The organism is Actinomadura rugatobispora, assembly GCF_055379765.1.
This window is the reverse complement of record NZ_AP029191.1, coordinates 6,817,594-6,875,264: the sequence shown is the minus strand read 5'-3', so window position 1 is coordinate 6,875,264 and position 57,671 is coordinate 6,817,594. Positions and strand designations below refer to the sequence as shown.

The 57,671-nt window shown below is 72.2% G+C and carries 46 protein-coding genes, 2 pseudogenes and 1 riboswitch (2 of these 49 only partly in view); of the genes and pseudogenes, 22 read left to right on the top strand and 26 right to left on the bottom strand.

Features of this window, described 5'->3' with window-relative positions; all coding sequences use genetic code 11:
• The 3 genes from ACZ466_RS30675 to rraA form a co-directional block, all read right to left on the bottom strand.
• A protein-coding gene (locus ACZ466_RS30675) for a hypothetical protein (RefSeq protein WP_378285206.1) crosses the window boundary here: on the bottom strand, positions 1-257 show its start. The gene continues 1,042 nt to the left of window position 1, outside the view; the window shows 257 of its 1,299 coding nt (coding positions 1-257); it begins with the start codon at positions 255-257; the stop codon falls past the left edge of the window.
• Positions 258-520: 263 nt separating this feature from the next.
• The gene (locus ACZ466_RS30670; RefSeq protein WP_378285207.1) at positions 521-2,587 is read right to left on the bottom strand and encodes a M6 family metalloprotease domain-containing protein; all 2,067 of its coding nucleotides are present in this window, start codon (positions 2,585-2,587) and stop codon (positions 521-523) included.
• Between the two features lie 146 nt (positions 2,588-2,733).
• On the bottom strand, positions 2,734-3,213 hold the full coding sequence (gene rraA, locus ACZ466_RS30665; RefSeq protein ID WP_378285208.1) for a ribonuclease E activity regulator RraA: 480 nt from the start codon (positions 3,211-3,213) through the stop codon (positions 2,734-2,736).
• Between the two features lie 124 nt (positions 3,214-3,337).
• On the opposite strand from rraA, the gene ACZ466_RS30660 reads away from it, so the two are divergent.
• A complete protein-coding gene (locus ACZ466_RS30660) occupies positions 3,338-4,480 on the top strand; it encodes a serine/threonine-protein kinase (protein ID WP_378285209.1) in 1,143 nt (380 codons plus the stop codon).
• Here the strand turns inward: ACZ466_RS30660 and ACZ466_RS30655 are convergent.
• Positions 4,477-4,947, bottom strand: a complete 471-nt coding sequence (locus tag ACZ466_RS30655; RefSeq protein WP_378285210.1) for an Lrp/AsnC family transcriptional regulator — start codon at positions 4,945-4,947, stop codon at positions 4,477-4,479. The genes ACZ466_RS30660 and ACZ466_RS30655 overlap by 4 nt on opposite strands.
• 163 nt (positions 4,948-5,110) lie before the next feature.
• Between ACZ466_RS30655 and rocD the strand changes: the two genes are divergently transcribed.
• The 3 genes from rocD to ACZ466_RS30640 all read left to right on the top strand — a co-directional run bounded on the left by rocD (position 5,111) and on the right by ACZ466_RS30640 (position 8,738).
• Positions 5,111-6,340: an ornithine--oxo-acid transaminase gene (rocD, locus tag ACZ466_RS30650; protein WP_378285211.1), complete on the top strand. Its 1,230-nt coding sequence runs from the start codon at positions 5,111-5,113 to the stop codon at positions 6,338-6,340.
• Positions 6,341-6,477: 137 nt separating this feature from the next.
• The gene (locus ACZ466_RS30645; protein WP_378285212.1) at positions 6,478-7,119 is read left to right on the top strand and encodes a PadR family transcriptional regulator; all 642 of its coding nucleotides are present in this window, start codon (positions 6,478-6,480) and stop codon (positions 7,117-7,119) included.
• Positions 7,116-8,738 (top strand): DHA2 family efflux MFS transporter permease subunit, encoded by a 1,623-nt coding sequence (locus ACZ466_RS30640; protein ID WP_464041759.1) that lies wholly within the window; start codon positions 7,116-7,118, stop codon positions 8,736-8,738. Before ACZ466_RS30645 ends, ACZ466_RS30640 begins: the two co-directional genes overlap by 4 nt.
• Here ACZ466_RS30640 and ACZ466_RS30635 read toward each other — a convergent pair.
• From ACZ466_RS30635 to ACZ466_RS30625, 3 genes are all read right to left on the bottom strand, one after another.
• Entirely contained in the window at positions 8,665-9,462 is a 798-nt protein-coding gene (locus tag ACZ466_RS30635) for a DUF6113 family protein (RefSeq protein WP_464041758.1), read from the bottom strand. The two genes, ACZ466_RS30640 and ACZ466_RS30635, sit on opposite strands and share 74 nt — an antisense overlap.
• Positions 9,463-9,531: 69 nt before the next feature.
• The gene (mshB, locus tag ACZ466_RS30630) at positions 9,532-10,446 is read right to left on the bottom strand and encodes an N-acetyl-1-D-myo-inositol-2-amino-2-deoxy-alpha-D-glucopyranoside deacetylase (protein ID WP_378285216.1); all 915 of its coding nucleotides are present in this window, start codon (positions 10,444-10,446) and stop codon (positions 9,532-9,534) included.
• Positions 10,447-10,621: 175 nt separating this feature from the next.
• On the bottom strand, positions 10,622-12,022 hold the full coding sequence (locus ACZ466_RS30625) for a serine/threonine-protein kinase (RefSeq protein WP_378285217.1): 1,401 nt from the start codon (positions 12,020-12,022) through the stop codon (positions 10,622-10,624).
• A 279-nt stretch (positions 12,023-12,301) separates the two neighbouring features.
• On the opposite strand from ACZ466_RS30625, the gene ACZ466_RS30620 reads away from it, so the two are divergent.
• Complete coding sequence (locus ACZ466_RS30620; RefSeq protein WP_378285218.1) at positions 12,302-14,398, top strand: S9 family peptidase; 2,097 nt, start codon at positions 12,302-12,304, stop codon at positions 14,396-14,398.
• On the opposite strand, the gene ACZ466_RS30615 is transcribed toward ACZ466_RS30620, so the two are convergent.
• Together ACZ466_RS30615 and ACZ466_RS30610 are read right to left on the bottom strand one after the other, a co-directional pair.
• Entirely contained in the window at positions 14,379-16,169 is a 1,791-nt protein-coding gene (locus ACZ466_RS30615; protein ID WP_378285219.1) for an ABC transporter ATP-binding protein, read from the bottom strand. The genes ACZ466_RS30620 and ACZ466_RS30615 overlap by 20 nt on opposite strands.
• A gap of 53 nt (positions 16,170-16,222) precedes the next feature.
• Positions 16,223-18,016 carry an ABC transporter transmembrane domain-containing protein gene (locus ACZ466_RS30610; protein ID WP_378285220.1) on the bottom strand — a complete coding sequence of 598 codons (1,794 nt, stop codon included), beginning with the start codon at positions 18,014-18,016 and terminating at the stop codon, positions 16,223-16,225.
• Positions 18,017-18,505: 489 nt separating this feature from the next.
• On the opposite strand from ACZ466_RS30610, the gene ACZ466_RS30605 reads away from it, so the two are divergent.
• From ACZ466_RS30605 to ACZ466_RS30590, 4 genes are all read left to right on the top strand, one after another.
• Entirely contained in the window at positions 18,506-19,804 is a 1,299-nt protein-coding gene (locus tag ACZ466_RS30605; RefSeq protein ID WP_378285221.1) for a PP2C family protein-serine/threonine phosphatase, read from the top strand.
• A gap of 432 nt (positions 19,805-20,236) precedes the next feature.
• Positions 20,237-20,926: a succinate dehydrogenase cytochrome b subunit gene (locus ACZ466_RS30600; protein ID WP_378285222.1), complete on the top strand. Its 690-nt coding sequence runs from the start codon at positions 20,237-20,239 to the stop codon at positions 20,924-20,926.
• 17 nt (positions 20,927-20,943) lie between these two features.
• Positions 20,944-22,914, top strand: a complete 1,971-nt coding sequence (locus ACZ466_RS30595) for a fumarate reductase/succinate dehydrogenase flavoprotein subunit (protein ID WP_378285241.1) — start codon at positions 20,944-20,946, stop codon at positions 22,912-22,914.
• Entirely contained in the window at positions 22,914-23,666 is a 753-nt protein-coding gene (locus tag ACZ466_RS30590) for a succinate dehydrogenase/fumarate reductase iron-sulfur subunit (protein WP_378285223.1), read from the top strand. Before ACZ466_RS30595 ends, ACZ466_RS30590 begins: the two co-directional genes overlap by 1 nt.
• Before the next feature lie 118 nt (positions 23,667-23,784).
• Here the strand turns inward: ACZ466_RS30590 and ACZ466_RS30585 are convergent, their stop codons facing one another.
• The 7 genes from ACZ466_RS30585 to ACZ466_RS30555 form a co-directional block, all read right to left on the bottom strand.
• Positions 23,785-25,059 carry a M14 family zinc carboxypeptidase gene (locus tag ACZ466_RS30585; RefSeq protein ID WP_378285224.1) on the bottom strand — a complete coding sequence of 425 codons (1,275 nt, stop codon included), beginning with the start codon at positions 25,057-25,059 and terminating at the stop codon, positions 23,785-23,787.
• A gap of 103 nt (positions 25,060-25,162) precedes the next feature.
• Complete coding sequence (locus tag ACZ466_RS30580; protein ID WP_378285225.1) at positions 25,163-26,158, bottom strand: LysR family transcriptional regulator; 996 nt, start codon at positions 26,156-26,158, stop codon at positions 25,163-25,165.
• Between the two features lie 110 nt (positions 26,159-26,268).
• The gene (locus ACZ466_RS30575) at positions 26,269-27,165 is read right to left on the bottom strand and encodes a Crp/Fnr family transcriptional regulator (protein WP_378285226.1); all 897 of its coding nucleotides are present in this window, start codon (positions 27,163-27,165) and stop codon (positions 26,269-26,271) included.
• A gap of 444 nt (positions 27,166-27,609) precedes the next feature.
• Complete coding sequence (locus ACZ466_RS30570) at positions 27,610-28,380, bottom strand: succinate dehydrogenase/fumarate reductase iron-sulfur subunit (protein ID WP_378285227.1); 771 nt, start codon at positions 28,378-28,380, stop codon at positions 27,610-27,612.
• Positions 28,377-30,341, bottom strand: a complete 1,965-nt coding sequence (locus tag ACZ466_RS30565; RefSeq protein ID WP_378285228.1) for a fumarate reductase/succinate dehydrogenase flavoprotein subunit — start codon at positions 30,339-30,341, stop codon at positions 28,377-28,379. Before ACZ466_RS30565 ends, ACZ466_RS30570 begins: the two co-directional genes overlap by 4 nt.
• Before the next feature lie 15 nt (positions 30,342-30,356).
• Complete coding sequence (locus tag ACZ466_RS30560) at positions 30,357-31,160, bottom strand: hypothetical protein (protein ID WP_378285229.1); 804 nt, start codon at positions 31,158-31,160, stop codon at positions 30,357-30,359.
• Positions 31,161-32,017: 857 nt separating this feature from the next.
• Positions 32,018-32,554, bottom strand: a complete 537-nt coding sequence (locus ACZ466_RS30555) for an MDR/zinc-dependent alcohol dehydrogenase-like family protein (RefSeq protein WP_378285230.1) — start codon at positions 32,552-32,554, stop codon at positions 32,018-32,020.
• A 155-nt stretch (positions 32,555-32,709) separates the two neighbouring features.
• Here ACZ466_RS30555 and ACZ466_RS30550 point away from each other — a divergent pair, with 155 nt between their 5' ends.
• The 3 genes from ACZ466_RS30550 to ACZ466_RS30540 are packed head-to-tail and all read left to right on the top strand — an operon-like array spanning position 32,710 to position 35,010.
• Positions 32,710-33,276: a hypothetical protein gene (locus ACZ466_RS30550; RefSeq protein ID WP_378285231.1), complete on the top strand. Its 567-nt coding sequence runs from the start codon at positions 32,710-32,712 to the stop codon at positions 33,274-33,276.
• 7 nt (positions 33,277-33,283) lie between these two features.
• Positions 33,284-33,844 (top strand): OmpA family protein, encoded by a 561-nt coding sequence (locus tag ACZ466_RS30545; RefSeq protein ID WP_378285232.1) that lies wholly within the window; start codon positions 33,284-33,286, stop codon positions 33,842-33,844.
• A gap of 5 nt (positions 33,845-33,849) precedes the next feature.
• Positions 33,850-35,010, top strand: coding sequence for an OmpA family protein (locus ACZ466_RS30540; RefSeq protein ID WP_378285233.1), 1,161 nt, complete (start codon positions 33,850-33,852; stop codon positions 35,008-35,010).
• Between the two features lie 78 nt (positions 35,011-35,088).
• Here ACZ466_RS30540 and ACZ466_RS30535 read toward each other — a convergent pair whose 3' ends face one another.
• Entirely contained in the window at positions 35,089-35,943 is an 855-nt protein-coding gene (locus tag ACZ466_RS30535; RefSeq protein ID WP_378285234.1) for a serine/threonine-protein kinase, read from the bottom strand.
• A 389-nt stretch (positions 35,944-36,332) separates the two neighbouring features.
• Here ACZ466_RS30535 and ACZ466_RS30530 point away from each other — a divergent pair.
• The 7 genes and pseudogenes from ACZ466_RS30530 to ACZ466_RS30500 all read left to right on the top strand — a co-directional run bounded on the left by ACZ466_RS30530 (position 36,333) and on the right by ACZ466_RS30500 (position 46,578).
• Positions 36,333-37,626, top strand: a pseudogene (locus tag ACZ466_RS30530) (IS256 family transposase).
• A gap of 359 nt (positions 37,627-37,985) precedes the next feature.
• On the top strand, positions 37,986-39,476 hold the full coding sequence (locus ACZ466_RS30525; protein WP_378292707.1) for an LCP family protein: 1,491 nt from the start codon (positions 37,986-37,988) through the stop codon (positions 39,474-39,476).
• 139 nt (positions 39,477-39,615) lie between these two features.
• Positions 39,616-40,122, top strand: coding sequence for a DUF4282 domain-containing protein (locus tag ACZ466_RS30520; RefSeq protein WP_378292709.1), 507 nt, complete (start codon positions 39,616-39,618; stop codon positions 40,120-40,122).
• A 118-nt stretch (positions 40,123-40,240) separates the two neighbouring features.
• Complete coding sequence (locus ACZ466_RS30515; protein ID WP_378292711.1) at positions 40,241-42,589, top strand: serine/threonine-protein kinase; 2,349 nt, start codon at positions 40,241-40,243, stop codon at positions 42,587-42,589.
• Complete coding sequence (locus ACZ466_RS30510) at positions 42,586-43,755, top strand: response regulator receiver protein (protein ID WP_378292713.1); 1,170 nt, start codon at positions 42,586-42,588, stop codon at positions 43,753-43,755. The genes ACZ466_RS30515 and ACZ466_RS30510 overlap by 4 nt, the downstream gene beginning before the upstream one ends.
• A 76-nt stretch (positions 43,756-43,831) precedes the next feature.
• The gene (locus ACZ466_RS30505) at positions 43,832-45,748 is read left to right on the top strand and encodes an AAA family ATPase (RefSeq protein ID WP_378292715.1); all 1,917 of its coding nucleotides are present in this window, start codon (positions 43,832-43,834) and stop codon (positions 45,746-45,748) included.
• Positions 45,745-46,578, top strand: a complete 834-nt coding sequence (locus ACZ466_RS30500; RefSeq protein ID WP_464041757.1) for a 4Fe-4S single cluster domain-containing protein — start codon at positions 45,745-45,747, stop codon at positions 46,576-46,578. The genes ACZ466_RS30505 and ACZ466_RS30500 overlap by 4 nt, the downstream gene beginning before the upstream one ends.
• 275 nt (positions 46,579-46,853) lie before the next feature.
• Here ACZ466_RS30500 and ACZ466_RS30495 read toward each other — a convergent pair whose 3' ends face one another.
• Positions 46,854-47,231 (bottom strand): hypothetical protein, encoded by a 378-nt coding sequence (locus ACZ466_RS30495; RefSeq protein ID WP_378292717.1) that lies wholly within the window; start codon positions 47,229-47,231, stop codon positions 46,854-46,856.
• 75 nt (positions 47,232-47,306) lie between these two features.
• On the bottom strand, positions 47,307-47,453 hold the full coding sequence (locus ACZ466_RS30490) for a hypothetical protein (protein ID WP_378292719.1): 147 nt from the start codon (positions 47,451-47,453) through the stop codon (positions 47,307-47,309).
• On the opposite strand from ACZ466_RS30490, the gene ACZ466_RS30485 reads away from it, so the two are divergent.
• On the top strand, positions 47,436-47,921 hold the full coding sequence (locus tag ACZ466_RS30485; protein WP_378292721.1) for an FHA domain-containing protein: 486 nt from the start codon (positions 47,436-47,438) through the stop codon (positions 47,919-47,921). The genes ACZ466_RS30490 and ACZ466_RS30485 overlap by 18 nt on opposite strands.
• A gap of 446 nt (positions 47,922-48,367) precedes the next feature.
• Here ACZ466_RS30485 and typA read toward each other — a convergent pair whose 3' ends face one another.
• Positions 48,368-50,221: a translational GTPase TypA gene (gene typA, locus ACZ466_RS30480; RefSeq protein ID WP_378292723.1), complete on the bottom strand. Its 1,854-nt coding sequence runs from the start codon at positions 50,219-50,221 to the stop codon at positions 48,368-48,370.
• 189 nt (positions 50,222-50,410) lie between these two features.
• Positions 50,411-50,551, top strand: a riboswitch (cyclic di-AMP (ydaO/yuaA leader).
• A gap of 6 nt (positions 50,552-50,557) precedes the next feature.
• Here typA and ACZ466_RS30475 point away from each other — a divergent pair.
• Positions 50,558-51,535, top strand: coding sequence for a C40 family peptidase (locus ACZ466_RS30475; RefSeq protein WP_378292725.1), 978 nt, complete (start codon positions 50,558-50,560; stop codon positions 51,533-51,535).
• A 30-nt stretch (positions 51,536-51,565) separates the two neighbouring features.
• Here ACZ466_RS30475 and ACZ466_RS30470 read toward each other — a convergent pair whose 3' ends face one another.
• Together ACZ466_RS30470 and ACZ466_RS30465 are read right to left on the bottom strand one after the other, a co-directional pair.
• Positions 51,566-52,009, bottom strand: a complete 444-nt coding sequence (locus tag ACZ466_RS30470; RefSeq protein ID WP_378292727.1) for a (deoxy)nucleoside triphosphate pyrophosphohydrolase — start codon at positions 52,007-52,009, stop codon at positions 51,566-51,568.
• A gap of 23 nt (positions 52,010-52,032) precedes the next feature.
• Positions 52,033-52,842 carry a Mut7-C RNAse domain-containing protein gene (locus ACZ466_RS30465; protein ID WP_378292729.1) on the bottom strand — a complete coding sequence of 270 codons (810 nt, stop codon included), beginning with the start codon at positions 52,840-52,842 and terminating at the stop codon, positions 52,033-52,035.
• 483 nt (positions 52,843-53,325) lie between these two features.
• Here ACZ466_RS30465 and ACZ466_RS30460 point away from each other — a divergent pair.
• Positions 53,326-53,508 (top strand): annotated as a pseudogene (locus ACZ466_RS30460) (guanyl-specific ribonuclease); the annotation flags it as partial.
• A gap of 36 nt (positions 53,509-53,544) precedes the next feature.
• Here ACZ466_RS30460 and ACZ466_RS30455 read toward each other — a convergent pair.
• The 4 genes in view from ACZ466_RS30455 to ACZ466_RS30440 are tightly spaced (at most 55 nt apart) and all read right to left on the bottom strand, a layout consistent with a single transcriptional unit that may run on beyond the window.
• Complete coding sequence (locus ACZ466_RS30455) at positions 53,545-54,348, bottom strand: TIGR03619 family F420-dependent LLM class oxidoreductase (protein WP_378293505.1); 804 nt, start codon at positions 54,346-54,348, stop codon at positions 53,545-53,547.
• A gap of 55 nt (positions 54,349-54,403) precedes the next feature.
• Entirely contained in the window at positions 54,404-55,474 is a 1,071-nt protein-coding gene (locus tag ACZ466_RS30450) for a C40 family peptidase (RefSeq protein WP_378293503.1), read from the bottom strand.
• Complete coding sequence (locus ACZ466_RS30445; protein ID WP_378293501.1) at positions 55,471-56,112, bottom strand: hypothetical protein; 642 nt, start codon at positions 56,110-56,112, stop codon at positions 55,471-55,473. The genes ACZ466_RS30450 and ACZ466_RS30445 overlap by 4 nt, the downstream gene beginning before the upstream one ends.
• Positions 56,113-57,671: the 3' portion of a type IV secretion system protein gene (locus ACZ466_RS30440; protein ID WP_464041756.1), read on the bottom strand. Its footprint extends 709 nt past the window's final position; 1,559 of the gene's 2,268 nt are visible here — the last part of the coding sequence; the start codon falls outside the window, past its right edge; the stop codon is at positions 56,113-56,115.

Sequence of the window (57,671 nt, the reverse complement as noted above, 5' to 3'; positions counted from 1 at the left end):
TCGCCCTGGCGGTTGCCCTTCTGGGTGAGCAGTTCCTGGACGCCGGTCGTCTTCAGGCTCTTGGCCATGCCGCCGAGGGCGGCCCCGTCGGGGCTCGTGCCGACCTTGAGGACGTAGGGCTCCTTGGACGGCACCGCGGCCGACGCCGTGGCCGCGACCTGCTCGGAATAATCAGGAACGAAATAGGCGAAGGCGGGCGTGCCGATGGCCACGGCCATCAGCGGGGCGGCGAGGGCGAGCAGGCGCCGACCGTTCACGTGATCACCTCCGGGGATCACGGAACTTAACACCATTCGGACTTTTCACCCAAGATCACGCAATGCAACGTTATCGTTGCTATTGGAGATCAATGCGAGGTCAGCGACGCCGCGCAGGCACTGATCACCGGATCGAGCACCCGGGCAGTTTGGTAACGATTCGATATCGTCGGTAAACCGAGTGACGGGGCGGAACGTCATGCAGCAGCCTCCGTCGCCGGCCGCGCGCTCGCGCGGCCGGCGACGGGGTCGCCCTCGGAGAGTCAGCCGAGGCGGCAGGTGCCGGTGTCGGCCTTGCTCGGATCGCTCTCCGACACCGCCTTCACCCGCAGATTCGCCCGCCGGTCCGCACCGGCGCCCGGCCTGGCCCAGACCTCCACCGACGTCCGCTCACCCGCCCTGGCGGTGGCCAACTGGTTCGGCACCCAGGTCGTCCAGCCGTCCTCGGACACCGACGCGGTCAGCCGGTACACGTCCGAGGCGTGGTGCCCGCCGCCGCCCTTGCCGGAGTTGCGCAGCGGCATCGTGCACTTCACCCAGCCCGAGCCCGCGTCCCGCGCCTCGCCCTTGTCGACCTTCACGTCGCGGCGCTGCGGCCCCGCGCCGTCCAGCGAACGGATCGCGACCGTGTAGGACAGGACTCCCCTGGAATCGCGCTTGAGGTCGAGCACGTAGAAGTGCAGCCGGTTCGCCTTGTCGACGTACTCGAATTCGCTGCCCGAGCCGTTCCCGGCGTGGAACAGCGCGTCCGACAGCTGCCGGTAGTCGCCGATCGTCATCTTCTGCGGCGTGCCGTTGGGCAGGACGAAGTCGACCTTGTCGATGTCCTGCGGATTGGCGTCCTTCACCCAGATGAACGGGGCGTCGTCCGCGTCCTTGGTCTTGGACAGCAGCACGCCGGAGTCGGGCGTGAAGGAGTCGAAGCCCATCCGGTCGACGACTTCGAGGGTGTAGTTGTCGTAGCCGCCGCCGTCGCACACCGGGTCCTGGTCCTCACGGCACTCGGGGCTCTTGTCGCCGCCCTCGCCGAGCTTGAGGTTGATGCCCGCGAGCCCGCCCGCGCCCGGGTCGGCGGCGCGCGCGGTCACCCTGGCCACGACGGTGCCGGACGCGGCGAGGGTGTCGCGGTTCAGCTGCAGCACGTGGCCGGGGTCGACGATGCCCAGCTTCAGCTTGTTGCGCAGCATGTGCTGGGCGCCCATGGATCCGCCGCCCGTCGCCGGGATCGTCCACCGGCTGTGCGGGCCGCCGGGCCCGTTGAAGCTGCCGCGGCTCAGCATCTCCCACGGGCCGGAGTACGCGCGCCGCGCGGGGATGGCGTACGGGTTGTTGTAGTTGTCGCCGATCCCCAGGATGTGGCTGAACTCGTGCGCGAAGACGCCCATTCCGGAGCTCTCCGCCTGGGTCGAGCTACCGCTGACGGCGTTCGGCCAGATGGTGGAGCCCGACGCCCAGGACGACCAGGGGACGTACCGGGTCTTCACCCAGTTGGGCAGCGCGGGGTCCTGCGGCCCCCACTCGGGGGTCACCTCCTCCGGGGAGTTGAACTTCATCTGCCCGAACTCCTGCCAGGTGGAGCTCTCGTCCTGCCCCGCCGAGAGGTAGAAGACGAAGTCGAACTCCTTGGCCCTGTCCTCGCCCACGTCGGCGATCCAGGCCGCACGCGCGTCCGCGCGGATGTCGCGGTTGCAGGTGTCCCCCGCGGGGCATCCCGTGCCGCCCTGCATCCGGTTCTCCACGCCGTACTCGTGGTCCTTGGCGGGCATCCGGTACGCGCCGAACGCCGTGAGGTCGACCCCGTACCGCCCCTGGGAGTCCTCCATCCAGTACTCGTGCAGGGTGTGGCCCTGGTTGAGGGACTGCGGCTTGTTGAGGAAGTCCTGGTAGAACCGGGCGACCCCGTCGCGCGGCACGTTCCCCGCCAGGCTCGGGTTGCCGAAGATCGTGGAGTTCTTCGCCCTGGTCACGACGAAGTCCTGGTCGGGGTAGTCGACCAGGACGACGGCGCCCCTGAAGTTCTTGACCGATCCCTTCCGGGAGGGGTCGGCCCACGAGGTCCCCGGGACGGGCTTGTAGTCGTCCCACGTCATCGTGTCGGGCAGTTCGTAGTCCTGCGGGTCGATCGGCCTGGGGGCGCCCGCCGCGTACGTGCGCAGCCGCTGGGCCTGCTGCCACGGCTGGGTCTGGGGCCAGTGCCGCATCTGCCACGGGTTCTTGGCGGGCTCGGGGACGGGGGGCCGTTGCCCGGCGGTGGCGGGCGCGGTCGCGAGTCCTGCGGACAGCGTCAGAGCCGCCACGAGGGGGACGAGCAGTCTCTTGTCTACGCGCATGTCTCACCTGTCTGCGGTTGTTGGTGAGACCGTAGAGACGTCCGTTTCCTCCGGACAATGGCCGAGTTACACGATCTTGTCCGGGTACCGCTGGCAGCTTGTCCGGGTGCCGCTGGCAGCTCACGCCGAGCCCCTCGGGAGCGCGGTCAGAGCAGGGGACGGGCGGCGGTGACGATGCCGTCCTCGTCGGCGTAGAGGTGGTCGCCGGGACGGAACTCCACGCCGCCGAAGGACACCGGGACGTCGATCTCCCCGGCCGCGTCCTTGACGCTCTTGCGCGGGTTGGAGCCCAGCGCCTTGATCCCCAGATCGAGGGTGCGCAGCGCGGCGACGTCCCGGACCGCGCCGTTGATCACCACCCCGGCCCAGCCGTTGCGGACCGCCGCGGCGGCGATCAGGTCGCCCATCAGCGCGGAGCCGAGCGAGCCGCCGCCGTCCACGACCAGCACCCGGCCCTCGCCGGGCCCGGTGAGCAGCTTCTTGACCAGGCCGTTGTCCCGGTGGCAGCGCACGGTGGCGATCGGGCCGGCGAACGCGGCGCGCGCCCCGTACCCGCGGAACTGCGTCTCGCAGCTCTGCAGCTCGTCCCCGAAGTCGTCGATCAGATCGGCGGTCGCGAAGTCCATGCGCGGCAGCCTACCGAGCGGCTCTACCCGCGAGTAGCCGGAGGTCCGGGGCCAAGGGCGGACGGACGCCTGACAGGACCCGGTGATCTTCGGTACAACGTTCTTCTGAACCCAGGAGGTCGCCATGCAGCCCCCCAGCCGCCCCGGCCCCGCGTTCGAGGCGTTCCGGCCCATCGAACCGGGGGATCCGGTGCTGATCGGCGGCTACCGCGTGCTGGCCCGGATCGGCACGGGACGCCTCGGCGAGGTGTACCTGGCCGCCGCGCAGAGCGGGCGGCGGCTGGCCATCAAGTCCGTACGGGCCGATCTCGCGGACGACGAGGCGTTCCGGCGCCGCTTCAAGCGGGAGATCGCCGCGGCCCAGCGCGTCCGCGGGCCGTTCCTGGCGACCGTGGTCGACGGGCACGCGGAGGGGACGCGCCCCTGGGTGGCGTCCGAGTTCGTGCCCGGTCCCACGCTCGACGACGCGGTGCAGGCGCACGGCCCCCTCCCCGTACCCGCGGTGCGCGTGCTCATGGGAGCGCTCGCGGAGGCCCTCCAGGCCCTGCACGACGCCGACACCGTCCACGGCGCGCTCACGCCGTCCAATGTGCTGCTCACCGAGGACGGCCCGCGCACGGTCGACTTCGGCTCGCTCGAGCACGAGACGTCGGCGGCCGGCGACGTCTTCATGCTCGGCTGCGTGGCGCTGTTCGCGGCGACCGGGCAGGGCGCGTTCCCCAGGCCGTTCCAGTACGAGCCGCCCGACCTGAGCGGATGCCCCGACGCGTTGCGCGGGCCGATCGAACGCTGCCTCGCCGAGCGGCCGGAGGACCGCCCAGAGCCGCGCGAGCTCGCCGCCGAACTGGAGGCCGAGCCGCCCGCACCCGGCTGGCTGCCGCCCGAGGTCGCCGCGCTGCTCCCCGCCTACGAAGCCGAGCCGCCGCGTCCCGACGCGTCCCCGCTCCCCACGCCTCCCGCGCCTCCCGCTGCGGCGCCCCCCACGCCCTCCTTCGCCCCGCCGCCGGAAACCCGGCCGGACCCGGGCGGTCCGCCCGGCCGGGCTCGGACGACCCGCCCCGACATGCCGGAGGCGGCGCCGGGACGGCCCGCACGGCCGAACTTCGTCGTCCCCGAGCAGCCCCCGCACACCGACCCCTCGCTCCCCAGACGGTCCATGGAACCGGTGATGGGCAGCTACCGGCACGACCTCGTCGTCGCGCTCGGCATCGGCGGCGGCGCGTTCGGCCTGCTGGTCCTGATCCTGCTCCTGGTCTTCCTGGGCTAGCCGCCCGCGCGGCCGTCGGGCGGGGTGTCGGTCGGACGGCCGATGAGCCGCGACAGCACGATCGCGGTCTTGGTCGCGGTGATGTTGTCCTCCCGCCGCAGCCGCTCCAGCGACTGCTCCAGATGCTGGATGTCGCGGACGCGCACGTGCACCAGCGCGCTGGCGTCACCGCTGACGGTGTACGCGGCGACCACCTCGGGATGCTTGCGGATGCTGGAGTAGATCTCCTCCGGCGAGGTCGCGCCGGTGCAGAAGATCTCGATGAACGCCTCGGTCGTCCAGCCCAGCGCGGCCGGGTCCACGATCGCGGCGAAGCCGGTGATGACGCCGTCGGCGCGCAGCCGGTCGACGCGCCGCTTCACCGCCGGGGCCGACAGCCCGACCCGGTCGCCGATCTGCGCGTACGATGCGCGGCCGTGCTCCAGGAGCTGCGCAACGATTCGCCGGTCAAGCTCGTCGAGACGCAACGGATCACCTCCTGAACGACGATCCCGCACACTGGTCGTGCGCCGTTACCGAACTTACGCTGAGGGTGGGGACGGCGGCCAGCCGGGCGGGGACGGCGGCCGGTCGCCCTCCCCTCTGCCTCCCGGCGCCGTCCGGTGCCTGGAACGAGTCCGCCGTCCGCCGATGACCGCCGGAGGGAGCGTCGTGAGCCTGACCGACCAGCTACGGGCCCTGTCCGAAGAGCACAGCGCGCACAACTACCACCCGCTGCCGATCGTGATAACCGACGCCGAGGGCGCCTGGGTCACCGATGTCGAGGGGCGGCGCTACCTGGACATGCTGGCCGCCTACTCCGCGGTCAACTTCGGGCATCGCCATCCGCGGCTGACGGCGGCGGCGCGCCGGCAGCTCGACCGGGTCACCCTGGTCAGCCGGGCCTTCGACCACGACCTGTTCGGCCCGTTCGCGGCCGAGCTCGCCGAGCTGTGCGGCAAGGACATGGTGCTGCCGATGAACAGCGGCGCCGAGGCGGTCGAGACGGCGCTGAAGACCGCCCGCAAGTGGGGCTACGAGGTGCGGGGCGTCCCGGCCGGGCAGGCGAACATCATCACCTTCGAGGGCAACTTCCACGGCCGCACGACCACCATCGTCAGCTTCTCCACCGACCCCGACGCGAAGGAGTCCTACGGGCCGTACACGCCCGGGTTCCGGACCGTCCCCTACGGCGACGCCGAGGCGCTGCGGGCGGCGATGGACGACGCCACGGTCGGGGTGCTGATCGAGCCGATCCAGGGCGAGGCCGGGGTGAACGTGCCGCCCAGCGGTTTCCTGACGGCGGTGCGGGAGCTGTGCACCGAGCGCGGCGCGCTGATGCTCGCCGACGAGATCCAGTCGGGGCTGGGCCGTACCGGCACCACGTTCGCGGTCGAGCACGAGAACGTCGTCCCCGACGTCTACATCCTGGGCAAGGCGCTGGGCGGCGGCATCATGCCGGTGTCGGCCGTGGTCGCCGACCGGGACGTCCTCGGGGTCTTCAGGCCGGGCCAGCACGGCTCGACGTTCGGCGGCAATCCGCTGGCCTGCGCGATCGGGCGGGAGGTCGTGGCGATGCTGCGGACGGGCGAGTTCCAGGAGCGCTCCCGGACGCTGGGCGAGCACATGCACCGGCGGCTGGGCGCGCTGCCGCCCGACCTGGTGCGGCAGGTGCGCGGCCGGGGCCTGTGGGCCGGGGTCGAGCTGTACGGGACGGGGCCGGGCCCGGTGGCGCGCCCGGTGAGCGAGCGGCTGATGGAGCTGGGCGTGCTGGCCAAGGAGACCCACGACACCACGATCCGGCTCGCCCCGCCGCTGGTGATCAGCCGCGAGGACCTGGACTGGGCGCTGGACCGCCTGGAGATCGCCCTGAAGGGCTGACCGCTACCGCACGCGCACGACGCACGACGCGCTACGGGCGAGGGCTCCCCGCGAAGGCCGCGGGGAGCCCTCGCTCGCTTTTCCCGTCCATCCGGATTAGTCTAACTGGACTATTCCAACTGGACGCAGGGACCCCCATGCCGAGACCCCTCGCACCGCTCGCCCTCACGGTGCTGCGGATGCTGCACGACGGGCCGATGCACCCGTACGAGATGCAGCAGCGGATCCGCCATCACGCCTACGACCGGGCCGTGAAGGTCACCCACGGCGCGCTCTACCACGCGGTGGAGCGGCTGACCGCCGGCGGGCTCATCGAGCCCGTCGAGACCGGACGGGAGGGCCGCCGTCCCGAACGCACCGTGTACGCGATCACCGAGGCCGGCCGGGACACCGCGCGGATGCGGATGGTCGAACTGCTGGCCGAGCCCGCCGAGGAGTTCCCGCTGTTCGGCACCGCGCTGGCGTTCGTCAACCTGCTCTCGGAGGACGAGGTCGCCCGGCACCTGCGACGCCGCCAGGTGACGCTGGAGGCCCTGCTGGCCGGGAACCGGGCCGTCTACGACGTGCTCGGCGAGCGGGGCCTCGAGCGCTTCAAGCTGATCGACCACGAGCTCACCCTGACCCGGCACCGTGCCGAGCTCGACCTGGTCCGCGGCCTCGCCGACGACCTGGAGGCCGGACGCCTCACCTGGAGCGACGACCGCTGCGACGGGACCGGCAAGGACGGCAGGCCCGCCGAGAACGGCAAGACCGACGACGAGAACGGAGACCGGTCGTGAAGACCTGGCGCGGCAACCCCTGGGCGATCCTCCTCACCCTCTCCCTCGGGTTCTTCATGACGCTGCTCGACCTGACCATCGTCAACATCGCGATCCCCGACATCGTGGACGCGCTCGGCGCCTCGCTCGACCAGGCGCTGTGGGTGGTCAACGCCTACGTGCTGGTGCTGGCGGTGCTGCTGATCACCGGCGGCCGGCTCGGCGACCTGCTGGGCAAGCGCAACCTGTTCGCCACCGGGGTGGCGGTGTTCACGCTGGCCAGCCTGGCCTGTGCGATCGCCCAGGACCCGGTCCAGCTGATCGCCGCGCGCGCGGCGCAGGGGCTGGGCGCGGCGCTGCTGATGCCGCAGACCATGTCGATGATCATCGACACCTTCCCGGCGGAGCGGCGCGGCACCGCGCTGGGCGTGTGGGGCGCGGTGGCCGGGCTCTCCACGATCACCGGGCCCACGCTGGGCGGACTGCTGGTCACCACGCTCGACTGGCGGTGGATCTTCCTCGTCAACCTGCCCATCGGGGCACTGGTGCTGGCGATGTCGGCGGCGATCCTGCCCGGGCACACCCGCACCGTGCGGCACCGCTTCGACATCACCGGGGTGCTGCTGGCCTCGGCCGCGCTGTTCTGCCTCACCTTCGCGCTCACCGAGGGCCAGAAGCACGAGTGGAACGCCGCGATCCTGACCCTGCTCGGCGCCGCCGCGGTGCTGTTCACGATCTTCCTGCTGCACCAGCGGACCCGGCAGGACGCCGAGCCGCTGGTGCCGTTCACGCTGTTCCGCGACCGCAACTTCGCCATCCTCAGCCTGGTCGGCGGCGGCGTCTCGATCGCCATGATCGGCATGATCCTGCCGATGACCCTCTACCTGCAGTCGGTGCGCGGGTTCAGCCCCCTGGAGGCCGGGCTGGTCATGGCGCCCTCGTCGCTGGCGTCGATGCTGCTGGCCCCGGTGGCGGGACGGCTGTCGGACCGGATCGGCGGCCGGTTCATCCTGATGGGCGGCCTCACCCTGTACGGGCTCGGCAGCCTGTGGCTCGCCCTGGTCGCCCAGGTCGGGACGCATTGGACGGCGTTCCTGGGCCCGTTCCTGCTCAGCGGGATCGGCATCGGCGGGGTGTTCGCGCCGATGGCGACCGAGGCCACCCGCAACGTGCCGCCGCGGCTGGCCGGGGCGGCCTCCGGCGTGAACAACACCGTCCGGCAGGTCGGGTCGGTGCTGGGCGGCGCGGTGGTCGGGGCGGTGCTGCAGAACAGGCTGGCGGACGCGCTGAGGGAGCAGGCCGCGGCCCGTGCGGAGGCGCTGCCGCCCCAGTCCAGGGCCGGGTTCGTGGACGGCTTCGCCGGGGCGGCCAAGGGCGGCCTGGAGATCGGCGCCTCCCACCACGGAACGGTGCCGCAGATCCCCGCGAACGCGGCGCCGGGGGTGGCGCAGCGCGTCCAGGAACTGGGCGGGGAGGTCTTCGCGCACGGGTTCGTGCAGGCGCTGAAGCCGACGCTGGCGGTGCCGATCGCGGTGGTGCTGCTCGGCGCCGCCGCGTGCCTGGGCGTCAGGCGCTACCGGACCCCGGGGGACGCCCAGGCGCCGGAGGGTCGCCCGGCTCCGGACGGACAGCGGGCTTAGGGGCCCGCCACGTCAGCCAGTTCCCCGCGGGACGGGCGGCCGGGACGAGCGACACGGCGACCACCCCGGCCGCCAGCCCGCCGACGATGAACAGGTAGCCGGGCAGGGTTCCCGGGACGATCAGGTCGCCCTCCGTCCGGCCGATCGACAGCGCCAGCGTGACCAGGGCCCACAGCAGGACCGGGACGGCCGCGCCCGTCCGGCCGCCCATCGCCCAGCCCGCCGCCCGCGCGATCGCGAAGTTGACCAGGACCAGCACGATCGCCGCGACGGGGATCGACCCGATCGTCCAGCCCTGGGCGAACGAGCCGACCAGGCCCAGGAGCGCGCCGAGCAGCCCCAGCGCCGCGTAGGCCGCTCCGGAGACGAACGCGTCCAGCGTCGCGTCGCGCGGCCCGCCGGAACCGTAGAGGCCGGGGTCGCCGCCCATGCCCGGGGCCACGCTGGCACCGTACGGCCCGGCATCGTAGGGCCCGGCACTGTACGGGTCCGCGCCGTACGGACTCGGCCCGGGCGGGACGCCCTGACCGTACGCACCGACCTGGTCGGGCGGGACGGCACCCGGGGCGACGCCCCAGGCCCCCTGCTCCTGGCCCTGCCCCTGGCCGTACGGAGCGGCGCCCTCGGCCCCCGGAGGCGCTCCCTGGTCACCGGACCCCTGAGCGGGGCCGGACTCACCGGAGGCGCCGGACGCGTCGGCGGGCGCGGGTCGATCCTTCTTCACGCTCGCCAGGGTATCGACCCGGCCGGTGTCGCAGGACGGCCCCGACCGCCCGCCGAAGCGGACGGCCCGTCAGGAGGAAGGCGGGGGCGGCGGGGCCGGTTCGGCGAACAGGTCCCTCTCGCGCCCGCCGGCCGGGGCCGGGCCGCGCTCGCCCGCGAGCAGGATGAAGTACTCGGTGCCGAACGCCTGCTGCCCCAGGTTGTTGGACAGCGCGAAGAACGGCCCGACCTCCTCCGGGGCCACCACGATCTGGGTGGAGTGCGCGCGCAGGGCGGCCAGCTTGGCGGGCAGGTGGGAACGGGAGTCGACCACCGTGGTGACCTGGTCGTCGGGCACCCCGGAGCCGAGCTCGTCCAGGCTGGCGACCCGGCCGAACGGCAGCCGCGCCTCCCGCATCACCGCGATGGCACGCGCCAGCACGGTGCGGGGCGTGGCGTAGGCGTAGAACTTGTCGGCCCTCCAGGGCTCGCCGCCCTGCCCGTCGTCGTGGCCGGGGTCGGCGGCCAGCTCGTACGCCCGCCAGGTCACCCGGTGCGCCTGGATGTGGTCGGGGTGGCCGTAGTTGCCGCGCTCGTCGTAGGTGACGATGACCTGCGGCCGCACCTCACGGATGATCTTGACGAGTTCCCCGGCCGCCTCGTCGACGTCGGCCCGCCAGAAGCTGCGGGGATCGTCGTTGGTGGCGGTGCCCATCATGCCCGAGTCGCGCCACCGGCCGGGTCCGCCCAGGTAGCGGTGGTCGGACACGCCCAGGGCCGCGCACGCCTCGGACAGCTCGCCGACGCGGTACTCGCCCAGCCGGTCCTCCTTGTCGGAGGCCAGATGGCGCAGCTCGTCGGGGATGACCTCGCCCTCCTCACCCAGGGTGCAGGTGACGAGGCAGACGTGGGCGCCCTCGGCCGCGTACTTGGCCATGGTGGCCCCGGTCCCGATGGACTCGTCGTCCGGATGGGCATGGACGAACAGGATCCGCGGCTCCTTCATAAGACACGAGCCTACTCAGGCCGGGGACCGGTCCGGGATACCGGCCTCCCCGAGGCGCGGGCGCGTCGTGTGGACGGCGCCCGGAGTCTACCGGAACGCCCGGTCCGCCTGCCCGGCCCGGACGTACCGGGCCCGGGTCCGCAGCCGGTCCCTGGCCTGGTCAGACGCCTGCGACTCAGTTGGTGCCGCCGCCACCGCCACCGCCACCGGGCGGAGGCTCCTCACCACCACCGTCGGGCGGGGTCGTGGGCGTGGAGGGCTCGCTCGTCGGGGTCGGCGTCTCGGGCTCGGTCGTCGGGGTCGTGGTCTCGGTCGGCCGGATCGTCGGCTGCTGCGTCTCCGTCGGGACGGTGCGCGTGCGGGTCGGCCGGATCGTCGGCTGCTCGGTCTCGGTCTCCTCGTCGGTGGGCGACTCCGAGACGCTCTCCGACACGCTCGGCGAGGGGTCGTTCCCCGGGTCGCCGTCGCCGTTGGCGGCCATCACCAGCCCGACCACCAGCGCCAGCGCCGCGATCGCGCCGGCCGCCGCCACGATGGGCCAGCGCGACTTCCGCTCCGGCTCCCAGTTCTGGTAGCCGCCGGAGCGGCGGTGCGAGCCCGGCCCGCCGGGCCCGTACGCGGGCGGGAGCGGCGGCGCCGCGGCGACCGGCGGCATGGCGCGGGTGCGGTCGCCGACCGGCTGGGTGCCGGCGGGCATCGGCCCGGCGGCCCGGTGCGACCCCTCCGCCAGCAGCGTGGTGGCCTGGGCGGGGTCGTCCATCTGGGTCTGCGCGGCCGGGCCGGCGCCGATCAGCGTCATCATCAGCTGCTGCGCGGTCGGCCGCCGCTCGGGCTCCTTGACCAGGCAGGCCGCGATCAGGCGGTGCAGGTCGGGCGGCAGCCCGTCCAGGTTCGGCGGCTCGTGCATCACCCGGTTGATCACCGCGACCACGGTGTCGTCGCCGAACGGCGGGTGCCCGGTGGCCGCGAACACCATCGTGGTCGCCCAGGCCCAGACGTCCACCGCCTCGGTGAGCGTGGCCCCGGCGACCTGCTCGGGCGCCATGTACGACGGCGTCCCGATCGCCTTGGTCGCCGCGGTCTGGCCGGTGTCCAGGGCCCGCGCGATCCCGAAGTCGATCACCCGCGGCCCGTCCGGCGCCATGATGACGTTGTGCGGCTTGAAGTCGCGGTGCACGATCCCGGCCTGGTGGATGGCCACCAGCGCGGTCAGCGTCCCGATGCCCAGCCGCTCCAGCGCGGCCCCGGGGATCGGCCCGCTCTCCATCACATGCTTGTGCAGCGACGGCCCCGGGACGTACTCGCTGGCGATGTAGGGCTGGTCGCCGGCGACGTCGGCCTCCAGCACCTGCGCGGTGCAGAAGCGGGCCACCTGCTTGGCCGCCTGGGCCTCGCGGACGAAGCGGTTGCGGGCGTCGGCGTCACCGGCCAGGTCGGCCCGCAGCAACTTGATCGCGGCCTGCGCCCCGGAGGCGTCCACGCCCAGGTAGACCACGCCCTGCCCGCCCTCGCCAAGCCGTTCGAGCAGTTCGTACGAACCCAGCCGCCGGGGATCTCCCGGCTGCAGCTCCGGCATGGACCACTCCTTAGTAACCCGCGACGTCAAGTGTGATGGTGATGAATGGGGAGAAGTCTCGAGCTTACGCGAGCGCACCCGCGATCACTGGCGGTTCCCGATCGGGCACCTTACATCGCGGGACCGACATGAGCGGGCGGATTCGCCGCTCCGGCTCCTCCACCGGCCCTGCCGCCGCCCCTCCCGCCGGGACCGGTCCCGGCGCCCGTCCGCCGGGCCGCGCGCGGCGCGGGGAGGGGTCGGCGTCCGGCGGGGTCCGTGCTGGCAGACTCGGATGTCATGAGCATCGGCTACCCGCGGCAGAGCGCCCGCACCCGGCGGTTCACCCTCGGCGTCCCGCGCGCCTTCCAGATCGCTTCGGACGGCTCGTACGTGGCCTTCCTGCGGACCAAGGCCGGGGACGACCCGGTCACCTGCCTGTGGACGCTCGACACGGCGACCGGTGAGGAGCGGCTGGTCGCCGACCCGGCCGCGCTCGACGTGCCCGGCGAGGAGGACCTGCCGCCCGAGGAACGGGCGCGGCGCGAGCGGGCCCGGGAGCAGGCCGGGGGCATCGTCGGCTACGCGGTCGACCGGGACGCCGCCCGGGCGGTGTTCACGCTCGCGGGCCAGCTGTTCACCGCCGACCTGCGGAGCGGCGCGGTGCGCGCGCTGCCCGCCCGCACTCCGGTGTTCGACCCGCGGCTCGACCCGGCGGGCCGCAAGGTCGCCTACGTCTCGGGCCGCACCGTCCACGTCGTCCCGGTCGGCGGCGGCGCGGCGGAGGGCGGCGAGCCGCTGATCAAGCCGGAGAGCGACCAGGTCTCCTACGGTCTCGCCGAGTTCATCGCCGCCGAGGAGATGAACCGGATGCGCGGCCACTGGTGGTCCCCGGACGGGTCGACCCTGCTGGTCGCGCGCGTGGACGAGACCCCGGTGACGCGCTGGACGATCGCCGACCCCGCCAACCCGGACCGCCCGGCGCACGAGATCGCCTACCCGGCCGCCGGCACCCCCAACGCGATCGTGTCCCTGGTCCTGGTGAAGGCCGACGGCAGCGGCCGGGTCGGCGTCGCCTGGGACCGCGGCGAGTTCCCCTACGTCGTCACCGCGCACTGGGACCGGCACGGCCTGCGGATCGTCGTCCAGTCCCGGGACCAGCGCATCCAGCGGATCCTCGACGTCGACCCGTCCAACGGGGAGACCACGCGGCTGCGCAGCGAGCACGACCCGGTCTGGACCGAGATCGTCGCCGGCGTGCCCGCCCGCACCGGCTCCGGCGCGCCGATCTGGGTCGTGGACGACGCCGAGGCCGACACCCGGCGGATCACGGTCGCGGACGAGCCGGTCACGCCCGCCGGGCTGCAGGTGCGGTCGGTCCTCGGCGCCGAGGACGAGCGGATCCTGTTCACCGGCACGCAGGAGCCCACCGAGCTGCACGTGTGGTCCTACGACGGCGCGGACGGCTCGGTCACCAGGCTCACCGACGGGCAGGGCGTGTTCGGCGGCGCCCGGACGGGCGAGGTCACCGTGCTGACCGCCACCCTGCTGGACCGGCCGGGCGTCTCGGTCGAGGTGCGGACCCCGTCCGGGACGCGGGAGATCGCCTCGCTCGCCCAGGTCCCCGAGATCACCCCGAAGGTCGAGCTGCTGCGGGCGGGCGAGCGGGAGATCCGCACCGCGGTGCTGCTGCCCACCGGCTGGGAGCCGGGCGCGGGCCGGCTGCCGGTGCTGATGGACCCCTACGGCGGCCCGCACGCGCAGCGGGTGCTGGCCGCCCGCCGCGCCTACTACGAGGCGCAGTGGCTGGCCGACCAGGGCTTCGCCGTCGTGGTCGCCGACGGCCGCGGCACGCCGGCGCGCGGGCCCGCGTGGGAGCGCGCCGTCCGCGGCGACTTCACCGGGCCCGTCCTGGAGGACCAGATCGCCGCGCTGGAGGAGGCCGCCCGGCAGCATCCCGGCGCGTTCGACCTGGACCGGGTGGGGATCCGCGGCTGGTCGTTCGGCGGCTGGCTTGCGGCGCTGGCCGTGCTGCGCCGTCCCGACGTGTTCCACGCCGCGGTGGCGGGCGCGCCGGTGACCGACTGGCGCCTGTACGACACCCACTACACCGAGCGCTACCTGGGCCACCCGGAGGAGGAGCCGGACAACTACACCGCCAACTCCCTCATCGAGGACGCCGGCAGGCTGGAGCGCCCCCTGCTCCTCATCCACGGCCTTGCGGACGACAACGTGGTCGCGGCGCACACCCTGCGGTTCTCCTCGGCGCTGCTGGCGGCGGGCCGTCCCCACACCGTCCTGCCGCTGTCCGGGGTCACCCACATGACCCCGCAGGAGATCGTGGCCGAGAACCTGCTGCGCCTGCAGGTCGACTTCCTCAAGCGGAACCTGGGCTGACGCCCTTCCCTGGCCGGGCGGTGCCGTGCCAGCTGCGCCAGAGGGCGGCGTACGAGCCGTCCTCGGCGATCAGCTCCTCGTGGGTGCCCAGCTCGGTGATGCGGCCGCCCTCGACCACGGCGACCCGGTCGGCGTCGTGCGCGGTGTGCAGCCGGTGCGCGATCGCGACCACGGTGCGGCCGTCCAGGACGGCCGCCAGCGAGCGCTCCAGCCGGCGGGCCGCGCGCGGGTCGAGGAGCGAGGTCGCCTCGTCCAGCACGAGCGTGTGCGGGTCGGCCAGGACGAGCCGGGCCAGGGCGAGCTGCTGGGCCTGGGCGGGCGACAGCGTCTCCCCGCCCGACCCGACGGCGGCGTCCAGGCCGGGGCCGTCCCAGTCGACCGCACGCAGCGCCGCCTCGACGTCCTCGGCGGTCGCGTCCGGGCGGGCCATGACCAGGTTCTCCCGGACGGTGGCGCGGAACACGTGGTGCTCCTGGGTGAGGAGCGCGACATGGCCGCGCAGTTCGTCCAGCGGAAGCTCCACCAGCGGCACCCCGCCGCCGGAAGCGCCGTCGCCGCCCTCGGCGGGGCCGACGGTGACCGAGCCGGTGCGCGGGCCGTCGATCCCGGCCAGCAGCCGGCCCAGCGTCGACTTGCCCGCCCCGCTCGGCCCCACGATCGCCAGCCGCTCCCCCGGCCGCAGGTCCAGATCGACGCCGTGCAGCACGTCCCGGCCGGGCCGGTAGGCGTACCGGACGCCGCGCACGGCCAGCCGCGCGCCGCCGGAACGGCGGCCCGGCTCCGCGGGCCGCGCGTCCCCGGCCTCGCCGACCCCCAGCAGCCGGGCCAGCGACGCACCGCCCAGCTGCAGCTCGTCCAGCCAGCTCAGCAGCATCTCGATCGGGGCGATGAGCTGCTGGGCGTACAGCGTCGCCGCCGTCACCTGCGCCAGCGACGCCATCCCGTTGATGTAGAGCAGCCCGCCGGTCAGCAGCGTCGCCGCCACCGGCAGCACGAACGCCATCTCGATCACCGGGTACAGCACCATGCGCAGCCGCAGCGTGTAGCGCTCGGCCGCGTACGACCCGGCGATGTCGGCGTCGGCGCGGCGGTGCCGGCGATCGGCCAGCCGCAGCGCGTCGACCGTGCGGGCGCCGTTCACCGTCTCGGCCAGCCCGTCGGTGAGATCGGCCCAGCGGGCGTTCTCGCGCAGGTAGCCGAGGCGGGCGCGCGGCAGGTACCACCGCATCACGCCCCACAGCAGCGGCACGGAGATCAGGCAGGGCAGCGCCACCAGCGGGCCCGTCAGGATCAGCGCCCCGACCGTCAGGACGGTCATCACGAGCCCGATCAGCATCTCCGGCACCGCGTACCGGACGCTGGTGCCCAGCGTCTCCACGTCCCGGGAGGCGCGGCTCACCAGGTCGCCCGTCCCGGCCCGCTCCACCGTGGGCAGCGGCAGCGCCAGCACCCGTTCGACGAACTCCTCGCGCAGCTCGGCCAGCACCCGCTCGCCCAGCCGCGCCGAGGCCAGGTAGGCGTACCGGGTCAGGACGCCCTGCGCGATCACGAAGACCGCGATGGCGGCGCCGGCGGTGTCGATGCCCGCGCGGCCGCGCCCGACGTCCTCGACCAGGTCGCCGAGGAGCCGCGGCGTGACCAGCCCGGCGACGGCGGCCAGGGCGTGCAGCCCGACCGCGCCGAGCAGCGCGCGCGGGTGCCGCAGCACCAGCCGGCGCGCGTACTCCCTGACCTGCCGCGGCGCCGCCACCGGCAGGATCTCGGCACTCACCGTCCTCCAGCCCTTCCGGTCGATGTCGTGGATGCAGCGGTGTGTCGGTGGATTCAGTCGAGGACGACGGCCTCGGCCGCCCGGTCGCCGCCGCCGCCGTCCGGCTCGGCGCCGTTCGGCCCGGCGCCGCCGGCGCCGTCCTCCCGGGCGCCGCCGACGGTGCCGCCCGTCTCGCCGCGCGTGACGGTGGCGGCGTAGCGCGGCTCGGACGCCAGCAGGTCGCGGTGCGGGCCCTCCGCGGCGACCTTCCCGCGCTCGACGTAGACCACGTGGTCGGCGCGGTCCAGCACCAGCGGGCTGGTCGTGCACACCACCGTGGTGCGGCCCGCGCGGCCCGGCCCCAGCCGGTCGGCGATGCGCGCCTCGGTGTGCGCGTCCACCGCGCTGGTCGGCTCCACCAGGACCAGCACCTCCGGATCGGCGGCCAGCGCGCGGGCCAGCCGCAGCCGCTGCTGCTGCCCGCCGGAGAACTCCCGCCCGGCCTCGGCCACGTGGGCGTCCCGGCCCACCGCGGCGATCACGTCCTCGGCGGCGGCCGCCGCCAGCGCCCGGTCGAGCGCGCCGTCCGCGGTGCCGGGGGTGGTGAGGCTCTCGGCGAGCGGACCGGAGAACAGGCGGTCCTCGTTGACGGCGACCAGGATCCGCTCGCGGAGGTCGGCCAGCTCCGCCAGCGGCAGGCCGCCGTAGCTCACCTCGCCGTCGGCGTACCGGCCGAGCCGGTCGGCGATCGCCTGGGCGTCGCGCGGGTCGGCCGCGGCGATCGCGGTGAACCGGCCGGGCCGTACGACCAGGCCGGACGCCGCGTCCAGCAGCTCGCCGCCGGGCGCGGGACGGGCCGTGCCGTCCAGGGGCACCTCGGGCTCCAGGTCCAGCACCGCGACCACCCGCGCGGCCGCGACATGGGCCTTGGTCAGCTTGCCCGCCGCCTCGCCCACGGTCTTCAGCGGATGGATGAGGAACACCGCGTACCCGTAGAACGCCACCAGCTGGCCGGCGGTGATCGCCCCCTCCGCCGCGAACCGGGCGCCCGCCCAGGTCACCAGCGCGATCAGCAGGCCGGGCAGCAGGATCTCGGCGCCGCTCAGCTTCGACTCGGCGCGGGCCGTGGCCACGCCCGCCTCCCGCACCCGCTGCGACTCCGCCCGGTAGCGGTCGGCGAACAGCCGCTCGCCGCCGATGCCGCGCAGCACGCGCAGGCCCGCCACCAGGTCGGTGGCCCGGGTGTTGAGCTCGCCGACCAGCTCGCGGTGACGCTGCTCGCGCTCCCGGTACGGGCGCAGCAGCGGCGCCGCCACCACCAGGATCACCGGCACCCCGACCAGCACGATCAGGCCCAGCGGCGGCGAGGCGGCCAGCATGATCGCCGCCACCGCCACGATCGCCACCACGGCCCCGGTGCCGCGGGCCACGATGTCCATCGCGTCGCCCAGATGGGACACGTCCGCGACGCCGACGCTCACCACCTCCCCGGCGCTCAGCCGCTTGGGGAGGGTGGCGCCCAGCCGGGTCGCCTGCCGCGTCACGACCTGCACGGTCCGGTACGCGGCGGCCAGCCAGCTGAAGACCGCGAACCGGTGCCGGGCGACGCCGCTGGCCGCCTGCACGACGCCCAGCACCAGCAGGACGCCGGCCCACACCAGCAGGGCGCCGGTGTCCTTGGCGGTCACGCCCTGGTCGATGGCGCGGCCGATCGCGGCGGGCATCAGCGCCTGGCTGAGCATCCACACCACCCCGAGCGCGGCGCCGCCGGCCAGCGGGCGCGCCTGGGTACGTCCCAGCCACAGGAGGTAGCGCGCCGGCGATCGCCGGTCCGGCCTCCCGGGATCTTCGACCGGCAGCGTCTTCACGACGGAAGATTAAGCACGCTCGCGGCGGAACCTCGAACGATTTTTTGCGGGGGCCCCGGGCGGGGGTAAAGCGCCGGTCAGCGGCCCTTGAGGCGGACCTCACACACTCGGGACGGCCGTTCCCCTCGCAACGGACAGCCCGTAACGAGCCTGGGACCGTCCCGAAGCAACCCTTCAGCGGATTCGGACCCGATCCGGAGCAACCCCGAAACGCCTCTACAGCCCCTGTGCAGCGGGCCTTTCAGCGGGTTACGGGCCGGTGGGCGGGGCCGCCCGTTCCGTCCGGGAGCCTGGGGGGCGGCCCGCCGGTACGGTAGGGTCGGGTGAGTACGGAGCGTGCTCCTCCGCTCCTTGAGCCGGGATCCAGGCGGCTAGGCCGATGCCGCTGCCCCGGCGCGGTCCGGCCCAGGTCAACACGGCGCACCCGTGATCGCGACCGGGCGTCCGGCCGTTGCCTGTGCCGCCGCCCGCCGACAGTCCGGAAGCCTTGTGAGCACCGTCAGCCACCATTCGCACAATCCGCACGGCGCCCGACCGAACGGGCATGCCGGTCACGGCGCGCATCCGAACGCCGTCGCGCACGGATCGGAGGAACGGGTCGACCTGCTGCTGATCGACGACGATCCGTCGGACGTCTTCCTCGTCGAGCGGATGCTCGACGACAGCGGGCTGGAGATCAGCCTGTCCGTCGCCGACGGCCTGCCCGCGGCGCGGCGTCTGCTGACCCGCCGCACCCAGTGCATCATCGTCGACCTGTCGGCCCCCGAGGGCCGCGACCCGATCGAGGAGCTCCGGGAGGTCCTGTCGATCGCGCGGAACGCCGCGGTCGTGGTGCTGACCGGGCTCGACGACGTCCGCCCGGCCACCCGGCTGGGGGTGCGGGCGGTCGCCGCCGGCGCCGCCGACTACCTGGTCAAGCAGGAGGTGGACGGCCCGCTGCTGGCCCGGGCGATCCGCTACGCGATCGAGCGCAAGCGGGCCGAGGAGACCGAGCGCCGGCTGGTCGAGGCGCGGATCATGGGCCGGGAGAACGCCCGGCTGGAGCGCGGCCTGCTGCCGGTGCCGCTGATCGACGATCCGGGGCTGCGCCACCACACCCGGTACCGTCCGGGCCGCCGCCGGGCGCTGCTGGGGGGCGACTTCTACGACACGGTGCAGACCGAGGGCGGCGCGGTGCACCTGATGATCGGCGACGTGTGCGGGCACGGCCCGGACGAGGCGGCGCTGGGCGTCCAGCTGCGGATGGCGTGGCGGACGCTGGTGCTGGCCGGGCACACCGGCGAGCAGCTGCTGGGCACCCTGGACACCGTGCTCGGGCACGAGCGGCGCAGCGAGGAGATCTTCACCACGCTGTGCATGATCACGATCGCGCCGTCGCTGCGCACCGCGCGGATGCACCTGGCCGGTCATCCGGCGCCGCTGCTGTTCCGGCACAACGGCGCGGAGAGCGAGGTCGTGGCGCTGCCGGAGTACGCGCACGGGCCCGCGCTGGGCCTGGTGCCGAGCGCCGAGTGGCCGACCACCGAGATCGACCTGGGCGAGTCGTGGAGCCTGATGCTCTACACCGACGGGCTGATCGAGGGCCGCGTCGGCGACGGCGCCACCCGGCTGGGCACCGACGGGCTGGTGGAGCTGGCCCGCAAGGCCCGCGGCGCGGGCGCCGCGGGCCGGGGCCTGATCGACTCGCTCGTGACCGAGGTCGAGGACCTGAACGGCGACGCGCTCACCGACGACCTGGCGGTGCTGCTGCTGTCCCGCGACGACCCCGCACACTCCCCGGCGGAGTAACCTCGCCGCCACGGCAGGGTGACGCTGACCGACACGACGGGCACCCCTCGCCGCCGGCCGGGTGACGCTGACCGGCGCGGCGGTCACCGCTCGCCGCCACGGCAAGGTGACCGCCTGGCCACAGCAGAGTGACCATCGCCGCCAAGCAGGGTGACCGCCCGGCCATGCCAGGGTGACCGCTGCCGCCAGGGTGGGGTGACCGCCTGGCCACGCGGCGGCGTCGGTGCAGGCCGTGCGGCGTGGACGGGCCGCCGGCGGGCGGGGCCTGACCGGGCCGGTGGAGTTCCCTGATCGTGCTGTGAGGTCTCTCACCTTGGACGATGTAGCGGCATGCCCGAAATGCCCATGTCGCACCGTTCATAGCCCAGGGCTATCGAAACGAGTACGGCCATGACTTGGATCTCTTGAGCCGCCCGGTCGTACCGTGCGCTCGTGGCTACAGCGATACCTGCGATCTACCGGTCGACCGTCGGCAAGAAGGCGGTCATGGCCGTGAGCGGCGCCGTGCTGGTGCTGTTCCTGCTCGGGCACATGGCCGGGAACCTCAAGATCTTCTTTGGGGCCGAGGACTTCAACCACTACGCCCACTGGCTGCGCACGGTCGGCGAGCCCGCCGTCCCGCACCGCACCGTGCTGACGCTCACCGAGATCGTGCTGTTCGCCGCCGTCGTGCTGCACATGTGGTCGGCGGTGTCGCTGGCCCGCCGCGCCTCCAAGGCCCGGCCGGTGAAGTACCAGGCCAAGAAGAAGTCGCACGCGCAGGGCTACGCCACGCACACGATGCGGTTCGGCGGCCTCATCATCGCGCTCTTCGTGATCTGGCACCTGCTGGACATGACGTTCCTGGTGGTGAACCCCGGCGGCCGCGACGCCACCCCGTACGAGCGGGTCGTGGAGGGCTTCGACCCGTCCCGCTGGTACGTGACGCTCTTCTACGTGGTGGCGCTCGCGCTGGTCGGGCTGCACCTGCGGCACGGGATCTGGAGCGCGTTCCAGACCCTCGGGCTGCGCACCCCCCGCAACGAGCGCACGCTGCGCCTCCTGGCCGCGACGGTCGCCGTGCTGGTCACCGTCGGCTTCCTCGCCGTGCCCTTCGCCGTCACCTTCGGATGGGTGAGCTGATCATGAGCAAGCCGAACATGCCCGACGCCTCCCGCGCGACCGGCGGCCCCGTGGACGGCGGCTTCTACACGCCGGGCGCGCCGATCGCCGACGACCGCGCCCCGGCCGGGCCGGTCGAGGACCGCTGGACGACCCGCAAGTTCGAGGCCAAGCTGGTCAACCCGGCCAACAAGCGCAAGAAGAAGATCATCATCATCGGCACCGGGCTGGCCGGCGGCTCGGCCGGCGCCACGCTGGGCGAGGCCGGCTACCACGTCGTCCAGTTCTGCTTCCAGGACAGCCCGCGGCGCGCCCACTCGATCGCCGCGCAGGGCGGGATCAACGCCGCCAAGAACTACCGCAACGACGGCGACAGCGTGCACCGGCTGTTCTACGACACGGTGAAGGGCGGCGACTTCCGCGCCCGCGAGTCCAACGTGCACCGGCTGGCGGAGATCTCCACGCAGATCATCGACCAGTGCGTGGCGCAGGGCGTGCCGTTCGCCCGCGAGTACGGCGGCCTGCTGGACAACCGGTCGTTCGGCGGCACCCAGGTGTCCCGGACGTTCTACGCCCGCGGCCAGACGGGCCAGCAGCTGCTGCTCGGCGCGTACCAGGCGCTGATGCGGCAGGTGGACGCCGGGAACGTGGAGCTGTACGCGCGCCACGAGATGCTCGACCTGATCATGCAGGACGGGCGGGCCCGCGGCGTGGTCGTCCGCGACCTGATCACCGGCGAGGTCAAGCACCACACCGCCGACGCGGTGGTGCTGGCGTCCGGCGGCTACGGCAACGTGTACTTCCTCTCCACCAACGCGATGGGCTCGAACGTCACCGCGTCCTGGCGCGCCCACCGGCATGGTGCCTATTTCGCCAACCCCTGCTACACGCAGATCCACCCGACGTGCATCCCGGTCAGCGGCGACCACCAGTCCAAGCTGACGCTCATGTCGGAGTCGCTGCGCAACGACGGCCGGGTGTGGGTGCCGAAGCGAGGGGGCGACGAGCGCAGGCCGTCCGACGTCCCCGAGGACGAGCGCGACTACTACCTGGAGCGCATCTACCCCTCGTTCGGGAACCTGGTCCCCCGCGACATCGCCTCCCGCGCCGCCAAGAACGTGTGCGACGAGGGACGCGGCGTCGGCCCCGGCGGCCTGGGCGTCTACCTGGACTTCGCGGACGCGATCGAGCGGCTGGGCCGCAAGACCGTCGAGGCCAAGTACGGCAACCTCTTCGAGATGTACGAGCGGATCACGGGCGAGAACCCGTACGAGACGCCGATGCGCATCTACCCCGCCGTGCACTACACGATGGGCGGGCTGTGGGTGGACTACGACCTGCAGTCCAACATCCCCGGCCTGTTCGTGGTGGGCGAGGCCAACTTCTCCGACCACGGCGCCAACCGGCTCGGCGCGTCCGCGCTGATGCAGGGCCTGGCCGACGGCTACTTCGTGCTGCCGACGGGGCTGGGCGACTACATCGCCCGCAACGACCTCGGCCCGGTCTCGGAGGAGGCCGTCGCCGAGGCCGAGACCCGGGTCAGGGACCAGATCGAGCGGCTGCTGTCCATCGACGGGGACCGTTCCGTCGACTCCTTCCACCGCGAGCTCGGCCACATCATGTGGGAGTACTGCGGGATGGAGCGCACCGAGGAGGGCCTGCGCAAGGCGCTGGAGCTCATCCCCGCGCTGCGCGAGGAGTTCTGGACGCGGGTGAAGGTCACCGGCGGCGGCCAGGAGCTCAACCAGCAACTGGAGAAGGCGGGCCGGGTGGCCGACTTCCTGGAGCTGGGCGAGCTGATGGTCATCGACGCGCTGCACCGCTCCGAGTCGTGCGGCGGCCACTTCCGGGCCGAGAGCCAGGACGAGGACGGCGAGGCCAAGCGGGACGACGAGAACTTCTCCTACGTCGCCGCCTGGGAATGGGCCGGCGCGGGCGGGCAGCCCGTCCTCCACAAGGAGGCCCTCGAGTTCGAATACGTCAAGCCGAGCCAGAGGTCGTACAAGTGATGAAGCTGACACTGCGCGTCTGGCGCCAGAAGGGCCCCGAGGACAAGGGCCGGATGGTCGAGTACAAGCTCGGCGACATCTCCCCCGACGCCTCGTTCCTGGAGATGCTGGACGTCCTGAACGAGAAGCTGATCGCCGAGGGCGAGGAGCCGGTCGCCTTCGACCACGACTGCCGCGAGGGCATCTGCGGCATGTGCTCGCTGGTCATCAACGGGACGCCGCACGGCCCCGAGCGCAACACCACGACCTGCCAGCTGCACATGCGCAAGTTCAAGGACGGCGAGGTCATCGACGTCGAGCCGTGGCGGGCCAAGGCGTTCCCGGTGGTCAAGGACCTGGTCGTGGACCGCTCGGCGTTCGACCGGATCATCAAGTCCGGCGGTTTCATCTCCGCCCCGACCGGCACCGCGCCCGAGGCGCACTCGGTGCCGGTGCCCAAGCCGGACGCGGACCGGGCGTTCGAGGCGGCCGAGTGCATCGGCTGCGGCGCGTGCGTGGCGGCGTGCCCGAACGGCTCGGCGGCGCTGTTCCTCGGCGCGAAGGTCACCCACCTGGGGCTCATGCCGCAGGGCCAGCCGGAGCGCTGGGACCGCGTCGTCGACATGCTGGACACCCACGACGACGAGGGCTTCGGCGGTTGCACCAACACCGGCGAGTGCACCGTGGCGTGCCCGAAGGGCATCCCGCTGGACGTCATCGGCCGGCTCAACAACGACTACCTCAAGGCCAGCGCCGGAGGCCGCAAGAAGTAGGCCGGACGGCTGGCTGCGCGCAGTAGCCGGACTGCTGCGCGACAGAGGTGGTCGCCTCAGACGAGGCGCCCTGGGCTGGGGTGGCCCAGGGCGCCTTCTCCATTTCCCGGGGTGTGCGTCAGCGTTCCTCTAGCTCGCGCAGGGCGCGGGCGGCCGCGTCCTCCGCGGTGCCCGGGAGCTGCTCGAAGCTGTCCGGGTCGATGCCGCGCACCTTGCCCGTGGCGAGGTCGTTCAGCATGTTCATCAGCCCGCCGGTCACCGCGTTGATGAACCGCTCGGACTGGTGGTGGCCCATGCTCTGGGTCTGGCCGCGCACCTCGAACAGGACCGTGCCGGTGCCGTTCAGGCCGAAGGAGGAACGCGCCTGGCCGGGCAGGTCGCGCGTGGGCGCGTGCGGGTAGCGGGCCGCGATGTAGCCGTCGCCCTCGATTCCACGGAACGCGCTGATGGCGAGCTGCTTGGAGAAGTCCTTGGGGTAGGTCTTGGCGTACGGGGCGTACTTGCCGCCGGGCTGGAAGAACACGTCCGGGAGGGGCGGGTAGTCGACGGCGACGTCCAGCAGCCGGTTCTGGGCGTCCTCTCTAACGCAGGCCCCCTGGTGGTGGAGGTCCACGTAGACGTCCACCTTGCCGTGGCGCGCGCGCAGGCGTTTGTAGATGTCGCGCAGCGTCTGGGACTCGGCGTTGAGGAACCAGCCGAAGCTCGACGACTGCCCTGGGACGTCCTCGGGCTTGGGCTTGTAGTTCAGGTCCACGTTGAAGTCGCGGTTGAGGTCGAACCCGGGACGCCGGGTGTAGTCGTCGCCCTGCTGCGTCCCGTTGAGGTAGTTCCAGGCCGGTGGACGGCCCGCGAGCTGCGGGAACTCTCGCTGCACCTCGTCCCAGGAGTGGTCGTTGCCGCGCCGGTCGAGTTCGGCCCCGTCCGGGTTGATCTTCGGTACGGCGACGAACGTGATCTCGCGGCGCAGCCGCTTCGCCTCCGGCGAGCCGGAGGTGCCCAGCCACGCGAGGATCCGCAGCAGCGAGCTGGTGCCGGTCTTCTCGTTGCCGTGGATCTCGCTGTTGACCAGGAAGACCTTCTTCCCGGTGCCGACCGTGGCGGTGTAGATGGACCGGCCGCGGGTGGACTTCCCGGCGACGCGCACGTCCACCTTGCCGTGGCTCGCGCGCTCGATCCGCGCCAGCTCCCTGCGCATCTCGTCGTAGTCGATGAACTTCCAGGTCGGGAGGTCGCGCGGCTCGTCGCTGCACTCCTGCGGCGGGGCGGACGGAGCCGGGGCGGGGACGGGGGCGGGCGCGGGGGCGGCGAGGGCGGGCGGCGCGGCCAGCCCGAGGGCGAGCGGGGCGATCAGGAGCGCGGCGGCGCGGCGGGGGGACGGAGGGAGCGAGCGCATGGGATCTCCGGGGGCTAAAGATCAACGTGCCCCGGAATCTAGACGCGCGAACGACCCCGCGGGTCCCCCGAATCCGCCGAGACCGGACCGCCGAGATCGGTGATCATTGGTCTTGACGGCCCGCCGAGGCCGTGATCGGGCCGATCGCCTCCACGCCCGCGGGCAGGCTGCCGCCCAGCGCCGCCTCGACCAGATAGGTCTCCAGCGTCGCCTGGAACGCGCGCGCGGCGTGCGTCGGCTCGACGTCCTTGCGGCGGGCCAGCGCGATCGTCCGCTGCAGGCCCGGTCCGTCGTGCTCCTGGTGGGCGCGGTCGTCGGCGAGGACCAGGGGCGTGCCGCGCAGGCCGGGACGTCCCGCGAGCACCATCGACGGCACGACCGCGATGCCCAGCCCCGCCTCGACGAACCGCAGCACCGCGTCCATCTCCCCGCCCTCGACCGCGAACCGCGGCTCGAACCCCGCCGCGCGGCACGCCCCGATCGTCGCCTCGCGCAGGTCGTACCCGGAGCGGAACATCACCAGCGGCCGGTTCCGCAGATCCTCGATCCGCAGGTAGGGGCGCCGCGGCGGCCGGCCGGGCTCCGCCGGGGACGCCACCACCAGGTTCTCGCGCAGTATCGGGGTGGTCTCCAGCGGCGGATCGCCGTGCAGCGGCAGGATCACCAGCGCCAGGTCCAGGAGCCCGCGGGTCAGGTCGCGCACCAGGTCCCGCGACCCGCCCTCCTCGACGATCAGCCGGATGCCCGGGTAGGTGTCGTGGAAGCGGCGCAGCACGTCGCCCAGCAGGCCCGCGCACAGCGACGGCGTGGCGCCCAGCCGCACCCGTCCCCGGCGCAGCCCGGCCAGCTCCTGAACCTCCAGCCGGGCCGTGTCGACGTCGGCCAGGATCCGCTTGGCCAGCGGCAGCAGCGCCTCGCCCGCCGGGGTCAGCGTGATGTTCCCGCGCGCCCGGCTGAACAGCGACGCGCCCAGCTCAGCCTCCAGCGCGCGGATCTGCTTGGACAGCGAAGGCTGCGCCACATGCAGGATCTCCGCCGCCTGGGTGAAGTGCCGGACCTCCGCGACCGCGACGAAGTAGGCGAGCTGCTGTAACTGCATCCTGCACAGGGTACGACCCGCCAGGTCAGCGCCTCATGACCGGCCCCACCCCCTCGCGCTCGGAGGGCACGTCCGCATGCGACGCCCGCGAGGTGTGCCGCTTCGGGGGGTCAGCGGGCGTGGCGGCGGAGGGCCTGGAGGTCGTGCACGATCACGCGGCGGCGGCCCGTCTCGATCCAGCCGTGCCGGCGCAGCGTGCCGAGCGCCTTGCTGACCGCCTCGCGGGACGCGCCGACCCAGCCCGCTAGCTCCTCCTGGGACAGGTGGAGGGTGATCTGGACGCTGCTGCCCTCGTCCGGCCGCGCGGGCTCGCTGGGGAGTCCAGGATGCCCCGGCCGGGCCGGGCCGCCCGGGCCGCGGGCGCCCGGAGTGCGCGGGCCCGGAACCCGGCCCGCCGGTCCCGTCCCACCGGGCCCGGTGGGTGCGGTGGGACGCGGCGCGGGCCCGCCGGGGCGAGCACCGGAGTCGTCGGGACGCGGACCCGTGCCGTTGCGGCCGCGGCGGCCCTCCGGCTCGTAGGGCTCGCCGAACCGCTCCGCCAGCTCCACCAGCCGCTGCGCCACCCGCCCGGTCGCGTCGAACATGCCGAACTCGACCCGGCGCCGGTCGGCGTCCCGCCACCGCCGGCACAGCATCTTCATGATCAGGATGGACACCCGGCCGTGCGCGCCGAGGAAGGACATGAACTCCTCCTCGGTCAGCGCCAGCACCCGGGCCGGTTCCAGGGTGGCGACCGTCGCCGAGCGCGGCAGCCCGTCGATCGCCGCCACCTCGCCCAGCAGCGCGCCGGGGCCGCGCACGTCCAGCAGCGCCTCGCCGCCGTGCTCGCGGTCGGAGTACGCCTTGACCCGGCCGGCGAACAGCACCGCCACCCAGGTCGACCATTCGCCCTCGCGGAAGAGCACCGCGCCGCGCTCCAGGTCGCGGAACCGGCCGCGCGACTGGAGATCGGCGCGTTCGTCGGGGGTGAGCTCGGCAAGAAACGAGCCAGGCTCCAGGGGGGTCATGGAACCACGCTAAACGAGAGCCGCCATGCCGTGACGGGGAGGGGAATCACGAAAGCATCACGCGTTGTGTGAACTTCTCCCTATTCACGCGGGACGCCTTGAACGACAGTGGATCCCGGCGTGTGCGGCCGCAGGGCCGCCCCCTGGGGCTACGGCGTTCATGGGGAACGGCGGTTCGGCGGGCGGCGGCGACGGGGGCACGCCGCCCGCCGGCACCACTTCCATGGCCTCCGGCGACGGGGTCCGTGAGCGTCATCCGAGTGCCGCCGAACGAAACAGAACTCTCACGTCTGAGATAGCCCGCACGGATCAATTCACCACCACTCACGGCACATCCGATCCGTCCCACCATCGCACGGCGCACCGAAGAATTCGGGCGTGGAATGCGAACGCCCCCTGCCCGTCCGGCGAGACCGGGCAGAGGGCGAACAGCGGAGTCCGGAATCAGGCGGACGGGGTGTCCTGGCCCTTCTTCACGATGCCGAGCTTGGACCCGAGCCACACCACCGGGTCGTACTTGCGGCCGACGACCCGCTCCTTCATCGGGATCAGCGCATTGTCGGTGATCTTGATGTGCTCGGGGCAGACCTCGGTGCAGCACTTGGTGATGTTGCAGAAACCCAGCCCGTGGTCGTCCTGCGCGATGTTGCGCCGGTCCGACTCGTCCGCCGGGTGCATCTCCAGCTCCGCGATCCGCATCAGGAACCGCGGCCCGGCGAACTGCTCCTTGTTCTCCTCGTGGTCACGGATGACGTGGCACACGTTGTTGCACAGGAAGCACTCGATGCACTTGCGGAACTCCTGCGAGCGCTCGACGTCGACCTGCTGCATCCGGAACTCGCCCGGCTTGGTGTCGCCCGGGTCGAACGACGGGATCTCCCGCGCCTTCTGGTAGTTGAACGACACGTCCGTGACCAGGTCGCGGATCACCGGGAAGGTGCGGACCGGGGTCACGGTGATCGTCTCGTCCGCCTCGAACGTCGACATCCGCGTCATGCACATCAGCCGCGGCATGCCGTTCACCTCGGCGGAACAGGAGCCGCACTTGCCGGCCTTGCAGTTCCACCGGACGGCCAGGTCGGGCGCCTGCGTGGCCTGCAGCCGGTGGATGATGTCGAGGACGACCTCGCCCTCGTTCACCTCCACCGTGTAGTCGACCAGCTCGCCCTCGCCCTCGTCGCCGCGCCAGACCCGGAACTTGGCGTCGTAGCTCATCGGTCACTCTCCTCGGTCTCGGCGCCTGCGGCGGCGGCCTCGTCGTCGACCGTGCCGGCGGGCAGTTCGTCCGCGGTCAGGTACTTCTTCAGCTCGTCGGTCTCGAACAGGCCGATCAGGTCGTCGCGCATCGGCTCCATCGGCTGCCGCTTCAGCTCCACCCGCGGCGCGTCGGGGTCGCCCGCCAGCCGGCAGATCAGGTTGACCTTCCGCCACTCCGGCGACATCGCCGGGTGGTCGTCCCGGGTGTGACCGCCGCGGCTCTCCTGCCGCTCCAGCGCCGCCCGCGCGATCGCCTCGGACACCAGCAGCATGTTGCGCAGGTCCAGGGCCAGGTGCCAGCCCGGGTGGTAGCCGCGGCCGTCGTGCACCCCGACCGGGTCCACGCTGACGTTGGCGACCCGGTCGCGCAGCTTCTCCAGGGCCTCCAGCGCCTGCTTGAGCTCCCCCTCCTTGCGGATGATGCCGACCAGGTCGTTCATCGTCGTCTGGAGCTCGGCGTGCACCGCGTACGGGTTCTCGCCGCCCTCCCGCTCGAACGGCGCCAGCGCCTCGGCGGTGGCCGCCTCGACCTCCTCGTCCGGGACGGCCGGACGCGCCTCCAGCGCGTCCACGTACTCGGCCGCGCCCAGCCCGGCCCGCCGCCCGAACACCAGCAGGTCGGTCAGCGAGTTGCCGCCCAGCCGGTTGGAGCCGTGCATGCCGCCCGAGCACTCCCCGGCGGCGAACAGGCCCGGCACCAGCGCCGCGCCCGTGTCCGGGTCGACCTCCACCCCGCCCATCACGTAGTGGCAGGTCGGGCCGACCTCCATCGGCTCCTTGGTGATGTCGACGTCCGCCAGCTCCTTGAACTGGTGGTGCATCGCGGGCAGCCGCCGCTTGATCTCCTCCGCGCCGCCCGGCATCCGGTCCACGACCGTGAGGTAGACGCCGCCGGCCGGTGACCCGCGGCCCGCCTTCACCTCCGAGTTGATCGCCCGCGCCACCTCGTCACGGGGCAGCAGCTCGGGCGGGCGCCGGTTGTTGTCGGGGTCGTCGTACCAACGGTCGCCCTCCTCCTCGGAGGTGGCGTACTGCGCCTTGAAGACCTCGGGGATGTACTCGAACATGAACCGCTTGCCGTCGGAATTCTTCAGGACCCCGCGGTCGCCGCGGACCGACTCGGTCACCAGGATGCCCTTGACCGACGGCGGCCAGACCATCCCGGTCGGGTGGAACTGGACGAACTCCATGTTCAGCAGCGTCCCGCCGGCCAGCAGCGCCAGCGCGTGCCCGTCGCCGGTGTACTCCCACGAGTTGGAGGTGACCTTGAACGCCTTGCCGATGCCGCCGGTCGCCAGCACCACCGCCGGCGTCTCGAACACCACGAACTTCCCGGTCTCCCGGACGTAGGCGAACGCCCCGCAGACCTTGCCGGAGGCGTCCAGCAGCAACCGGGTCACGGTCGTCTCCGCCCACACCTTGATCCGCGACTCGTAGTCGCCGGTCTCGGCGTGGTCCTCCTGCTGCAGCGCGACGATCTTCTGCTGGGTCGTGCGGATCAGCTCCAGGCCGGTGCGGTCGCCGACGTGCGCCAGCCGCGGGTACTCGTGCCCGCCGAAGTTCCGCTGGCTGATCTTGCCGTCCTTGGTGCGGTCGAACAGTGCGCCCCAGTGCTCCAGCTCCCAGACCCGGTCCGGGGCCTCCTTGGCGTGCAGCTCGGCCATCCGCCAGTTGTTGAGGAACTTGCCCCCGCGCATCGTGTCGCGGAAGTGCACCTGCCAGTTGTCGTTGGGGTTGACGTTCCCCATCGCCGCGGCGGCGCCGCCCTCGGCCATCACCGTGTGCGCCTTGCCGAACAGCGACTTGGAGATGATCGCGGTCTTCTTGCCCTGGAGCCGCGCCTCGATCGCGGCGCGCAGCCCGGCGCCGCCCGCGCCGATCACCACGACGTCGTACGAGTGCCTCTCGATCTCAGTCATGATCTACAGGCCCCCTCAGTTGAAGATTCGCAGGTCGGAGATGGTGCCGCTGGCCACGAGCATCACGTAGAAGTCGGCCAGCACCAGCGAGCCGAGCGTGATGAGGGCGTACTGCCCGTGCTTCTCGTTCAGCTTGGAGACCACGCCCCACGCCCAGTACCGGACCGGGTGCTTGGAGAAGTTCTTCAGCCGCCCGCCGACGATGTGCCGGCACGAGTGGCACGACAGCGTGTAGGCCCACAGCAGGATCACGTTGGCGGTGAGGATCAGGCTGCCCAGCCCGATGCCGAACCCGCCGTCCTTGCCGTGGTAGGCGAGGATCGCGTCATAGGTGTTGATCAGCGAGATGGCCGCGGCGGCCAGCCAGAAGTACCGGTGCAGGTTCTGCCCGATCAGCGGGAAGCGGCGCTCACCGCTGTACTTCTTGTGCGGCTCCTGCACGGCGCACGCCGGCGGCGACGCCCAGTACGAGCGGTAGTACGCCTTCCGGTAGTAGTAGCAGGTCAGCCGGAACAGCAGCAGGAACGGCAGGGACAGCGCCGCGAACGGGATCCACCCCTTGGTCTCGGCCGGGAGGAACGTCCCGAACTCCGCCGCGTCACCGCAGATCTCGTTGAGACAGGGCGAGTAGAACGGGGTCAGGTAGTGATACTCCGGGACGTAGAAGGCCGCACCCCAGAACGCGCGCACCGTCGCGTACACCACCCACGCAGTGAAGATCACCAGCGTGGTGATGGGATACAGCCGCCAGTTGTCCTTGCGGAGCGTACGTTCCTTGATCTGGGCGCGCGCTTTGGCCGGCGCCTCCACAGTGCTCATCGTTCGCTCTCCTGAGCTCGGGTCGGGTCCCCGTACCACGGTCGAACGCACATCCGCCGCCGTCGCGCCCCCACTGCGCCGCGGTCGCACGCAGGCAGTGACACCTCGTGTGCGTTTCCAGCGAAGCGACCTTACGCCACTCGACTGGAGCTGTGACATACATAACAGGCAGGCCATCATGTGAGCCTGACCACAGGCTATGCCTTCCGGGAACTTACCGCCCAATCCCCGGTCCTCATAACCAGTGGCTATGGCCGAGCGGAATGGAAACGAGCGCCAAAGGGCATGAACCCGATCCGCCGCCCCCTTCTTAGAACGCCCCGCCCCCGCCAACACGAGCCCTCACGAACTCCCCCGCCATTGCGCGCGCCTTCCCCCACCAGAAGAAGCCCGACCGCACACCCACTCCCCCAGGCGGAAGCCCACCCTCAGAACACGCGCCCCGCCCCAACGCACCAGACGCGGGCCCCACCCACCAGACACGGCGAACCCGCCCGCCAGACGCGGCCGTCCCCGCAGCCGCGGATCTCCCGATCGGGACGCGGCGAACCGCCCCAACAGCCGCAGCAACCCGTCCCACCGGACGCGGCGAACTGCAGCGGACCGTCTTGGCAGACACGGCGAACCGTCCTGGCGGCCGCAGCGGACGATCCCGGTAGCTGCGGGTACGTCTCCCAGCGGACGCGGCGAACCGTCCCTGAACGTGGCCCCCGACGGGTGCGGCAGAACCGTCTAGTCGGACTCGCGGGTGATTGTCCCCGGCGACGGCAGAACCCGCTCAGGGCGCCGCAACGTTCACACCTGCGAACGCAACCTCCTCATCCCGCCCGGCGCCTTCGGGTGATGGCGGACGGAGGTCAGCGCCCCAGGGTCCGGGCCAGGTGTGCCTCCGCCTCGCTGGTGCGGCCGTTGCCGTAGATGCGGAGGACCTCGGCCAGTTCCGGATAGGAGACGTCGATCATGCTGGCGGCGTGCTCGATCTCGTTCGCGGACGCGACCGTGCGCAGGAGCGACTGGAGCGCCCGCACCGGCGACTCCGCCGGAACGCGCTCCGTCGCCGCCCGGACCCCCGACGTCGTGCTCGCCGACTCGCCGCGGATGCGCCGGAGGCGTTCCTTCACCTCCGCGGCCGGCAGCGCGTCGAAGCCGGGGTCGGCGGCGAACTCCTCGGCCAGGCCGAGCCGGTGCAGCACGACCGGGTTGCTGATCTTCGCCCGCTGCCCGGACATCAACTGGGAGAGCATCGGCGGCGACAGGCCCAGCACGCCGGCCAGCCCCGACTGCGAGAGTTCCAGACGGTCCAGCAGCCGCCGGAAGCGGTCGCCGAGCGGTTCGCCGTACCACTCCGTCTGCAGCGCCCGGTTCCTCGCCACGGTGTCCTCGGCGACGCCCACGCCAACCCCCTTGACTCTTCACACTTGCAAATAGTACCTTCTCAGATGCACAAGGCACCGACCCGCCTCACCTCATGGTGCCACGGCGAACGCAGTTTGCACATGTGACGGCACGACCCGACGGGGGTCGCGATCGCGAAGGAGGAACGACGCGCATGGACATCAGGCACCACACGGCGGCGATCGCGGCTGTGACCGCGCTGCTGGCCGGCTGCTCGTCCCTGCCCGGGGGCGGGGAGCCCGCCGAGAGATCGGACGGCGCCGCACGGGAGGGCACCGACGTGCCCGCGGGCAGACCCGGTGTCGACACCACGGGCCGGCCGGTGGTCGGCGCCACCTTCGACACCCCCATCGCCAACGGCGCCAAGATCGACATCGCCGTCATGGGACTGCAGGTCAGGGGAAAACTGGCCACGCTCACCGTGCGGCTCACGCCGCACGTCCCGGCCGACCACTCCGACCAGGGGCCCAGCCCCTACGCCCTCAACGGCAGGCACGCCATCGGCGCCTCACTGCTCGACCCGGTCAACCTCAAGCGGTACGTGGTCGTGCGGGACTCCAGCGGCAAGGCACTGCAGACCGACGACATCTTCACCGACATCCGCAACAACCAGCCCGGCCTGCTGACCTACACCTTCGCCGCGCCCCCGGAGAACGTGAAGGCGCTGGACGTCCAGTACGGCTCGTGGCCGCTGTTCCGCAACGTCCCGGTCGGACGGTGACCGCCCCATGCGCCGCCCGATCATCATCACCGCCGCCCTCGGCCTCGTCCTGGGCGTCCCGGGTGTGGCGGGAGCCGATCCCGACGTCCCCGACTCCAGGATCGACGAGTCCGTCCGGCCGCTCCACACCGCACGGTACGTCCACGACATCGACCCGGCGAAGTTCGTCCAGCCCCTGGAGTCGGAGGAGACCAGCGGCGGTCAGGTGACCGTCCGCATCTCCGCCGACGTGCTGTTCGACTTCGACCAGGCGACGCTGACCGGTGCCGCCCGTGACCGGATCGCCCGGCTCGCGCCACGGCTGCGCGGGTCCACCGGCACCATCGAGGTCTCGGGCCACTCCGACGGGCTCGGCGAGCCCGGCTACAACCAGGCCCTCTCCGCCCGGCGGGCCGAGGCGGTCAAGGCCGAACTGGCCCGCGTCCTGGGCGGGACGTCCGCGTCCCGCATCCAGGCCAAGGGCCTCGGCGAGACCAGACCCGTCGCGCCCAACGAGAAGGGCGGCAAGGACGACCCCGAGGGCCGCGCGAAGAACCGCCGCGTCGAGATCACCTTCCAGAAGGGCTGACGCCCATGGGACATCCGCTCAAGGGAAGGCCCCTCGCCACGACCTCTCTGATCGCGCTGCTCGGGGCCTTCATCCTGCTCGCCTCCGCCTGCGGCGGGCCCGCACAGGCACCCGCCGAACCCCCCGCCTCCGCGTCCCGCGCCGCGCCGCCGTCCTCCCCTGCCGCTCCGGAGCCCGCCTCCTGCCCGAACGGCCCGCTGATCAAGGCCGTGGAGATCCCGGCCGTGCACGCCGACCCGGTACGGATCCCCGAGGCCACGATCGGCGGCGCGAAGATCCCCGCCGTGGCCGTTCCCGGGGTGGACATCCCGGTCCAGCGCGTCCCCGCTCAGTGCGTCGACATCAGACCCGCCCCCGGCGGCTGCCTCAGCGCCGTCTCCATCCCCGGCACCCGCGTCCCCGGCGTCAGCATCCCCGGCGTGGAGCTCCCCGGTATCGACGCAGGCGGCATCAAGGCCGACCCGATCCGGGTCAATGCCGTCACCTCGCCCGCGGTCGGAGTCGACGGCGTCCGGGTCGACGAGGTATGCCAGCTCAGACCGTCCCAGGAGGGCGAGTACGTCTCGTCGGCCTACCGGAGCTCCGCCTACCGCTCGTCGGTGTACCGCGGCTCGGCCTACCGGGGCTCCGCCTTCCGCGCCCGGCTCTGCAACAGCGCCGGCGAGTGCATCCCGTCCGTGACCGTGCCGGCGGTGAGCGCGCCCGCGGTGAGCATCCCGGCCGTGAGCGTCCCCTCCGCGTCCCTCAAGGCCTACACGGCCGGAAGGAGTCAGGTCTTCCGGGGCGACGGCTCGATCGCCTACAACATCGAGGCCGATGTCCTGTTCGACTTCGGCCGCGCCGACATCAGACCCGAGGCCGCCGCCGAGCTACGGAAGATCGCCGACTCTATCGACCGCGACGTGCCCTCCGGCGCCTCCGTGCAGGTCGACGGCCACACCGACGCCAAAGGCGATCCGGTCTCCAACCGGCGGCTGTCCGAACAACGCGCCCGGGCCATCCTCGACTGGCTAACCACCGAGGGTGGCATCGACCGCGCCCGACTCAAGGCCACCGGCTACGGCAAGACCAAGCCCGTCGCCGCCAACACGACCCCCGACGGCGCCGACGACCCGCAAGGCCGCGCGAAGAACCGCCGCGTGGTCATCTCCGCCAAACGAACCTGACCCAACAGCCCCGCAAAAAAGACCCTGAACCAAAACGCCCCCACAGCCCATCGGCCTTCACGCCAAAACAACGATCCCCTAAACATGCGAAGGAGGCGATCCCAGATGATCGAAGATCTGTAGCGGCTCGCCATCAGACGTCCTCGCGGGAAATTCCACGGAAAGGCCACACGAAGCCAGTTCACGACGCGCGATATCGGGGCCCGATGGCCGATCCCTGGGATCATCGGCGCACAATTGCTCGACAACACGCCACAATCCGTGCGGAACACCGGCGGGCGCCGGTCCGACGCTCTGGCGCGGCTCAGGATCACCGGCCCCGGTCAGCATCCGCCAGCACACCATTCCCGCGGCGTACAGATCCTGCGCGGGTCCAGGACGGTTCCAGTCGAGCACCTCGGGGGCGAGGTAGCCCGGCGTGCCCACCGTGAAACCCGTCGTCGTGAACCGCATGCCGTCGTCCCCCAACGCGATCCCGAAGTCGGCCACCCGGAGATGCGGTGCCCCGACCGGACTCGGCTCCATCAGCAGGTTGGCGGGCTTGACGTCCCGATGCACGACCCCGGCGCCATGGATGTGCCCCAACGCGGTGAGCAACTGGTCCAGCAACTCGGCGGCGTACGCGGCGGGCAGACGGCCGTAGTCCCCCAGCAGCGTCTCCAATGAACCACCCCTGACCAGGTTCATCGCCAGGAGCACGTCCTCATCCGCCGGATACCACGCGTACGGCGTCACGACATGGGGATGCGCAAGCCGAAGCGCCCGCTCCCGCACCACGCGCAACCTGACGGACGTCCCCGTCTGACGCACCAGCTTGGCGGCGCAGTACTCCCCCCGGTGCCGGTCGAAGGCCCGCCACACACGACTCGATCCCCCCACCCCGATGCGGTCGAGCATGACGAACCGCTCCCCGATCACCCACCCCTCACTCACGCCACCGATCGTACGAAAACCCCCAACAACACGCGGCGTCCCAACACCCTCCCCCACAAGCCGCCCACGGCTACGTCCCCAAGGACACCCGACACCTGGCGACACTCCACCACCTGCACACCGCGGCGTCCTACGGAACAACCTGCCACCCCCAACCCCACATCCCCAAGATCAGGAACGACAAGCGGATCCGCACAATCACCACCCCCGCCAAAGCCGCAGAGCACAAGCAGGCTGTTCACACGCCCCCTCCAGGAGGGCCCCGACTTCACCACCACCAGCACAACCTTCGTGAGTCCCGCCCGTGCACCTCCCCACCAACGGCCTCAGCGCCGCGTTGAGGGGGGACTGTACGGTTTTCGGTGTAACTCCTGATCATGGAGTGACACATGACAACCGGAACGAGCACGGAGGCTGTGGTGGCCGAGTCCGACAAGCCGACCACGGCCGCGGTCGAGCAGGAGCTGGTCGGCCGACTGGTGGCCCAGGCCCGCGAGCAGGGCCTGGAGCTGACCGGTGAGGGGGGGCTTGCTGGCCGAGTTGACCAAGCGGGTGCTGGAGTCGGCGCTCGAGGGCGAGATCACCGATCACCTGGGCCGGGACCGCCACGAACGGACGGGCGAGGGTGGCGGGAACGTCCGGAACGGTCACCGTTCCAAGATGGTCACCACCGAGGTCGGCCGGGTCGAGATCGAGGTGCCGCGGGACCGGGACGCCACGTTCGAGCCGAAGATCGTCCGCAAGCGGCAGCGGCGGCTGACCGGGGTGGACGAGATGGTGCTGTCGCTGAGCGCGAAGGGCCTCACCCATGGCGAGATCTCGGCGCACCTGGCCGAGGTCTACGGCGCCTCGGTGTCCAAGCAGACGATCTCCACCATCACCGACAAGGTCATCGACGGCATGATCGAGTGGCAGAACCGGCCGCTCGACCCCGTGTATCCGGTGATCTTCCTGGACGCGATCCAGGTCAAGATCCGCGACGGGCAGGTCGCCAACCGCCCGATCTATGTGGCGCTGGCGGTCACCGCCGAGGGCACCCGCGACATCCTGGGGCTGTGGGCCGGGGACGGCGGCGGTGAGGGCGCCAAGTACTGGCTGCAGGTCCTCACCGAGCTGCGCAACCGGGGCGTGGACGACGCCTGCATGGTGGTGTGCGACGGGCTGACCGGGCTGCCCGACGCCGTCGCCCACGTCTGGCCGCAGGCCCTGGTCCAGACGTGCATCGTGCATCTGCTGCGCGGTTCCTTCCGCTATGCCGCCCGGCAGGACTGGGACAAGATCGCCAAGGCGCTCAAGCCGGTCTACACGGCACCGACCGAGTCGGCGGCGATGGAGCGGTGGCTGGAGTTCGCCGAGACCTGGGGCGCCAAGTACCCGGCGATCGTGCGGTTGTGGGAGAACGCCTGGGCCGAGTTCGTGCCGTTTCTGCAGTTCGACCCCGAGATCCGCAAGGTGGTGTGCTCCACCAACGCCATCGAGTCGGTGAACGCCCGGATCCGCCGCGCGGTCAAGGCCCGCGGGCACTTCCCCAACGAGCAGGCCGCCCTCAAGTGCGTCTACCTCGCGGTGATGAGCCTGGACCCCACCGGCACCGGCCGCAAACGCTGGATCGCCCGGTGGAAGGCCGCCCTCAACGCCTTCGACATCGCTTTCGAAGGCCGCCTCACCACCGCCGGCAGCTGACCTCAGCAATATCGAGTCACACCGTTAACTGGACAGACCCGTTGAGGGCGTTACCCGGTCCGACCACCAGGCGAGTTCGCGGTGAGTAGATACGCGGGACACAGAGCGCCGGGGGTGTGTATGGAGGGGTTCGGGGTGGGGGGCGGGCTTGAGAGGTGGGGTGGGTTCGAGCGGGGTTCGTAGGGGTGGGGTCGTGTGGATCACAGGGGGATCTGGTGAGTTTGGCAACGGTTTGGGGGGGGTTGCGCATCCAACCATTGGAAGGTCGTGATCTCCCACCACATGAGCATCCTGCCTAAACTGACCGAATCCTCAGACCACCCCCCGCCCTGGACAGGGCCTGCCCGAGACGGGACCGGATGAGCGAGAACGAGCCCAGACGCGATGACCTCGCGGGGGACGCCGGCATCCCTGACGGCGGCGACGCGGCACCCGCACCCGCCGGCGATGACGGATCCGCGACGAAGACCGGAGGACGCAAGCGCAAGGCGCGTACCAGGAAACAGAAGGTCCTGCGGGGTACGGCCATCGGCACCGCGGCGCTCGTGCTGCTGGCGGGCGCGGGGGTGGCGGGGCTGTACTTCGACATCATGGGGGGCATCGAGCAGAAGGACGCCAAGGCGCAGCTCGGCACCGACCGTCCGAAGAAGCTCAACAAGTCGCTGAACATCCTGCTGATCGGCTCCGACACCCGTGAGGGCGCCAACGCGCGGTACGGCGCGGCGGCCGGGATGACGGGGGCGCGTTCCGACACCGCGATCGTGCTGCACCTGTCGCCCAACCGGGACCAGGCGGTGGGGGTCAGCTTCCCCCGCGACTCGATGGTGAAGATCCCGGCGTGCAAGAAGGAGAAGGGCGGGACCGTTCCGGCGCAGTTCGGGATGCTGAACTCCGCCTTCGCGTACGCGGGTCCGACGTGTACGTGGAAGACGCTGGAGACGCTCACCGGCATCCATATCGACCACTTCGTGCAGGTCGACTTCGCCGGGTTCAAGCGCATGGTGGACGCCCTGGACGGTGTCGAGATCTGCGTCGACAAGCCGGTCAACGACCCCCGTGCGGAGCTGTTCCTCAAGGCGGGCAAGCAGACCGTCAAGGGTGAGGACGCCCTCGGGTACGTGCGGGCCCGGTACTCGCTCGGCAACGGTTCGGACCTGGAACGGATCGAGCGGCAGCAGAAGTTCATGGCCTCGGTCGTCAACAAGGCCACCAGCAGCGAGATCCTCACCGACCCGGCCAGGACCTACAAGTTCCTCAAGGCCGCCACCAAGTCGATGACCACCGACGACGACCTGGACCTGGACTCGATGCGCAGGCTGGCGGACGGGCTGCGCGGCATGAGCGCCGGGCAGGTGCGTTTTGTCACGGTCCCGGTGGAGCGTTACGCGCCTGACCCCAACCGCGTCCAGTGGAACGACGAGCAGGCCAAGCCGCTGTTCGAGGCCATCCGGCATGACAACGACCTGCCCGCGGAACCGGTGAAGCCCGCCAAGCCGCAGCAGGCCCTTCCGGGCCCGGACAAGGTGAAGGTCACGGTCGTGGACGCGGGCGGCGACGACAAGCTGGTCAAGCGCATCGTGAACCAGCTCGGGCGGCGCGGTTTCAAGGTGGAGAAGAAGGTCGAGAAGGCGTCCGACAGCCCCGAGAGCCGGATCGTGTACGGGCCGTCGGCCGAAGCGCAGGCGTCCGCGCTGGCGCAGGCCGTGCCCAACGCGATGCTGTCCGCGGACGCCGGCGCGCAGGGCGACGGTGTGCGGCTGGTCATCGGCAAGCCCGGCGTCCATCTGACGCCTCCGGCCATCAAGAACATCAACGGCGGCGTCAAGCCCGACCAGAACCTCTGCAAGTAGCGGGCGGCCCCGGCCAGTGCGTCGTGCGCGGGGATCGGGACACTCACTCGCGCGTCACCACGCTTCGGCGGGAATCGTTCTAAGGTCGGGCTTGCGCCCGCAGGTGTGCCTCTCGACGAGCCCGAGGAGAACGACGGCGATGACGTATCCTTCCGAGCCCGGCGGCCAGCCGCCGCACGCGCAGGCGCCCGGCCCGTACGGGCCGCCGCCTCCGCAGCATCCCGGGCGCGTCCCGGACCCGCGGCCCGCACAACCGGGGCAGGCGCCGATGGGTCAGGGGCCGATGGGAACGCCTCCTCCGCCGGGACAGCGGGAGCACCAGGAGTGGACGCCGCCGCAGCGCACCGAGAAGGGCTTGTTCGGGGCGCTGTTGGACGCGAACTTCAACCACCTGGTCACGCCGAAGCTCATCAGGCTGTGCTACATCATGGCGCTGCTGCTGATCACCCTCCAGTGCCTGATCTTCCTGGGGCTCGGGCTGTGGATCGCGACCTGGGACGACTGGTGGGCGTGGGGGATCATCATGGCGGTCGCCACGCCCATCGTCTGGCTGTTCGAGCTGCTCATGGTGCGCATCCTCATGGAGGCGGTGGTGGTGCGGTTCAAGGGAGTGGAGCACCTCCGGGTCATCAAGGACAAGATCTAGAGGGGCGCGTTAGGCTCGCGTCGAAGCGGGCGACATAGACGGGGCTGTACAGGTGGGCGACTTCGACGAGGAGCCGGGAGAGGACGCTCTGCCGCGTACGACCCGGCGGGACCCTGGTGTGACCCGTCGCGACCCGCATGTTCCGGGGCCGCGGCCCGGGGAGACCCGGCGGGACGGCGGGGCGGCTGCGGCCGCCTCCCCGTTGCTGAGGCTGCCCGGGGTGCTGGCGGAGCGGTTCGCGGTGGTGGCGGAGTTGCCCGTCCAGGGGGCGGAGTCCGATCTGCTGCTGGTGCGGGACGCGGGCGGCGGCGAGTACGTCGTGAAGCTGTTCCGGCGCGGCTATCACGCGGACCGGGACGTGTGGGCGAAGCTTCCGGCGCTGGAGTCGCGGCACGTGCTGCGGATCCTGGAGACCGGTGAGGCCGAGGGCCGCGACTACGAGGTCTCCGAGTACGCGGCGGGCGGGAACCTGCGGGCCCTGATGGGGAGCCCCGGCCTGGACGCCGCGGCCGTGGTGGCGCAGCTCGCGGACGGTCTGGAGGCGCTGCACCGGGCCGGGATCGTGCATCGCGACCTGAAGCCGGAGAACGTGCTCGTGCTGGCCGCCGATCCGCTGCGGCTGGCGATCGCGGACTTCGGGCTCAGCAAGGTGATCGACCAGAGCGTGATGTTCGCGTCGTCGTCGCGGACGCTGGCCTACGCGGCGCCGGAGTCGCTGTCGGGGCAGGTGTCCCCGGCGCGCGACTGGTGGTCGCTGGGGATGATCGTGCGCGAGCTGGCGACGGGCCGGGCGCCGTTCGCGGGGTTGAGCGAGACGGCGGTGGTGGACCATCTGGCGACGCGCGGGATGCCGGTGGACGAGGTGGCCGATGCCCGGGTCCGGCTGGTGTGCCAGGGGCTGCTCACGCGGGATCCGCGCAGGCGGTGGGCCGGTGCGCAGGTGGCGGAGTGGCTGGACGGCGGTGCCCCGGCGGTCGTCAAGGAGCAGGCGCCGCCGCGCGGGCCGGGGGTGCCTTTCGATGGGCGGCGTTTCGACGACCGGGGTGAGCTGGCGCGCGCGCTGGTGGCACGGTGGGACGCCGCGGCGTCGTTCTTCTTCGGGCGGGGTGAGTCGGGGGAGGCGTTCCGGGCGTTGCGGGAATGGCTCGCGGCGATTCCGGACGACAGCCGTATCGGGCTGGTCGACGGCTACCTGTCGCGGGACTTCCCTCCCGATGTGAAGTTGCTGCATCTGGTGCGGTGGCTCGATCCGGAGCTGCCGCCGCATTATCTCGGTCGGCGGGTCACGGCCGATGATCTGGCCGCGATGCCGATCCTGGCCGGTGATCGTGGGCATCCCGATCACGAGGTGGCGTGCCGTCTGGGCCGGGAGTTGTGGGAGCGGCGCCTGCTGCCCGCGCTGGCGGGTTTCGACGGCGGCGGGGATCTGGAGCGGGTCGACGAGCGTTGGCGGGCGCATGTCGGCGCGTGGAACGAGTTGGCGCGCTGGCTGCGCGAGCAGGAGGCCACCCCGCCCAGGCTGGCGACCTTGATTCCCGACGCGGGTGGAGCGTCCTCGGCCGGGTCCCCCGGTGTGGACGATCCACCGGTCGTGCTGCTCACGCTGCTGGCCCTGGCGGCGCGTCCAGCCGAGACCAGGGAGCGGATCGCCGCGGCGGCGGCCCGGGCGCGGGCGTCGGTCACCGAACGGGTCCCGTGGTTCGAGTGGATCGCGGACGGCGCCGGGGACGACCCGCTGCGCCTGCTGGCGGTGGCGAGGGCGGCGCCTGAGGCCGTCCTGGAGGTCGAGGCCCGTTCGCGGGATCGCCGTGCGGCCGAGCAGCGCTCGGACGACGCGCGCCGGCAGTGGGCCGAGCGGGAACGGCGGCGCCTGGCGGGCCAGGGCGGGGCGGTGCGGAGGGCGGTCGTCTGGTCGCTGCCTCTGCTGGCCCTGTGGCTCCTGGGGAGCTTGGTGGTCGGTGCGCTTTTCAGCGGCGGGGATGGGAGCGGCACGAGTTCCGTTGGGGGCTTCCAGCGGTCGTCTGGGGTGCCTCTAGGGGTGCTGCTGGTGTTCTCCTTCCTCGCGTGGGCCGTCCAGTGCGGCAGCGAGGTGGTGCTGGCGCGCGCGCAGGGAGAGGACTACCTGCCGCACGGCCCGTGGTCGTGGCTGTCGCGTTTCCTTGGGGCGAGTGGCCGCGGGCTGGCCAAGGCGTCGCAGACAATGTCCGGGGCGGCCCAGCGGACCGGCCGGCGTGGTTGCGGCCTGCTACTGCTCGGGGTGACCGTGCCGTTGCTGATCCTGCTGCTGCTGATGGCCGCGGTGACCTCGGTGGCGAGCCTGCTGTGGCTGCTGGTGCTGGTCGCAGGCCCGGCCGCGCACGCGGTCGCCGCGGGCGTGCGGCTGCACCGGTGGCGGCGGGACCATGCCGAAGCGGAGCGCAAGGCCCTGGCGGGGGCGGCGGGCCCGCACGAAGAAGGGACACGATGAGCAGCGGAGTCGAGGCCGATATCGCGCTGGACGCGGCGGTCGTCCTCAGCCTGGGGATGAACCGGGCGCTCGGCCGTACGGCCGGGCTCGCGGGACGCGGCGCGGAGGCGCTGGCGGCGCTGGCGGCCGGGCGGGCCGAGGCGCGGGCGGCCGCGCTGGCCGAGGCCGAGTCGTACGACCAGGCGCTGCGCCAGGTCCAGGAGCGCAACGCGCGGATCGCCGCGCTGGCGGAGACGCGGGAGAAGCTGGGCGCGGAGGTGCCGCTGCCCGCCCCGCTGGAGCTCGACGAGCGGCCCGCCGAGGCGCTGACGGCGTGGTGCGCCGAGACGGACCGGGCGCTGGACGGGGCGGAGCGGGCGCTGTCGGAGCGGCTCGCGGCCCGGGTCGCGGCGGAGATCTTCGCCACTCCGGAGGGCCCCGGTGAGGGTCTGCGGGCCGATCTGGGGACGTCCCCGGCCGGCGAGGCGCGCCACGCGGAGCAGGACGATCTGGAGGCCGTCCAGCGGACGCTGGAGCGGGTCCTGGCGCGCCTCCTCCCCGACGTCCCGGAGCAGGAGCGCCGGTCGGTCGCCGAGGCGGCGCGGCTGCTCGCCGGGGCGGTGTCGCCGGAGGAGGCCGAGGGCGCGCTGACCGAGGTCCGGCTGCGGGTCCAGGCGGCCAACCGCCGTACCGAGGGGTTGCGGGACGAGGCGCGGCGCGCGGCGGCCGAGCGGGACGCCGCCGAGCAGGCCGAGGCCGAGCGGCGGTACGTGCTGGGCTCCATCACCTCCGCGTTCGAGGAGATGGGGTACGAGGTCCAGGAGGGCTTCGAGACGCTGACGGCCGATGGCGGCGAGGTCGTCCTGTCGCGCGGGTCGTGGCCCGATCACAGCGTGCGGATGCGGGTGGACGACGCCGCGCACGTCCGGGCGGCGATGGTGCGGACCCGCCCGGCCCGCAACGAGGACGACCGGCGGCTGGACGTGGAGCGGGAGCAGGAGTGGTGCGAGGCGTTCGAGGCCGCCCGGGAGCGGCTGGAGGGCGCCGGGATCCGTTCCGAGGTCACCTGGAGGCTGGCGCCGGGTGTGAAGGAGTTGCCGGTCACCGACGGTACCCGCGGGAGCACGGCAGGGGAGACTAGGAAGCGAGCCGGACAACGCGAACGCCGTCGGGAGCGTGAGAAGTGACTGCCAGCCAGGCCACCGCCGGGCCGGGGCCGGTCCGTGCGCGGCCGGTCGCCGCCGCCGCGAAGGGGGTGGGCGCATGAGCGTCGACTCGCCGACCCTCGGGGGGCGGCTGCCGGGCTGGCCTCCGTTCATCAGGGAGCTGGACGCGACCCTTTCCGTGCACTCCCAGTACGTCCTGTCGGGGAACCTCTACGACAGCTTCCTGGCGCCTCCCCTGGAGGGGGTGGGCCCGGGCCGCCTGCTGACGCTGCGCGACCTGCTCTGGGAGTCGCTGCGTTCCAGTGGCTGCTCCTGCATGGTCGTGTACGACCCGGTGGACGGCTTGCAGGTGCTGCCCGACACCGGGGACGAGCTGTCGGAGGAGGCGGCGAAGGCGGCCGAGCAGCTGCTGGGCAAGCGCAAGGCGGACGAGAAGCCGTCCCTGGAGGCGCTGACCCGGCATCTGGCGGCGGTGGCGCGGCCGTCGGAGAACGTGCGCGCCGCGTTCGTGATCGACTCGGCGTCGCGGATCGCCCGTACCCCCACCGACCTGGAGCCCGCCGAGCGCGACTTCTTCCGGTTCTGCGCCAAGCTGTCGCGCAACGCCCGCCCGGTACGGGTCGTGGGCCCCCGGCCCAAGCCGCTCTACAACCCGATCGTGTGGCTGGTGGAGCGGCCGGGCGACCTGCCGCCGTGGCTGACGGCCGACAACGAGAACATCCGGGAGATCACGATCCCGCGGCCGCATCTGGGCGACCGGCAGGAGACGGCGCGGCTGCTGGCCCGCGCGTTCGGGGTGAGCGACGTGGGCGGCGACGCGGTCGCGGCGGCGGCGTGCGACGCGTTCGCCGAGCAGGCCGACGGGCTCACCCTGCAGTCGATGATCGAGGTGACCCGGCTGGCCAAGGAGCGCAACGTCGACCTGGCCGACCTGCCGGACGCGGTCCGCACCTACAAGCTGGGCGTGCTCGACAACCCGTGGAGCCGCGGCCATCTGCGCCGCCGGGTGCTGGAGGGCGAGCGCAAGGTCCCCGAACGGGTGATCGGGCAGCCGCAGGCGGTCACCAAGACCCTCGACATCCTCAAGCGCGCGGTGCTGGGGCTGTCGGGCGCGCAGGCCACCCGGTCGGGCAGCCGGCCGCGCGGGGTGCTGTTCTTCGCCGGCCCGACCGGCACCGGCAAGACCGAGCTGGCCAAGGCGATCACCGAGCTGGTGTTCGGGGACGAGTCGGCCTACCTGCGCTTCGACATGAGCGAGTTCTCCGGGGAGGGGTCGGGCGACCGGCTGATCGGGTCCCCGCCCGGGTACGTCGGGCACGAGGCGGGCGGCGAGCTGACCAACGCGGTCCGGGAGGACCCGTTCCGGGTGATCCTGTTCGACGAGATCGAGAAGGCCCATCCGCGGATCCTGGACAAGTTCCTGCAGATCCTGGAGGACGGCCGGCTGACCGACGGCCGCGGCAACACCGTGCACTTCTCCGAGTCGATCCTGATCTTCACCTCGAACCTGGGGATGTACGTCCAGGGCCGCGACATCACGGCGCGTTCGGACGTGGCGTCGCCGCCGGCGCCGCGGATCCAGAACATCGCGCCGGGGATGTCGTACGACGAGATCGAGGCGCGGATCAAGGGCGCGGTGGCCGACCACTTCACCGAGGTGCTGAACCGGCCCGAGCTGCTCAACCGGTTCGGCGACAACATCGTGGTGTTCGACTTCATCGGCCTGGAGGCCGCCAACAAGATCTTCGATCTCCAGTTCGCGAACATCTGCCGGCGGGTGACCGACGAGCACCGGCTGGTGCTGGCGGTGAAGGGCGACCCCCTGGAGACCCTGCGGGGGTGGTGCACCACCGAGCTGGACAAGGGGGGCCGAGGCATCGGGATGGCGCTGGAGTCCTACTTCGTCAACCCCCTGGCGCGCGCGCTGTTCGACCGCGACCTCGTCCCGGAGGAGCGGATCACCGTCTCCGGGATCCGCCGCGAGGGCAGCATCGTCCACCTGGACCTCCTGTGACGGAGCCCACCCGCCCCGCCGCTGAGGCCTCCGTCACCCCCGGGCAAAACTTCGGAACTCCGGCGGCGAACTCCGCATCCCAGGTAGAGAGAGGTGGAGCACCCGCTGAGGGGCGGGGGCTGCTTCTCGCCAAGGCGCACTACCCGGTGACCACACTCGGCCCGGGCGTGCGGGCGGGCATCTGGACGCAGGGATGCACGCTGCACTGCCCCGGGTGCCTGTCCCGCGACACGTGGGACGCCGATCCGGGTAAGGAAGTGCCGGTGGAGGCGGTGCTGGGATGGCTGGCATCGCTGCCGGGACCGGTGGAAGGAGTGACGATCTCGGGCGGAGAGCCGTTCCAGCAGCCGGGGGCGCTGGCCGCGTTGGTGCACGGTATCCGCAGGTGGCGGGACGAGTCTCACCATGAGACGATTCCATTGGACATTCTCGTCTACAGCGGATATGTCTACTCTCGGCTCTCGCGTTCTCCAGAAGCACGCGAGATCCTGGGGTCATGTGACGCCGTCATCACGGGGCCGTACATCGATCGGCTGAACCCTGGGGGGCGACACTCCCAGAGTGGCTCTCTACTCTGGAGGGGGTCGGCCAACCAGCGCGTCGTACCGCTGTCCCCGCTGGGGCAGTCGAGATACGGGGCCTTGACCGGCGCCGATGCCGCTAAGGAAAACGAAGACGCAGGGCCCCGAGTGCAGGTGTCCGTGGACGAAGGGCCGGAGGGAAGGCGGGTGTACTACATCGGGATCCCGCGTAGAGGTGACATGGAGCACCTCACAACGACGCTGGAGCGCGCTGGGGTACGAGCGGGGGATGTGTCATGGCGACCTTGAAATGCCCTGTCTGTGACGAGCCCTTCCAGCAGGGCGATCTGCTCTGCCTGAGCTGCGGGGCCAATCTTGCGCGCGCCGGAGGCGGTGGTCAGCAGCCACCGCGTCCGCAGCCTCCCGGTCCGCAGCAGCCGCACGGCCAGCCGTCCTACGACCCGTACGGCCAGGGCCCGCCACAGCCGCCGCAGCACCAGCAAGGCCAGCACGGCCAGCACCAGCCGCCGCCGTCCTACGGCGACTCGCCTTTCGGCGAGCCCAAGTTCGGTGACTCTCCGTATTCACAGCAGGCGCAGCAGCAGCACGGGCAGGGCCAGCACCAGCCGCCCGGCCCCCCTGGGCCGTCCGGACCGCCGCCCGGCCCGCCACAGCCGCAGCACGGCGGCCAGCACGGTCCCCCCGCGGACCAGTACGGGCCGCCCCAGCCGCAGTACGGGCCTCCGCAGCCCCAGTACGGTGAGCCGCAGCAGCAACAGCAACAGCAACAGCAGCCCGGCCCGCCGTCCCAGCAGGACCCGTGGGGCGCTCCCCCGCCGAGCCAGGGCCAGCAGCAGCAGGGGCAGGGAGCCGAAGGCGGCTGGGGGCCACCGCAGCCTCCCGCCGAACAGCACCAGCCCCCGCAGCCCCACCAGCAGTACGCGCCGCCGCCGCAGCAGCACCAGCAGCAGGGCGGGCAGCAGCAGGGGCAGGGGCCCGGGCAGCAGTCCGACCCGTGGGGCGCTCCCCCGCCGCCTTCACCGGACCAGTGGGGCCCGCCGCAGCCACCCGCGCACGACCAGCAGCAGGGCCAGCAGCACCAGTACGCTCCGCCGCCTCCCGGCCCCGCGGACAACCCGTACCCGCCGCAGCAGCAGGGCGGACCGATGCAGCCGCCGCCGCACGGGCGCGAGGCGACGCTGCTGCCGCCGGACGTCCAGGGCCAGCAGCACCGGCCCGGCCCCGACAGCACGGCGTACATGTGCCCCTACTGCGAGGCGGTGCTGAGCAACCCGGCCGCGGCCCAGTGCGAGTCGTGCCTGCGGCCCCTGCCGCAGCAGGGCACCCCCGTACTGCGCGTGCAGTTCCCCACGGGCGAGCTCAAGGTCTCGGTGGGCCAGCACCTGGTGCTGGGCCGGGACGCGGGCCAGTCACCGGTGGCGGGCACGTTCACGCAGTACGACAACGTGTCACGGCGCCACTCCACGGTGTGGCTCGACCCGTCCGGCACCGCCTGGGTCCGGGACGAGGGCTCCACCAACGGCACCTTCGTGAACGGCGAGCGCCTGCCGCGCGGTGTGGAAGCCCCACTCCGCGACGGCGACCAGCTCCGCCTGGCCGCCGACGTGACGGGCACCGTCCAGCTCAACTAGAAGAGGTCTTTTCATTGTGGAGGGGCGACCCTCCACACCACCCGGTGCGGGGCGAGCGCTCCCTGCGCTCGCCTGGGGGCTCGCTACGGGACCGGTCACCCCGGTGGGGGCCGGCCCCCACTCCCCCGGCAGGGAGGGCTCCGCCCCCCTGCACCCCCCGACAGCCATCACCGCACCCCCGATCACCACCGCAGGGGCAATTGAGGGGCCCAAGACCTCGCACAAGCCCATCGGCTCATTGGTGGTGCGTTGACCTGTGGGGATTGAAGTCCACGTTCGGTGGTGGTCAGGGGGTGCAGGGGGCGGAGCCCCTTGCCGGGGTGGGCGGCCCCGTAGCGAGCCGCCAGGCGAGCGAAGGGGCCGATCGCCCCGACCCGGGGGTCTGGGGGGTGGCCCCCCGGACCAACACAGCCCCCCAGGTGAACACCTCCCCCCAGACCACACTCCTAGCCGGCGCGCTTGGCTCGGGCTCGGGTGCGTTCGCGCTCCTTGGCGTCCAGGACGACCTTGCGCAGCCGTACGGCGGACGGGGTGACCTCGACGCACTCGTCCTCGCGGACGAACTCCAGCGCCTCCTCAAGGGTGAGCAGGCGCGGCGGGGTCAGCGTCTCGGTGGCCTCGGCGGTGGAGGAGCGGATGTTGGTCTTCTGCTTCTCCTTGCAGATGTTGACGTCCATGTCGTCGGAGCGGGCGTTCTCCCCGACGATCATGCCTTCGTAGACCTCGGTGGTGGGGCCGACGAAGAAGGTGCCGCGCTCCTGCAGGTTGATGATCGCGTACGCGGTGGCGGCGCCGGTGCGGTCGGCGACCAGTGATCCGGACGGGCGGGTGCGCAGCTCGCCGAACCACGGCTCGTAGTCCTCGAAGACGTGGTGGGCCATGCCGGTGCCGCGGGTCTCGGTGAGGAACTCGGTGCGGAAGCCGATCAGGCCGCGCGCCGGGACCAGGAACTCCATCCGGATCCAGCCGGTGCCGTGGTTGGTCATGTGCTCCATGCGGCCCTTGCGGACCGCCATGAGCTGGGTGACGGCGCCCAGGTGGTCCTCGGGGATGTCGATGGTGAGCCGTTCGACCGGCTCGTGCCGCTTGCCGTCGATGTCCTTGGCGACGACCTGGGGCTTGCCGACGGTGAGCTCGTAGCCTTCGCGGCGCATGTTCTCCACGAGGATGGCCAGCGCCAGTTCGCCGCGTCCCTGGACCTCCCAGGCGTCGGGACGCTCGGTCGGCAGGACCCGGATGGACACGTTGCCGACCAGTTCGCGGTCGAGCCGGTCCTTGACGAGCCGGGCGGTGACCTTGGTGCCCTTCCCCCGGCCCGCCAGCGGGCTGGTGTTGGTTCCGATGGTCATCGAGATGGCGGGCTCGTCCACCGTGATGAGCGGCAGCGGGCGCGGGTCGTCGGGGTCGGCGAGGGTCTCGCCGATCATGATGTCGGGGATGCCGGCCAGCGCGATGATGTCGCCGGGTCCGGCGTCGTCGGCGGGCTTGCGGGTGAGCGCCTCGGTCATCATCAGCTCGCTGATGCGGACCCGCTCGACGCTGCCGTCGCGCTTGCACCAGGCGACCTGCTGGCCCTTCTTGATGACGCCCGAGTGCACCCGGCACAGCGCGATCCGGCCCAGGTAGCTGGAGGCGTCCAGGTTGGTGACGTGCGCCTGGAGGGGGGCGTCGGGGTCGTAGGAGGGGGCCGGGATGGTCTGCTTGATGACGTCGAACAGCGGCTCGAGGTCGGGGCTGTCGGGCATCTCGCCGTTGCCGGGCTTGGCGAGGGAGGCCCGGCCGGCCCGGCCGGAGGCGTACACGATCGGGAAGTCGATCTGGTCCTCTTCGGCGTCGAGGTCCATGAAGAGCTCGTAGGTCTCGTCGACGACCTCGTCGATGCGGGCGTCCGGGCGGTCGGTCTTGTTGACGACCAGGATCACCGGGAGCCGCGCGGCCAGGGCCTTGCGCAGCACGAACCGGGTCTGCGGGAGCGGGCCCTCGCTGGCGTCGACGAGCAGGACCACGCCGTCGACCATGGACAGCCCGCGCTCGACCTCGCCGCCGAAGTCGGCGTGGCCGGGGGTGTCGATGATGTTGATGGTCATCCCGGCGTGCCGGACGGCGGTGTTCTTGGCCAGGATGGTGATGCCCTTCTCACGTTCCAGGTCGTTGGAGTCCATGACCCGGTCGTCGACGTCCTGGTTCTCGCGGAAGGCCCCTGACTGCCAGAGCATGGCGTCGACCAGCGTCGTCTTGCCGTGGTCGACATGGGCGACGATCGCGACGTTCCTGAGGTCATCGCGCGTGGAGATGGGCATGCGGTCTCGCCTTGGGTGAGAGTGGTGGGATCCGCCGCAGACGTGCGACCTACTGAGTCTACTTGGCCGTACGGCCTCTCCGCCCCGGACCGCCGCCCCATCTGTCACATTTGCTCTATTTGGCGAACTTTGCCCTCTCTTTGTAGTCTCCTGCAGATCCGGTCGTTGGAAGTCCCGCCCCCCGGGACGACGGCCGTACCGCCGAATCCCGCGAGGGAACCGGGGACCCAGGCCCCCGGGGTGAATCGGCGCACACTTCCGGGTGCGCCGTAGGGCGACTCCTGGCCCGAACCCGTCAGCTAACCCGGTAGGCGGCCAAGGAGAGGAGACACCGGTTTGACTCCGGTCCCCTGGAAGCGCCGCTTCGCCGTGCCCACTCTGGCGATCGTTGCGCTCAGCACCCCCATCGCCGCCGCACAGGCGGCCGTCCACTCCCCCGTACGCGCGCCGGGCCCCGGCGAGGACGAACTGCGCAAGCGGCTGGACGCCCTCAACACCGAGGCCGAGAAGCTCACCGAGCGCTACAACAAGACCCGCGTAGAGCTCGGCAAGGCCAAGCAGGCCGAACAGGCCGCCGCCAAGGCCGCCGCCACGCTCCAGGCCCAGGCCGCGCCCGCCCGCACGGAACTCGGCCGCCTGGCCGCGGCGAACTACATGACCGGCAGCCCCGACATGCTGTTCGGCGCCGGCGACGCCACCGGCCTCTCCGCCTCCGCCTACCTGGTGCAGAGCCGGGCCGCCGCCGTCAACGGGCTCCAGGCCCAGATCGACGCCGCCAACCGCGCGCGGAACGCGGCCGCCGCCAGGACCGCCCAGGTCCGGCAGGCCGCCGCCCAGGCCGAGACCGCCCGCCAGGCCGCCAAGGCCAAGGTGGACGAGGTGACCAGGCAGCTCGACAAGCTGACCACCACCACGGCCAAGGACCCCAAGACCGGGCTCAGCGCCACCGTGAAAGGCTCCGGGCTCCCCGCGAAGATGGCCCGCAAGGCCCTCGGCAAGCTCGGAAGCCCCTACGTCTGGGCCGCCGCGGGGCCGAACAGCTTCGACTGCTCCGGCCTGGTCGTCTGGGCCTACGGCAAGGTCGGCAAGCCCGGCCTCCCCCACTACACCGGCGACCTGTACGGGCAGGGCCGCAAGGTGAGCAAGGGCGAGCTGCGCTCCGGCGACCTGGTGTACTTCGGCGGCAGCCTGCACCACATGGGCATCTACCTGAGCGATGGCAAGTACCTGCACGCGCCGCGGACCGGCGACGTCGTCAAGATCTCCAAGATGTCCGACCGCTCCGACTTCGCCGGGGCCAACCGCATCGAGTGACCCGCGAACCGGCGGCGTTCCCGGGCTCGCTCAGCCGCCCGGGGCGCCGCCGGGCACGTAGGGGCGGACGGCCTCCACCACGGGAAGATCACCGGCGAGCCAGTCCACGTCGTAGAGCTCGTCCGGGCCGAGCCAGCGCAGCGCCAGGTGCTCCAGGGCCTTCGCCTCGCCCTCGACGATCCCGGCGATCCACACGCGGAGCACCCCGCCCAGGCTCAGCGGCCAGTCGCCGCCGATCCGCGCCCCCAGCGCGATCTTGACGCCCAGTTCCTCGTGGCACTCCCGGACCAGCGCGTCCTGGTCCGACTCCCCCGGATCGACCTTGCCGCCGGGGAACTCCCAGCCCCCGGCCAGCTCCGGCGGCTCCGCCCGCTGCGCGGTCAGCAGCCGCCCGCCGGAAATGATCGCCGCGCCCACCACAACGTTGATCGCAACCAGCCCCTCTCCACCCGGCCCTGCCCTGCCCGGCATCATGCCGGAACGCCGCGGGCCGCGTCTCAGGAGGCCGCGCTCTCCGGCGTTTCCGGCACCCCGGCGCCGGAGCCCTCAGGGCCGGCGCCGTCCGCGCCGGTACGGGCCGCCGCGACGGCGCGCACCGCCTCGTGGACGATCTTCTCCAGGTGCCCGCCGTGCGCGCCCCGCCAGTAGACCTGGCCGCAGTCGGTGCAGCGACCGTACACGTCGTAGCTGCGGCGCGTGCCGTCGGCCAGCTCCCGCTCGACCTCCTCCTTGCCCACCGTGGCCAGGACCCCGTTGCACGCGGTGCAGCGCGTCCACGGCCGCAGCACGGGCGCGAACCGTCCCAGCAGGTCGCGCAGCTGGTCGTCAGGGCGCGAGCCGCGCACGTACGCGCCGAACCACAGCGCGCGCCGCCGCAGCAGGCCGCGGTCCTGGGTCAGCAGGACCCGGCCCTCCTCGTTGGCCTGGACGACGAGCGCGGGGTCGTCCATGTCGTTGTGGTACGCGGTGTCGAGCCCCAGCAGGCGCATGCGGCGGGCCAGGGTGCCCAGGTGCACGTCCAGCAGGAACCGTGGCGCGACCTCGCCCGCGTCGAGCGGGACGGGCTGGGGCCTGGGCACGGCCAGCACCGCCACCTCGTCGCCCGCCGCCGGCTGGTAGCCCGGCTCGACCCGTTCGCCGTCCACCATGAGCGCGCCGATCTCGGGCAGCGGCACGCCCAGGGACTCCACGATGTGCCCCAGCGTGGACGTCCCGCCATGCGCCACCCCCTGCCTGGGGCGGCGGCGCGCGGCCGGCAGGAACATCAGCAGTTCGTCGGCGATCCGGATCCTTATCTCGGGCTCCACGCGGCCAGCATGCCACGCGCGAGCGAGATGTCGATCGGATTAACCGGCGGTTCACCCCCTTGAGGTCGGCGCCGTACGCGCGCGTTCCACACGGCCAGGACGGCCCGTACCCGTACCGTTCCTAAGGACTGTGCATAAGTTGCTCAGCCGCGCGCCCCGAACGGTCTTGGACGCACTGGTCCCCGGCGTACTCGACCCCGAGGCGGCGACACGCATCCTGTGCGTGGTCCGTTCCCGGGAGGCCGGTTCCCTACGCGACCTGGCCAAGTGGGCTCGACCAGAGGCGACGGGGAGGCCCCAGACCATCACTCCGGTGGAAAGGGGGCCCCGCACGCCGACATCGAACCCGGCGTCCCAGATCGCGCTACCGAAAGTACAGAGACCAACACACACCGTCAAGCCGGATCACTTGATCACCCGCATGCTCACCCAACCGACCTCACAGGCGAACAATTCGCACCCTAGGACGGCACGGTCTTCCAGAACCGCGAGGGCCTCCTGCCCGACCAGCCACAGGGCTACTACCACGAGTACACGGTCGAGACCCCCGGCTCCCCCGACCGCGGCGCCCGCCGCATCGTCACGGCCGGCGACCAGGGCGCCGAGGGCATGTACTACACCGCCGACCACTACGAGAGCTTCTCGGACATCGACTTCACCTGCTGAGACCGCCCGCCGCGCCACCGCCCCGGCAGGAACCGGTCAGCGGGGCGGTGGCGCGGCGGCCGCCAGCTCCCTCATCCGGCCGGCGGTCTCCGGGACGTCCTCGAAATGCACCGCCAGATGGTCGGCCCCGGCCTCGTCCCAGGCGGGCAGTTCGGCGGCCAGGCTCTCGCTCCACCCGGCCCGCGCCCCCACCTCCAGCGGACGGCCGGCCAGCTCCCGGACGCGCGACGCGAGGACGGCGAAGTTCTCCGGAGTGGTGTCGACGCTCTGCCACATGTCCGCCTGCCGGGCGGCCCGCCGCAGGGCGGCGTCGCTCATGCCGCCGACCATGACCGGGACCCGCCCGCCGCCCGGACGGGGCTCGAAGACGCCGGTGCCGAACCCGAAACGCTCCCCCTCGAACGGCCCGCCGCCCTCCGCGTGCAGGTGCCGCAGCAGCCGCAGCGCCTCGTCCGTCCGGCCCGCCCGGTCGGCGAAGTCCGCGCCGACCGCCGCGAACTCGGCCCGGTCCCAGCCGATCCCCACCCCGAGCACGAACCGTCCGCCCGACAGCCGGTCCAGCGTGGCGACCTGCTTGGCCAGCGTGAACGGGTCGCGCAGCGGCAGCACCAGCACCGAGGTGCCCAGCCGGATCCGGGAGGTGCGGGCGGCGACGTGCGCCAGGGTGATCAACGGCTCGTAGACGCCGCCGTACACCGGCCCGAACGGCTCCGGCGGGAGCAGATGGTCGGGCAGCCACACCCCTCCGTACCCGAGCTCCTCGGCCAGGACGGCCAGCTCGACGATGCGCCCGGGATCGGCGGCGGTGCTCTCATCAGGCAGAACAGCATGCAGTCGCATGCCGCGACCGTAAACCCTCACGTGCGAGAGTCAACCCCGCCCCGCGCCCGCCGGGTCAGCCGCCGGGCTGGGGCTGGGCGGCCAGTTCGGAGATCTTGCGCTGGATGTCGGGACGGGCCAGCGGCCGAGTCGTGCCGATCCAGTCCGACTTCTGGTACGGCTTCACCCCGATGTTGGGCACGCAGGTCGAGCAGCTCGCCACGATCATCTTGTTCTTGGCGATGACCATCCCGACATGCCCGGGATTGTTGGACGACGTCCCCGGACCGGAGTTGAAGAACACCAGGTCGCCGGGAATCTCCTGCCCCTTCTTGATCTTCACTCCGAACGGCCACTGCTCGAAGGTGGTCCGCGGGATGGCGATGCCCACGGTGCGGTACGCCGCCTGGAGAATGCTGGAGCAGTCCCAGGCGTCCGGGCCGTTGGCGCCGAAGATGTAGCGCTTGCCGCGCTGCGCCATGGCGAACGCGATGATCTGCTGGACGAGCCCACTGGCGTTGGCCGGAAGCTGGTTGTCCTGGCATTCGACGCCGTTCGACTGGACGACCGTGAAGTCGCCGCCCACGTACTTCTTGGCCCAGTCGAGCACGAGGTTCACGTAGTCCCACGAGTGGTTGTACATGAAGATGGCGGTCCGCATCCGCTGCGGGGCGCCGTTGTGCTTGAGGTAGCGGGCGGCGGACGGGATGGCGTCGTCGGGGTCGTACCTGTCCTTCTTGCCGTCCTTGTCGCCGTCCACCGCGAACGCCTTGAACGTGGGGTCCAGGAACTGCATGGGCCCGCCCGCGCCGGCGTAGTTCTCGCCGCTGCTCACCCCGGGCAGCTTGGACGTGCCGTGGCTGGTCTCGACCTTCCCGATCGCGGCCAGGACGTTCCACGGGATGCCGAACTCCTGCCCCGCCTTCTTGTAGCGGGCGAGGTAGTCGGCCGGGATGGCCTTGGCGTCACCGGCCTCGGCGGGCTGCGCCCCCGCCTGCGTGGTGTCGACGCATCCCGCGCTGCCGGCGCCGCCCCCGCCGAACATGAACTGGCTGGCGCCGAACAGCACCGGCACGATCATGAGGGCGGTGAACAGCGTCCCGACGGCGCCGAGCGCCCCGGCGATCAGCAGCCTGCGCCGGTTCATCCGGTGTCACCCGCCTGGCCCTCGTCGGCGGGCACGAAGGAGTACACCCGCAGGGAGCCCCCGTCGCGCGCCACCGTCACCGCGTACTGCTGGCTCTCCTGGGCCGTCTTGCCGCCCCGGGTGACCTGCTGCTTCCCGGTCACCAGAAAGATGATCGAGTTGTCCTCGACGTCGCGGACGCGGTCGAGGGTGGCCGACGCCTGCGCGACGACCTGCTGCTGCCTGCGCTCCTCGAGCTGGCCGGGCGAGCCCGCGCCGCGCTGGAGCTCGGCGAGCAGCGCCTCGGTGACCATGGGCGCGAGCCGGTCGGTGAAGGCCTTGGGGTCCTCGTCGTAGCGGTAGGACCCCTGCGCGGCGGTGAACCGCTGCGCCAGGTCGGCGGCCGTGGCGAACTCCTGCCGCGAGAACGGCAGCAGCCGGTAGAGGTCGAAGTTGCCCGCCGAGACCGAGCCGGAGATCCCGGGCGGCGGGGAGGCGGGACCGGCCGGCCCCGCCGTCGCCGCCGGGGACGGGCGCGCGTCCCCGTCCCCTTCGGAGTCCCCGTCGGGTGCCGCGACGGTCAGGTAGACGCCCACGACGGCGAGGGCGACCACCAGACCCGCGAACAGCATTTTGCGTTGGCGGTCGGTCAGGTTCATCTAGCCGTCCCGATCCGCGTCCCCGTCGGCGGGACGGAGCCAGAACGGGATCGGCGGCCCTTCGGCGCTGTCCCCGCGGCCCCAGAGCGGAGGCGGCTGCTGCCGTCCGCCGGGCCCTCCGCCCGTCGCCTGGCCGGAACCGGTGCCCGCCCCGCCCGCGCGCGGCTTCGGCACACCGGAGGCCGGATCGGGCCTGTTCCGCGCCGGAGCGCCACTGCGGCCACGGGACGGAGCCGAACCGCCCCCGCGACCGCCGGAGCCCCGGCCGCGGCCGCGGTCACCGGACGACGACCGCCCGCCGCCGACACCGCCGAACCAGCCGCCACCTCCACCGGACCCGCCACCGGACCCGCCGTCGGACCCGCCGCCCGACGACCCGCCGCCGTTGGAACTCTCCGGACGCGCCGTCCACGAGGTGGGACGCGCCGCCCCGGAGGGCTTGCTCCCGGACCCGGACGAGCCGCCGCCCACCGCCCCGGCCAGCGCACCGCCTCCGTTGCCGTTGCCGTTGCCCGCCGTCACACCCGCGTCGCCCGCGCGCGCGTCACCGCGCGAGCCCGCGCGGGGCAGGTTGAGCGGGGGCGCGCCCCGCCGCGACCGGCCCTGCGCCGCCGCCACGCCACCGCCGCGGGGCTTGGCCGCCAGCACGGGCGCCGCGTCCGGCGACGAGCCCTCGCCCGCCCCGGCCGCGCCGCCGCGCCGATCGACGCCCGTCCCGGACGCCGCGGTGCCGTCGGCGGCCGTCGCCGCACCGGGCTCGCCCTTGCCGTCGTTCTTCCCGAGCCGCGAGAGCCGGTAGCCCGCCGCGCCCGGCACGACCGCGCCCGCCACCGCCGTGGTGTTCTTGCGCGCCTCCATGACCGACTTGTCGAGCTGCGCCTGGCTCTTCTCCCGCGACCCCACGGCCGAGTACCCGACCGCCGAGAACAGGTGCTGGAACGGCTTGCGGTACACGAACGCCGCGCCCGTCACCAGCGCGATCAGCAGGATCTGCAGGCCCCACGGCAGCGTCTCGCCGAGGATCAGCCCGTACGCCCACAACAAGAGCGACAGCACACCGATCAATGCCGCCTGTTTCAGCAGCATCGACAGCAGCAGCTCCAGCCAGCGGATCGCGATCACCCGTCCGATGCCCGGATGGATGCCGATCCCGAGGAAGATCGGCCCGGCCACCAGCAGCAGCAGGAACGCGATCTTCACCACGATCAGCGCGATCGCGATCACCAGGATCAGCAGCCCCGCCACCAAGGCCGCGAACAGCCCGCCGAACGCGACCGCCAGCCTGCTGGTCCAGTTCTTCCCCTGGAACAGCGGATAGACCCCGGCGTGCTGCTCCTTGACGTTGCCGGCGACGTCCTTGTAGGCGTCCGCCTTCTTCGCCAGGTCGACCTTCTGCCCGCCATGGGTCTCCGGCAGGTCGACCGCCTGCGACCACAGGAGCTTGTCGGCGTTGTCCTTGACGATCTTGGCGTTGGGATCGGTCGTGCCGAACTGCCCCATCAGCCACGGCTTGCAGACCAGCGCCACCCACAGCCCGTTGGCGTTACGGGTGGTCGCGT

Coding starts and splice junctions, on each gene's coding strand:
- ACZ466_RS30670 (WP_378285207.1), bottom strand. CDS start 2,587: ATGCGCGTAGACAAGAGACTGCTCGTCCCCCTCGTGGCGGCTCTGACG.
- rraA (WP_378285208.1), bottom strand. CDS start 3,213: ATGGACTTCGCGACCGCCGATCTGATCGACGACTTCGGGGACGAGCTG.
- ACZ466_RS30660 (WP_378285209.1), top strand. CDS start 3,338: ATGCAGCCCCCCAGCCGCCCCGGCCCCGCGTTCGAGGCGTTCCGGCCC.
- rocD (WP_378285211.1), top strand. CDS start 5,111: ATGACCGCCGGAGGGAGCGTCGTGAGCCTGACCGACCAGCTACGGGCC.
- ACZ466_RS30645 (WP_378285212.1), top strand. CDS start 6,478: ATGCCGAGACCCCTCGCACCGCTCGCCCTCACGGTGCTGCGGATGCTG.
- mshB (WP_378285216.1), bottom strand. CDS start 10,446: ATGAAGGAGCCGCGGATCCTGTTCGTCCATGCCCATCCGGACGACGAG.
- ACZ466_RS30625 (WP_378285217.1), bottom strand. CDS start 12,022: ATGCCGGAGCTGCAGCCGGGAGATCCCCGGCGGCTGGGTTCGTACGAA.
- ACZ466_RS30620 (WP_378285218.1), top strand. CDS start 12,302: ATGAGCATCGGCTACCCGCGGCAGAGCGCCCGCACCCGGCGGTTCACC.
- ACZ466_RS30595 (WP_378285241.1), top strand. CDS start 20,944: ATGCCCGACGCCTCCCGCGCGACCGGCGGCCCCGTGGACGGCGGCTTC.
- ACZ466_RS30590 (WP_378285223.1), top strand. CDS start 22,914: ATGAAGCTGACACTGCGCGTCTGGCGCCAGAAGGGCCCCGAGGACAAG.
- ACZ466_RS30585 (WP_378285224.1), bottom strand. CDS start 25,059: ATGCGCTCGCTCCCTCCGTCCCCCCGCCGCGCCGCCGCGCTCCTGATC.
- ACZ466_RS30580 (WP_378285225.1), bottom strand. CDS start 26,158: ATGCAGTTACAGCAGCTCGCCTACTTCGTCGCGGTCGCGGAGGTCCGG.
- ACZ466_RS30575 (WP_378285226.1), bottom strand. CDS start 27,165: ATGACCCCCCTGGAGCCTGGCTCGTTTCTTGCCGAGCTCACCCCCGAC.
- ACZ466_RS30570 (WP_378285227.1), bottom strand. CDS start 28,380: ATGAGCTACGACGCCAAGTTCCGGGTCTGGCGCGGCGACGAGGGCGAG.
- ACZ466_RS30565 (WP_378285228.1), bottom strand. CDS start 30,341: ATGACTGAGATCGAGAGGCACTCGTACGACGTCGTGGTGATCGGCGCG.
- ACZ466_RS30560 (WP_378285229.1), bottom strand. CDS start 31,160: ATGAGCACTGTGGAGGCGCCGGCCAAAGCGCGCGCCCAGATCAAGGAA.
- ACZ466_RS30550 (WP_378285231.1), top strand. CDS start 32,710: ATGGACATCAGGCACCACACGGCGGCGATCGCGGCTGTGACCGCGCTG.
- ACZ466_RS30545 (WP_378285232.1), top strand. CDS start 33,284: ATGCGCCGCCCGATCATCATCACCGCCGCCCTCGGCCTCGTCCTGGGC.
- ACZ466_RS30540 (WP_378285233.1), top strand. CDS start 33,850: ATGGGACATCCGCTCAAGGGAAGGCCCCTCGCCACGACCTCTCTGATC.
- ACZ466_RS30525 (WP_378292707.1), top strand. CDS start 37,986: ATGAGCGAGAACGAGCCCAGACGCGATGACCTCGCGGGGGACGCCGGC.
- ACZ466_RS30520 (WP_378292709.1), top strand. CDS start 39,616: ATGACGTATCCTTCCGAGCCCGGCGGCCAGCCGCCGCACGCGCAGGCG.
- ACZ466_RS30510 (WP_378292713.1), top strand. CDS start 42,586: ATGAGCAGCGGAGTCGAGGCCGATATCGCGCTGGACGCGGCGGTCGTC.
- ACZ466_RS30505 (WP_378292715.1), top strand. CDS start 43,832: ATGAGCGTCGACTCGCCGACCCTCGGGGGGCGGCTGCCGGGCTGGCCT.
- ACZ466_RS30485 (WP_378292721.1), top strand. CDS start 47,436: ATGCAGCCGCCGCCGCACGGGCGCGAGGCGACGCTGCTGCCGCCGGAC.
- typA (WP_378292723.1), bottom strand. CDS start 50,221: ATGCCCATCTCCACGCGCGATGACCTCAGGAACGTCGCGATCGTCGCC.
- ACZ466_RS30470 (WP_378292727.1), bottom strand. CDS start 52,009: ATGATGCCGGGCAGGGCAGGGCCGGGTGGAGAGGGGCTGGTTGCGATC.
- ACZ466_RS30455 (WP_378293505.1), bottom strand. CDS start 54,348: ATGCGACTGCATGCTGTTCTGCCTGATGAGAGCACCGCCGCCGATCCC.
- ACZ466_RS30450 (WP_378293503.1), bottom strand. CDS start 55,474: ATGAACCGGCGCAGGCTGCTGATCGCCGGGGCGCTCGGCGCCGTCGGG.
- ACZ466_RS30445 (WP_378293501.1), bottom strand. CDS start 56,112: ATGAACCTGACCGACCGCCAACGCAAAATGCTGTTCGCGGGTCTGGTG.